A 57,269-nucleotide genomic window follows, 5' to 3' on the forward strand; every position below is an offset into this window, starting at 1 on the left:
GAAGCATGAAGAAATGTTTGTGGGATTAGATGAGGCAACAAAAACAAAGGCAAAAGAGATTTTAGACAATGAAAAGAAACAATTAGAGGCATTGAATGTTGATTTACCGCACCATAAGTTTTTTATGAAAAAAGATGAGAAATAATTGAATGAATTCGTATCTTTCGTGTGGGCAACCGGAAGGTACGTGCGAGGACCGATTTCTGTCAGCAGAAATCGGTCCCTTTTAATGATTTAATAAAATTTTTTTCATAGTTAGTATGTATCCAAAGACGCAGTAGAAGATTGCAAAACCGATAAATACTTCTGTATATTGATATTTACCTAATACATAGAAGGAAACAGCTGGTATAATAGCTACCGCTAAAATGCTATAACCAGGATACTTGTACCGATGCATGATAGCGAATAGAACAGAAAGAAATGTAGCGATGATACAAAAAACAGCAATCATTATTGGTGCACCTCCTATATGAATTATACCGTTTTTAGGGAATTAGAGAAGTGTCGTAAATTCTGTTATAATATAAGAAGAGAAAAATTTCGTATGTTATATAAAAAATATATTGATTTTTTCTAACAATTCAATATAATGAACAATAACTACAAAATTCGACATCAAGAAGTGATGATGAGGACACGATCAATTTTTTACGATTCTCAGAGAGGGAAGCCTTTGGCTGTGAGCTTCCTAATACGAAAAAATAGATTACCACCTCTGAACTGCAGCAGTGAACGAACATTTAGTAATTGCTTGCCGGCAAAAACCGTTATTTTAGACTTGAGAAATTGGTGAAGTGTGTTACTTTGCGAATTGAAACAAGGGTGGAACCACGAATATAACACTCGTCCCTTTTTTAGGGAGGAGTGTTTTTTTATTTCATTTTTGCATCACACTAGAATTGGAAGGAGGATACGAAGCATGCATCATGATGAGAAGAACAAAATTGGTTTAACGGTAGCACTTTCTATCGTAGTAGGAACGATTATTGGGTCTGGTGTGTTTATGAAACCAGGGAGCGTATTAGATTACTCGGGGAGTTCTAATATGGCGATTCTTGCTTGGATAATTGGTGGTCTGTTGACGTTAGCAAGCGGTTTAACAGTAGCTGAAATAGGAGCGCAAATCCCGAAAAATGGTGGGTTGTATACGTATTTAGAGGAGATTTATGGAAGTTTTTGGGGATATTTATCAGGCTGGATGCAAACAATTGTTTATGGGCCAGCTATTATTGGAACATTAGGGCTATACTTTAGTTCTTTAATGATTAATTTTTTCTATTTAGATAAAGTATGGAATTTACCAATCGCAATTGGAACAGTTGTGTTCCTTGGCGTTGTAAATAGTATGGGAACAAAATACGGAGGTATCGTTCAAACGATCACGACAATCGGGAAGATGATTCCAATCGTATTAATTGTTGTGTTAGGTTTTTGGAAAGGGAATAGCGATATCTTTAACGTAGTTGTGCCGATATCAGAAAATCAAAGTATCGGGATGGCAATTTTAGCAACGTTATTTGCTTATGACGGTTGGATTTTACTTGCTTCGATTGGTGGAGAAATGAAGAATCCAACAAAGCTATTACCGAAAGCAATGACAGTTGGGATTTTAATTGTAACAGCTGCTTACGTATTAATTAATTTGGCGTTATTGAATGTATTACCAGCAACGCAAATTGTAGAACTTGGAGAAAATGCAACAGCGACAGCTGCAGGAATGCTACTTGGAGAATATGGTGGGAAAATTATTAGTATCGGTATTATCGTTTCTATTTTCGGTTGTTTAAATGGAAAGATTTTAACGTTCCCACGTATCCCGATGTCGATGGCAGAACGTGGACAACTTCCATTTGCTAAGTTTATTGCGAAGGAAAGTCCAAGATTTAAAACACCAGCAAATGCGATTACTGTTGAAATCATTTTAGGAATTATTTTAATGATTATTAGCGATCCGAATAAGCTATCTGAGATTTCCGTATTCATTATTTATATTTTCTACGTAATGACGTTTATCGGTGTCTTCATTTTAAGAAAACGTAATAAAAATAAAGAGCGTGCATACAGTGTACCGTTATTCCCAATCGTACCAATCGTTGCGATTTTCGGCTCGCTCTTTGTAATTGGTAGTGCCATTATCAATGATCCGGTAAGTTGTTTCTTATCAATTGGAATTGTGTTTACGGGGCTGCCGGTATATTGGTATTTAAATAAGAAGAATAAAAATGAAGTGTCATGACTGAAGGGTAGGCGTATAATGCGCCTACCTTTTTTACTGTAAAAAAATTGTACTTGTGTTCAACTTCTATTTTGGTTACTATAATCGTAGTAACCAAAATAGAAAGCGTGGGGAAAGACTTGAATTTTCGTGTGTATATTTTAGCTATCGCGGCTTTCGTAGTCGGAACGGTTGAGCTAATTATAGGAGGAACGCTCGATTTAGTTGCCAACGATTTAGGTGTATCTATTAGTGCAGCTGGTCAGCTTATCACAATATTTTCAGTAGTATTTGCTTTATCAGGTCCTGTTTTACTAGCTTTAACAGGGAAATTTGAAAGAAAAACATTGTATGTTGGGGCATTATCAATTTTCTTAATCGGAAATATTATTTCAGCATGTAGTGTGAATTACGGGATGTTAATGTTCTCAAGGGTGATTTGTGCGGCGAGTGGTTCGCTTATTATTGCACTGTCAGTAACACTTGCTTCTAGCGTTGTAGAACCGCATTTTCGTGCGCGTGCAATTGGAATCATTTTCATGGGGATTAGTGGGTCACTTGTACTTGGAGTACCGCTTGGCCTTGTACTCGGAAATGCATACGGATGGCGTGCACCATTTGTACTCATTTCGATCTTAACAGTTATAGCAATCGCTTGTATTTCATTATTCTTAACGAAAGTACCACCGACATCGGTATTATCAATAAGAGAGCAGATTGCTACGTTAAAAGATAAAAAAATCGTCAGTGCACAGTTAACGTCATTCTTATTTTTAACGGGTCATTTAACACTATATGCATATTTAACACCATTTTTAAAAGATGTTATGCATGTGGAAGCGAATTGGATTAGTGTATTTTACTTCATCTTCGGAATCGCAGCAGTAATTGGGGGCGGCTTCGGAGGTTGGCTTGCTGATAAATGGGGATCGAAGAAAAGTATTATTTCAATTATTATCGTATTTGCGTGTGCGATCTTCCTATTGCCGATGATGACATTCTCATTCCCGCTGTTCATTATTATGATGGGACTTTGGAGTATGCTGAGCTGGGCTATTTCGCCAGCACAACAAAATTATTTAATTGAAATTGCACCGGAATCAGCTGGTATTCAGCAAAGTTTAAATAACTCTGCCCTTCACTTAGGAATTGCGCTCGGTTCAACAGTAGGCGGAGTTGTTATTGAGAAATCGTCTGTTATATATAATGCTTGGGTAGGAGGCGGCTTTATTATATTAGCGCTGCTTTGTGCGATTTTCTCGATTACGAGAGGACGTTCTACTCAGTTTGCGAAGGAAGAATCTATCGTTTGATAGGTTCTTTTTTATTTGTAAAAAATTGCAGGTTTTAGTAGAAAGGTAGAGAATTTGTATGTAGCGAGGTGATGTACATGTATACAAATTTTTCAATTATCGGCTTTCTAATTTCAATGCTTCCGTTGTTTCTCGTTATTCTTGCATTTAGATGGGTTCGTTTCATCTATCAAAATTCAGAGAAACAAGTGGAGCAAAATGAGAAGATTATTGAGCTGTTGATGGAGATAAAGGAACAAAATGAAAAGGAGTCTAGGTGAACAGCTAGACTCCTTTTTTGTATGCAATTAATATCTCAACTTCATCAACAAACTCTTAATTTCCTCATCTTCCATAAAGAGGTCATGGTGTTTCTGGGTAATCTTTGCAAGTGCAACGTCGTGATAGAAAAATTCTGTAAAGAACTTTACGAAAGGTTGTGACATTGTTTTCATCGCTTGCCATGACTCTTGCTCTACACCAGCAAATAAAATTTCACGGTCGTCCACGATGAGCAGTAAGTATCGCTCTAGCGCGTTAGGCTCTTCGGCTGGGATTAGAAAATGCATGTTTTCTAAGTCTGTTTTTACTTTTCCAACTATAAGGGATTCGGTTTTGACGCCTTGTTTTGCTTTTTCTTCTAATAACGGAAGATATTCTAAAAGAGTATCGTTCCAAGCTGAAATGCGAATTGATTCTTTTGCATTTTCGATGAGCTCTTTACTTTGAACGCGAATAGAAGATTGCATTTTTAAGCTCCATACACGGTCATCTGTAAATGATTTTTTCGATATAGTTGTCTCTAATTCTTTAATATTGGATTGAAATTCTGTCGTTAATTTTTCAATTGCTAGCTTGAGTGGTAATGCTGTATACATCTTTTTCTTCTCCGAAACAGAATCCATTACCATTCCTTTATCGATTAGACGTGCAAGCACTTCATATATTTTTGCTTTTGGCACGCCAGAATGCTTCACAATCGTTGTAGCATCTAATGGTTCGTTGCTTGATACGACAACTTCGTAAGCTTGGCTTTCATATTGTGAGAAACCGAATTTTTGTAACATAGTTCCCTCCGAACGAATGAGATTATAGTTTAAGGATAATGAACTATTTGTTTTTGCACAAGTGGTAGTCAGTTTTCTAATTGTATTAAGGTGAGAATTAATTTCAATTTTTTAATTTTATCCATTATACTTAATATAGTGATTAATATGATTACAATACAACAAGAAGGGTAATTAACTGTTACGATTTATTTAACAAATTATAACGAAAGTTAATTAAATATATCAGTAAGCCCTGCTAGTCAAGTGATTGGCTAGTAGTGAGGGTTAACTGCGGGCAATCCCTAAAGCTGATTGAACTACAACGTGGCTAGAAATGGCGAGCGTGAATGTCGCGAAAGCAGAAAAAATCAATCAGATGGTGCAAGGTTAAACCCTAAACACTAGAACAATGGGTCTTCCGCATCGAATCATCTAAGTCAAAAGTGATAAGATGAACGTTCAACGACTATCTCGTATAACTGACGAGAGTACACCACAAGCCTATGGTGGTGGAAAAATCCTCTATCTCTAAGTAGATAAACATATAGTCTGCGCTCATGTGAAAACATGAGAAGTTCATAAGAGAACTGGCTAAGGAATTGCGCCCTTAGTTGAACAAGATAAATTTGATTGAATCTATCAAACTTCATTGATTTTATCGAACGTACGTGCTATGTTTGGTTCGATGAGGTGAGAATAATAATGAAATTTTCACGAGTTAGTCAAGTATCAGAATTAACAGGTTTGCATCCGAGTGGTCTCAGGAGAATGCTGGTGGAACACGCTACGATTCAGAAGAACAAATCTTTCATTAAAGGAGTTACATTCTGATGATATTGGCGAAGAAAGTTAGACTGATTCCAACGCCTGAACAAGAAAAAGTGCTTAGAAACCATGCTGGTGCTGCAAGATTTGCTTATAACTATTGTAAAAGAATGAGTGATAGATACTATAAGCTATTTGGAAAATCTGTTTCACAGTTAGCTTTACAGAAACGATTTACAAAGATTAAGAAGCGAAAGAGGTATGAGTGGTTAAAAGAAATCAATGCACAAGTTCCCAAACAGGCTTCAAAAGATTTTGATACGGCGAGAAAACATTCGTTCAAAAAGTACAAAAATGGTTATCACACTTCTTATAAATCCAAGAAAGATTTAATCCAAGGATTTTATGCCAATTATGAAAGACTGGTTATAGGAAAGAAAGTCGTTCATATTCAGTCTATTGGAGAAGTGAAAACAAGCCAACAACTACCAAGGAATAAAAAACCATCCAATCCAAGAGTTACCTTTGATGGTCGTCACTGGTGGATTAGTGTAGGGTTCCAAGAAGACTTTGAATCACAAGAACTAACGAATGAGTCGATTGGTGTGGATGTTGGTTTAAAAGAACTTTTTGTAGCTTCTAATGGTATGAAAGAACGAAATATAAACAAAGATGCTAAGGTTAAAAAACTTTTGAGAAGGAAAAAGTCAGCGCAAAGAGATATGTCTAGGAGATTTAAAAAAGGTGTAAAAATTCAATCTGCCGGATATGAAAAAGCGAAAGCTGAGCACCTGCGGTTATCTAGGAAAATTATGAATATCCGAAATAACCATATCCATCAAGCAACAGCTAAATTGGTGAAAACCAAACCAATGAGGATTGTTGTGGAAGACTTATCTATTTCGAACCTGTTAAAAAACAAAAAACTATCGAAGGCACTTTCCTTTCAAAAATTAAACTTCTTCTTTCAATGTTTATCATACAAGTGCGAGAAGTACGGCATTGCGTATGAAAAAGCTGATAAATGGTTCGCCTCAAGCAAGATTTGCTCATGTTGCGGCGTAAAATACGACCATTCGGTTCAACCAGAAGGACAGTGGAGTTTAAAGATTCGTGAATGGCGTTGTGCTTCATGCAATAGCTATCACGATAGGGATGTAAATGCTGCGATAAATTTATCAAGATGGGTAAAATAAATGCTTGATAATAGGAGGTAACGATACTGCCTCGTGTGGAGTGTTATACCCCTCGTCCCTTCGGGGTTGCGAGAACACGATGAAGCACTAACTCGTGTAAATTTGATTGAATTGTATAGATTTAGTTAAGTTTATCGTATCGGGATGCTTGGGGGAAGATGTTAAGAAGTTTACGTTTAAAAATTGCGGTAGTATTTTCGGTACTTATTTCTATGATGTTCGTAATATTAGGTACAGCTATGTATGAATTACAGAAAGAGAAGGAAGTGCGCTCCTTAGACCAGTATTCTCAAAATACGATGGATCTTGTGACAGAGCAACTTACGACATTTGTTCAAAGAACGGATGAAGATATGGGGTATTATGCGAACAGTGAGATGATTCGTAATATGCTTCAAGACGGAGTTACTCCAGAAGAGGAAGCATTTTTGACGAAAGAGTTTTCGGAGTATAAAAAGAACCATCCAGGCATTTTAGACTTATATATTGGTACGAAAGATAAAAAAACATTAAGTGCCAATCTTGCTGAAGGTGGAAAAGTGCCAGAGGGATATGATCCAACGACAAGACCTTGGTATAAAGACTCAGAAGCTGATGTGAAAACGGTTCACTGGGGACAACCTATGTATGAAATTGCAACAGGTAAGTTAAGCGTGGGAGTTTCTAAAGCAATTACAGCTCAAGATGGATCTGTATTAGGTGTTGTGGCGATGGATGTATCGCTCGGAACAATTCAGAAATTACTTCATAATATTCAATACAATAACGGCGGAGAAATGTTTATTATAAATGATAAAAATATGGCTCTTGTTTACCCGGAAAAGATAGGGAAAGATGTTTCGAAAGAGCCACTTGTGCAGAGTTTAAATAAAGATGTAACAAAATATGCTGTCACTACATTAAAAGGTGAAGAGGTAGTTGCATATAGTCAGTCATTTGATTTGATGAAATGGAAGATAGGAATTTTTTATCCGAAAGAAACAATTGATGGGCTATTACATAGTACGAGAAATACAGTCATTATAATGGCATGTATTAGCTTATTCGTTGGAATCGTAGCTTCATACTTGTTCTCACGAAGATTAGCAAGACCACTGCAATTATTAACGAATCACGTTCAAAAAGTAGCAGAAGGTGATTTAACGTTGCAAATGAAAGTGACAAGTAAGGATGAAGTTGGAGAACTGACGAACCATTTTAATCATATGGTTGAACAAATGAATGAAATGGTAAGCAAAATTAAAAATAGTGTATCAACCGTGCAACAATCAACGAATAATCTACATTATTTAACGAATGAAACTGTAGCAGCTAGTAAAGAAGTGTCAGGTGCAATGGATGACGTGAGCGGAGGAGCTTCTACGCTCGCTAATAGTGTAGATGAAGTTTCAGAGCAGCTCGAGAATATGGCGCAGTCAGTGGAACAAATGAATAACTCTGTTGGTGAAATAAAAGGAGTAGCTGGTAAAGCAGAAGAGGCATCTAAGCAAGGATTAAATACGATGCGAAATTTAGTTCGTACGAGAGAACAATCCTCTTCAATTGTCGTTCATACAGAGGAAGCATCTGGAAAGTTAGAGCAAAGGGTTGGATCGATTCAAAATGTTGTAGAGCTTATAAAAGGTATTTCGGATCAAACGAATTTACTTGCTTTAAATGCTTCAATCGAGGCGGCACGTGCGGGTGAACAAGGTAAAGGCTTTGCTGTTGTTGCGGAAGAGGTTCGAAAATTAGCGGAACAATCAAAAGAAGCAACAGTAGAAATTGCGACGATGATTGGTGATGTACAAGTAGAGGTAAGACGAGTTGTAGAAGTTGTAAGTAAATTAAAAGATATTGCGGATATACAAAATAATGTTACGACAGAAGCAGAGGCGGAGTTCCGTACAATTATGTCAGTTGTAAATACAATTAGTACTTCAGTAGAGCAAATCGTAGAAGAGGTACATAACATCGGTCACGAACAAGGAGAAATTACAGCGGTCATGCATACAATTGCTGGTACGAGTCAAGAAAGCGCAGCTGTTTCGGAAGAAGTAAATGCTGCAACTGAATCACAAGTGAATCATCTAGAAAAGGTAGTTCATACGATGGAAAGCTTGACGGAGCATATGAGAGACTTGGAAAGATTGGTTGAGCAATTTAAAATAGAGGAATAACAAATTAGTAAAATGATGCGTATTTCGGTAAAATAGATAATGGATATATAAGAAGCAATTATAGGAGGAAGACTACTATGGCAATTGTTGACGTATCGATTATTCCAGTAGGAACAGGTAATCCAAGTGTTAGTGAATATGTAGCAGAAGTACAAAAGGTGCTAGAGAAAAATGCAGATCGCGTGAAGTATCAATTAACACCAATGAATACAATTATTGAAGGAGATCTTCCTGTCATTCTAGAAGTAATTCAACAAATGCATGAAGTTCCATATACGAAAGGTGCACAGCGCGTTGCAACAACAATTCGTATCGATGATCGTCGTGATAAAGTAAGCACAATGGAGAAAAAATTAAACTCTGTTCGATCAAAATTATAAAGAAAAGCAGCGATTTTCGCTGCTTTTTTCATATAGGAGGTAATAAGATGAGCGAAAAGTTTAACGAACAGTTTGACGGGTTGTTAGAGAAATACACGGAACTATTACTTGGAGAGAGCAATGAAGAGAGAAAAGAACAGGTACAGAAGTGGGCACTGTATTCTTACATAGCGAAGACGATGCCAGCTTTAGTGAAGCACTGGAATGAGACTTATCCCGATGCGAAAGAAGAGATGGTGCAGTTAATTACTGATATTAAAAGGCTGAATGAAGAAAAGAGAAATGAACAATAAAAAAAACTTGGGATAAATATAATCTCAAGTTTTCTGTATTAATATCCTCATATAATTTACATGGAATATAAAGGATTTTATAAGCATGTCGAATATTTTCGGCATGCTTATTTTGTGCCTATTAAAATCTATTTTTCTAAATGTCGAAAAATATTTCAGGCATATTTATAAGCGAGAATATAGGTTTTTAAATGTTTTTATAGTATTTTATAAATTATCTAAATAATTATTTGTATCCAATAATTTTAAACAATGATATAATTTCGAAGAGGGGTAAAAAACAGATAAATTAAGTCATAGGGGTGAATTACATGGAACAATTAATGCGAAATTCGTTTCTTTTCTTATCTAAAAATAAAGCGCTAACAAAACTGGCTAAAAAGTACGGTTTACGCTTTGGTGCAGGTCGCTTTGTCGCAGGGGAGACAATTGAATTAGCGACAGCAGCTATTAAACAATTAAACAAGCAAGGACTTTGTGTAACAATCGATTATTTAGGGGAGTTCGTTGATAATGAAGCGGAAGCAAATGAAATGGCTAACCAATCGATTGAAGCAATCCGTGCTATTGGAAGAGAAGGTTTGGATTCGCAACTTTCTTTAAAGATGACTTCTATGGGATTAGATATCTCTGATGAAATTGTAATGAACAATATGCGCCGCATTTTAGAAGCTGCAAAAGAAAATGGTGTATTCGTTACAATTGATATGGAAGATTATACACGTTGCGGAAAGACAATCGATATCTTTAAACAATTAAAATCTGAGTACGATAATATCGGTACTGTTATTCAAGCTTACCTATATCGTACAGAAAAAGATATTGAGGATTTAAATGCTTATAATCCTAATTTACGTCTTGTAAAAGGGGCTTATAAAGAACCTGAAGAAGTGGCATTCCCAGACAAGAAAGATGTAGATGAAAATTATAAAAAGATTATTAAAATGCACTTATTAAATGGAAATTATACTGCAATTGCTTCACATGACGAAGCGATTATTGAATATACGAAAAAACTTGCCGAAGAACACAACATTCCAAGGGATCAATTTGAATTCCAGATGTTATATGGTATTCGCAATGAGCGTCAACTTGAGCTAGTAAAAGAAGGTTACAAAATGCGTGTTTACGTACCTTATGGAAACGACTGGTATGGCTACTTCATGCGTCGTCTAGCAGAGCGTCCAGCAAACGTTGCGTTCGTATTAAAAGGTATGGTTAAAAAATAACCAAGGAGAAAATACTCCTTGGTTATTTTAATTGCTGAAATGCGTAATGTGCCATTTTCTTCGTATCAGGATACAGTTGCTTGCGAGTAGAAGATAATACAACATTAATGACGCGTTTACCGTCTTTCTCATCCACTGTTACGACTGTATATTTTCCGAGTGCTGATAGACCGCTTTTACTTCCAATTGCATATGGATCGTCATATAGTTCTTCTCGTCCATAGTTTGCAATCTTTGGAGAGCGTTCTGAAGTATGTAGAGTTGTACGCGTTGAATTCATATATTCTAAAACAACTGGGTACTTTAATGCTTCTTTCGTAATTATAGCAATGTCATATGGTGATACTTTGTTTCCTAGTGCATCAGCACCACTTGCGTTTTTGAAAGTCGCATGCTTTGTACCAAGTTCCTTCGCTCTAGCATTCATCATTTTTACAAATTCATTTTTTGATCCTGCGATATGTTCTGCGATGGATTCAGCTATTGGATCTGCACTAATGATAAGCATCAGTTTTAATGCCTCATCACGTTTTAACTTTTCCCCAGCACGAAGTTTAATTTTCTTACTTTGACTTTCTGTTTTAATTGCGTTTTCTGTAACTGTAATTTCCTCATCCTCTTTTACATTCTCTAGTAAAAGAAGCGTTGTCATCATTTTGGCTATACTAGCCGGATAAGAGCGTTCGTCTTCTCGTTTGCCATACAAAATTTCACCTGTGTCTGCATCGATTGTAATCCCGTATTGCCCAGTGATGCTAGGTTGATCGGCTCTTACAGCTTGTTGTCTTTGTGCGTAAGAGAAGAAAATCATCCCTGTAAATAGTGTGGCAATCATTACAATCATAACTATTGTTCGTTTCATTATAATTCCCTCATTTGTTACAAATAAATTGGGCAGAAAAAGCAGCCATTACCCATTATGCCACGTTCTCTGCCCAAAAATATAGCGTTATTTTTCGCCCATATTATGCTTCTTATATTGTTGGTTATTACCTTGACGTCCTTTTTCCACGCCTCGACCAGTTGGTCCAGCGTTTCCTGTCACACTTGCTGCGCTAATTCCAGCCTTTGAAGGGTTCTTCTTAAGTTTTGCCATATATATTCCTCCAGTTTCGTCAGATTATAAAAAGGGAAAGTGTATTTTAGTGAAGAAAATACATATATAGCATGGGCAAATAAAAGAAAAATATTTATTTCAGAAAATTTTATCAATAAATATATTGCGAAAATTTAAACAGTATCATATATTTATTAGTAGAGGCTCACTCATTGATTGCGACTTATGTCGAAAAATTGAATGAGCATTCATTCAAGAATAGGGGGAGAATTGGATGTTCCAAATTAAAAAGGCTGCTGTTCTAGGTTCAGGCGTAATGGGTTCAGGAATTGCGGCACACTTAGCTAATATTGGTATTCCGACATTATTGCTTGATATTGTACCACCTGCGCTTACGAAAGAAGAAGAAGCGAAGGGACTTACATTAGAACATAAAAGTGTGAGAAATCGTTTTAGTAATACGGCACTACAAAAACTATTAAAGCAAAAACCAGCTCCTCTGACAGTGAAAGGAAATTTAGCACTGATTGAAGCAGGTAACTTAGAAGATGACCTTGAGCGTCTAGCTGATGTAGATTGGATTATTGAAGTAGTAGTTGAAAACTTAGATATTAAAAAGAAACTATTTGAAAAAGTAGATGCTGTTCGTAAACCGGGTTCTATCGTAAGCTCGAATACGTCAGGCATTTCAGTTGAAAAAATGGCAGAAGGTCGTTCAGACGACTTCCAGAAACACTTCTTAGGAACACACTTTTTTAACCCACCACGATATTTAAAACTTCTAGAGGTAATACCGACGAAAGAAACTGATCCACAAGTATTAAGCTTCATGAAACTATTTGGCGAAGACGTTCTTGGAAAAGGCGTTGTTATCGCGAAAGACACACCAAACTTTATTGGAAACCGCATCGGTACGTATGGTTTATTAGTAACTCTTCAAGAGATGGTAAAACGCGGCTATAGCATTGGGGAGGTTGATTCTGTAACAGGCCCACTTATTGGTCGTCCGAAGAGCGCAACGTTCCGTACATTAGATGTTGTCGGTTTAGATACATTTGTACACGTTGCAAATAACGTATATGAAAACGTACAAGAAGAAGAGCGCGATGTATTTAAAGTACCAGCTTTCATGCATGACATGCTTGATAAAAAATGGCTTGGAAGCAAAACAGGTCAAGGCTTCTTCTTAAAACAAGGAAAAGAAATTCTAGAATTAAATCCAGAAACAATGGAGTACGAAGCTCGCAAAAAATTAAAAGCTGCATCGATTGAGTTAAGTAAACAAGAAAAAGGTTTATCGAATAAATTGAAAGCGCTTGTATACGCGAAAGACCGCGCAGGAGAGTTGTTATGGAACATCATTACACCAACTCTTTTATACTCTGCAAAACTTCATAAAGAAATTGCTGACGATATCGTTGCAATTGACCAAGCGATGAAGTGGGGCTTCGGCTGGGAGCAAGGACCGTTTGAAGTTTGGGATGCAATTGGCGTTGAAAAGTCCGTTCAAAAGATGGAAGAAAACGGCGTAGTTGTTCCGACTTGGGTGAAAGAAATGTTAGAGAAAGGTTTCACTACTTTCTACAAACATGATAACGGAGATAGCTACTATTACGATAATGGCGAATATAAGTTAATTGAGCGTAATAAAAAGGCCATTTCTCTTAAACAATTAAAAGCGAAAAACGGCGTATTAAAGAAAAATAGTGGAGCGAGCTTAATCGATTTAGGCGACGGCATCCTTTGTTTAGAATTCCATTCGAAGAGCAATGCAATCGGTATGGATATTACGCAAATGATTAACTACGCTGTTGATGAAGTAGAAAAGAATTATAAAGGTCTTGTTATCGGTAACCAATCGAAGAACTTCTGCGTTGGTGCGAACTTAGCAACGATCTTAATGGAAGCACAAGACGACAACTACTTTGAAATTGAGTTAGTTGTGAAAAACTTCCAAGATGCAATGATGAAAATTAAATACTCTTCTAAGCCAGTTGTAGCAGCGCCATATGGTATGACGCTTGGCGGAGGTACAGAAGTTTGCTTACCAGCAGCGAGCATTCAAGCTTCTAGTGAAACGTATATGGGTTTAGTAGAAGTTGGTGTTGGCTTAATCCCTGGCGGAGGCGGTAATAAAGAGCTATACATTAAACACTTAAATAAAATGGCAAACGGCGTAGAATTTGATCTACAAAAAGTTGCAAATAAAGTGTTCGAAACAGTCGCAATGGCGAAAGTTTCAACTTCAGGACAAGAAGCGGTTTCTCATAACTTCTTAGGTGATAAAGACGGTATTAGTGTGAATGGTGATCACTTACTATACGATGCGAAACAGAAAGCACTTGCTTTATATGAAGCTGGTTATAAAGCACCGATTCGTAAAAAGATACCGGTTGTTGGTGAAACAGGATATGCAACTCTTGCACTTGGTGCAGAAGCAATGCATTTATCTGGTTACATTTCAGAGTACGACCTTCATATTGCGAAGAAACTTGCATATGTCATCGCAGGCGGAAAAGTGCCGTACGGAACAGAAGTTGATGAGCAGTATTTATTAGATGTAGAACGTGAAGCATTTATTAGCTTAGTAAGTGAGATGAAATCACAAGCAAGAATGCAGCACATGCTTGTAAAAGGAAAGCCATTACGTAACTAATAACGAGGGGAGATATCGTTCATGAGAGAAGCTGTCATTGTTGCGGGAGCAAGAACACCAATTGGAAAAGCAAAGAGGGGTTCATTAAAAACAGTTCGTCCTGACGATTTAGGGGCGTTAGTAGTAAAAGAAACGTTAAAGCGTGCGAATTATGAAGGACCAATCGATGATTTAATTTTCGGTTGTGCGATGCCAGAAGCAGAGCAAGGTTTAAATATGGCTCGTAATATCGGCGGATTAGCAGGACTTTCTTACGATGTTCCAGCTATTACAATTAACCGTTACTGTTCTTCAGGTTTACAAAGTATCGCTTACGGAGCAGAGCGCATTATGCTTGGGCACTCGGAAGCGGTATTATCAGGCGGAGCGGAATCAATGAGTTTAGTTCCAATGATGGGACACGTTGTTCGTCCGAATAGTCGCCTTGTAGAAGCAGCTCCAGAATATTATATGGGTATGGGACATACAGCAGAGCAAGTTGCTGTGAAATATGGAATTTCTCGTGAAGAGCAAGATGCATTTGCAGTAAGAAGCCATCAACGTGCTGCGAAAGCATTAGCTGCAGGGAACTTTGCTGATGAAACAGTACCTGTAGATGTAACGTTACGTACTGTTGGAGCAAATAACAAACTGCAAGAAGAAACAATCACTTTCACGCAAGACGAAGGTGTAAGAGCTGAAACGACGCTAGACATTTTAGGGAAATTACGTCCAGCATTTAACGTTCGCGGTTCTGTAACAGCTGGTAACTCTTCACAAATGAGTGACGGGGCAGCATCTGTACTATTAATGGATCGCGAAAAGGCAGTGAGCGATGGCATGAAGCCACTTGCGAAATTCCGTTCATTTGCAGTAGCGGGTGTACCACCAGAAGTAATGGGAATCGGCCCAATCGCTGCCATTCCAAAAGCGTTAAAATTAGCTGGCTTAGAGCTATCTGATATTGGCTTATTCGAACTAAATGAAGCATTCGCTTCTCAATCGATCCAAGTTATTCGTGAACTTGGTTTAGATGAAGAAAAAGTAAACGTAAACGGCGGTGCAATCGCACTTGGACATCCACTTGGCTGTACAGGAGCAAAACTAACACTATCTCTTATTCACGAAATGAAACGCCGCAACGAACAATTCGGTATCGTAACAATGTGTATCGGCGGCGGAATGGGAGCAGCGGGAGTGTTTGAATTACTATAAAAAGTGGAAGCGGCTTGCTCAGAATGTGAGGGGGATGGAGCTTCAGACGTGGAAGCGGCTCGCTCAGAACGAGACGTCACCAATGCAAAGAATGGAAGCAACAAAGGTTTATAAAAAATAAACGGGAGAGCCAGCTTCTTTCAAAATGAGAGAAGCGGCTTATGAAAATATGAAGGAGGAAATTTTCATGGAAAAAACAGTAGGAAATGCGGTTAAAGGCGGTAGCTTTTTAGTAGATGAGATTACGATTGATCAAGTGTTTACGCCAGAAGATTTTTCATCTGAGCATAAAATGATTGCAAAAACGACAGAGGACTTTATCGTAAATGAAGTTCTTCCAGAGCTTGAATATTTAGAGCAACATGAGTTTGATCGTTCTGTTCGTCTTTTAAAAGAAGCTGGGGAACTTGGTTTATTAGGCGCTGACGTACCAGAAGAGTACGGCGGAATTGGTCTTGATAAAGTAAGCTCAGCGTTAATCGCAGAGAAATTCTCTCGCGCTGGTGGCTTTGCAATTACTCACGGTGCTCACGTAGGTATCGGATCTTTACCAATCGTGTTATTCGGTAACGAAGAGCAAAAGAAAAAGTATTTACCATTACTTGCAACTGGTGAAAAATTAGCTGCATACGCATTAACAGAGCCAGGTTCAGGATCTGACGCATTAGGTGCAAAAACAACGGCACGTTTAAATGCAGAAGGTACACATTACGTATTAAATGGTGAAAAACAGTGGATTACAAACTCTGCATTCGCTGACGTATTTATCGTATACGCAAAAATTGATGGAGAGCACTTCTCAGCATTTATCGTAGAGAAAGACTACGCTGGTGTATCTACAAGCCCAGAAGAAAAGAAAATGGGTATTAAATGTTCGTCAACTCGTACGTTAATTTTAGAAGATGCGTTAGTACCGAAAGAAAACTTACTTGGTGAAATCGGTAAAGGTCATATTATCGCATTCAACATTTTAAATATTGGTCGTTATAAATTAGGTGTTGGTACAGTTGGGTCTGCGAAACGTGCAGTAGAAATTTCAGCACAATATGCAAACCAACGTCAACAGTTCAAGCAACCAATCGCTCGTTTCCCATTAATTCAAGAGAAACTTGCGAATATGGCAGCAAAAACATATGCAGCTGAAAGCTCTGTATATCGTACAGTAGGCTTATTCGAAAGCCGAATGAGCACATTATCTGAAGAAGAAGTAAAAGACGGTAAAGCAGTAGCAGCTTCTATCGCTGAATATGCAATCGAGTGCTCTTTAAACAAAGTATTCGGTTCTGAAGTACTAGACTATACAGTAGATGAAGGTGTTCAAATTCACGGTGGTTACGGATTTATGGCAGAGTACGAGATTGAAAGAATGTATCGCGATTCTCGTATTAACCGTATTTTCGAAGGAACGAATGAAATTAACCGCCTAATCGTACCAGGTACGTTCTTACGTAAAGCGATGAAAGGTGAATTACCACTTCTTCAAAAAGCACAAAAATTACAAGAAGAGTTAATGATGATGATGCCAGAAGAAGTAGGCGATGAGCCATTAGCACTTCAAAAATATTTAGTAAATAACGCGAAGAAAATCGGCTTAATGGTAGCTGGATTAGCTGCTCAAAAATACGGTAAAGCATTAGATAAAGAGCAAGAAATTCTTGTGAATATCGCTGACATCGTAAGCAACTTATACGCAATGGAGTCAGCTGTTCTTCGTACAGAAAAAGCAATTAAAACAACTGGTCTTGAAAAGAATAAACAAAAAGTGTTATACACTGAAGTATTCTGCCAAGAAGCGTTCAACGAAATCGAAGCACATGCGAAAGAAACACTTATCGCAGTTGAAAACGGCGACATGTTACGCATGATGTTATCATCATTACGTAAATTAACTCGCCACACACCACTTAACGTAATTCCGAAGAAACGTGAAATCGCTGCGAAAATTTTAGAAGATGAGCGTTATACAGTTTAATATCTTTAAATAACAGTAGTCGTTTATACGACTACTGTTATTTTTTCTGAAAAAAATAAATTTTTAGTGACATAAAACTAATACCATTAGTATAATAAAACTAATGGTATTAGTTTTTGTAAAGAGGGAGATGGGAATATGAGAATGATGCATGAAAAAACGGTATATCAATTGTCATTTTTGCCAAGAGTGTTTCCTGTGAATTGTTACTTTGTGGAGGAAGAAGATGGTTTAACTTTAATTGATGCTGCTTTACCATATAGCGCAAAAGGGATCTTGCAGGCGGCTGAGAAAATAGGGAAACCAATTACTAAGATTGTATTAACACATGCGCATGATGATCACATCGGTGCATTAGACGCATTAAAGGAAGTAATTCCTCATGTTCCAGTCTATATTTCTAAGCGGGACGCAAAGCTGTTAGAAGGAGATACGACGTTACAAAAGGATGAACCAAATACGCCAATAAAAGGCGGTGTACCTAAAAAGATAAAAACGGTACCTGATATTTTATTAGAAGATGGTGACCGAGTTGGATCGCTGCTTGCTATTATGACACCGGGACATACACCGGGCTCCATGTCGTTTCTTGATATAAGAAATAAAGCTCTTATTGTTGGAGATGCATTTCAAACAAGAGGAGGTACGGCTGTTTCGGGACAAATGAAATTTTGGTTTCCGTTTCCTGCGATGGCAACGTGGAGTAAAGAAATATCATTACAAAGTGCAGAGAAGTTAAGAGAATATGAGCCTTCCTTACTTGCGGCAGGACATGGGAAAATGATAAAGGATCCAGGTGCTATTATAGAGCTTGCTATTAAGGAAGCGAAGCGGAATATAGAAAGTAGAAAAGAGGGTTAATTTATGTCACCGAGAATCGGACTTACATTACAGAAAATTGTAGAAACAGCAGCAGAAATTGCAGATACAAATGGAATACAAGAAGTAACGTTAGCTTCATTAGCGCAAACATTAGGGGTACGTTCACCCTCGCTATACAATCATGTGAAAGGTTTACAAGATGTACGGAAACATCTTGGTATTTACGGAATCAAACAGCTGTATAACAAACTGGAAGAAGCGGCCGAGGGTAAACGAATGGATGAAGCAATTCATGCTTTAGGAGAAGCGTATGTAGCATTCGTACGTAAACATCCTGGACTGTATGAAGCAACTTTTTCACGAGATGAAGAAGTAAGAAAAGCAGGTGACGGAATTGTAAAGCTTTGTCTTCAAGTTTTACAACAGTACGGCTTAGAAGGAGAGAATGCACTTCATGCGACACGTGGATTCAGAAGTATTTGTCATGGATTTGCGTCGATTGAACAGCAGGGCGGATTTGGTCTGCCATTAGATTTAGATACAAGTTTACATGTATTGTTGGAAACGTTTATTAAAGGATTACGTGGAATGAGAGAGTGAATAAGAGGAGAAAAACATGAATTTGTCGCTGAGCATGCTTTTTATATAGTAGGCTTTGATTTGCTGGAGGGACAATGACAAAAGGATGTGAAGTGAAATGTTTGCAGGACATTTTGGCTTAGCGGCAGTAGTAAAAGCCAAATCACCTAAATTACCACTTTGGGTTCTCATGTTAAGCTCACAATTGTTGGATGTCATTTTTTTGCCACTTTATATTTTAGGAGTAGAGACAATTGAACCTATTAATAGGAATAGTTATGGTGAAGCAATCATTCATGCGGATTACACACACTCTTTAATAGGAGCACTGTTTATTGCTTTTGTTGCAGGAATAGTCGGTACGAGGCTGTGGGGAAAGCGAAATGGCTTTGTTATTGGAGCTGTAGTTTTTAGTCATTGGATTTTAGATTTACTTGTGCACCGTGCTGATTTGCCGTTACTTCCGGGCAATTACGGGGATTTACCTATGCTTGGTTTTGGATTGTGGAGATTTCCGGCTATTAGTATCATATTGGAATGTATTCTTATTGCGATAGGTGGTATATTATATTTCCGTTTTATCGTTTCAAGTGCGGGCGAACAAAAGAAATTTATAGCAAGAATAATCGGCGGGTTGGTAGTTATATTATTAATTTTTTCGTTGCTCATCAGTATAGTGTCTTGAATATGGATAGCCGGAAACCTTAGAAGCGATTCTAAGGTTTTTTAGTGCGTATGAGTCCAAAAGATTAGATGAGAAAGAGCCTCTAGTGGTTTAGAGGCTCTTTCTTGTTACATGATATTATTTTGCAGGTTTGAAAAATGTGTATATGGCCAAGAAAAAGCAAACGAAACTGAATACGATAGGATCTTGATATGGACTAGGCTCAGAACCCTTCTGGATTTCTGTAAGGAAGTCATGTGTTTTCATGTTTGTTGCTCCTTTAACTAATAGGTTTTATATGATGCGAGGGTTACTGTGGATAGAAAGTGTTTTTTTGAAATTTCATATAATAATTATTGCATAGCGATTCTATTCCTAAAACTATAAAATATAAAGTTTTCATAATATGTAAAATTGCATATTATTCTTTTTGTAAAATTTGTTATATTATCTTTATATTTCAATTTAAGGATTTTAATAAGATAAATGAGAATAACTGGAGGGATACTGTGAGTAAAACAGTGTTAGAAGCGTATAGTGTGGAAAGGAAAATCGAGAATATAACATATAAAAATCTATTTGTAATGATAGCAATGATTATAGGGATTTCACTCCTAGGAGGATTATTCCTTAGTTTAGCCTTTGGGATTTATGGAGAAGCAGTATTAAGTACTAATTTAGAAGGTTATTATTTACTCTTATTCGATGCAATTGTTGTTGCTATCGTTTTATTAGCTTATAAACCGGTTCTTCATTTTATTAAATACATTTGGGATGTATCCGTTTTGAAGAGTGGGAAGACATATTTATATCTATTAATTGGTTTTATTATCATTGCAGTATCACAATATTTAATGTTACATGTGTTTAGTTTTGAAAGCGCAGCAGAACAAAAGGAACAATTAGGGAGTTTAGGGCTTCAAAATAGCATACAAAGTATTATATATGTGTTAAGTGTTGCTATCATTACACCGGTTAAAGAAGAAATTCTATTTCGAGGTATTTTATATCGATTTTTAGAAAAGAAATATAATTTTTTAGTTAGTATCATTATTTCTTCCTTCATTTTTGGAATTCTTCATGGAGGTCTTCTAATTACGGCAACGATTATGGGAATGGTATTTGCAATGTTATACAAAAAGACGCAATCTATTATACCTAGTATTATTTTACACATTGTATGGAACTTACTTGTGAGTATAAGTATGATTGTATCTCTATAAAAATAAATACATAACCAGTATAAAAGATGAATGGCTTAGCTATTCATCTTTTATTTTGTATGCACGTGAAAAAGTTAATTCATGTATACAATCAAAAAATAGCTAAATACTAACAGTGAAAGAATAAAGAAAGGTAGGAGTATCCTATGCAAAATTTAACAGAGCTTGAAGTAGAAAACTTACGTCATTTAATTGGTGGACACGCAACAATTATTAACAAATTGGAGCAGTATGCACAGACGTGTACAGATCCACAACTGAAACAAATGCTACAAAAAGATGCGCAAGATGCACGAAATACGAAGCAACAATTAATGACTTTTCTAGGATAGGAGGAAGCAGAACATGAATGAAAAAGATATGGTAAATGATTATTTAGCAGGATTAAATGCAAGTTTAACAAGTTATGCAAATTATATTGCTCAGTCTGATAATGAACAGTTACACCAAACGTTAATTCAAATTCGTAATCAAGATGAAATGCGCCAACGTAATATGTATGAGTACGCAAAGCAAAAGAGTTATTACAAGCCGGCAGCACCTGCAAATCCGATGATTGTACAACAATTAAAAAGCCAATTAAGTGCGGAATAACAGGGAAAAGAAAACGAGCGAATCTATTTGCTCGTTTTCTTTTTGTATATGTCAATAAATACATAATAAATATTTTTCCAGTTGTAACAAATATGACGAAAATGGAATATGGCAATTCACAAAAAGGACAAAAACTTTGTTCAATATTTCACAAAGTATCCATGGTTTCTATCGTGGGAATCTCTATAATTAAGGGTGTAAAGAACAAAAGAAATAGATTATATGATCAATTAGGAGAGATTGCTATGAAAAGACATACAAGAAAAATTGCAATTATCGGTACTGGATTAGTTGGATCAAGTTGTGCATATTCCATTGTCAATCAAGGCATTTGCGAAGAGCTATTATTAATTGATATAAATCATGAACGTGCAGTTGGGGAAGCAATGGATTTATCACACTGCATTAACTTTACAAATACAAGAACAAAAGTATATGCAGGAAGCTATGAAGACTGCAAAGATATGGACATCGTTATTATTACAGCAGGACCAGCACCAAAGCCAGGACAAAGTCGCTTAGATACTTTAGGAGCAAGCGCAAAGATTATGGAAAGTGTTGTTGGCGGCGTAATGGAAAGTGGATTTGATGGTATTTTCTTACTTGCATCAAACCCAGTTGATATTATTACATATCAAGTGTGGAAATTATCTGGATTACCTAGAAATCGTGTGATCGGTACTGGTACATCACTAGATTCTTCTCGCTTACGAACAATTTTATCTGAAATGTTACATGTAGATCCTCGTAGTATTCATGGGTATTCATTAGGAGAACATGGTGATTCTCAAATGGTTGCTTGGTCACACGTAACTGTTGGTGGAAAACCAATTCTGCAAATATTAGAAGAACAAAAAGAACGATTTGGTGAAATAGATTTAGATGAAATCGTTGAGAAGACTGCGAAAGCCGGATGGGAAATTTATAAACGAAAAGGTACTACTTATTACGGAATCGGAAATTCTCTAGCATATATTGCAAACTCAATCTTTAACGATGATCACCGTGTCATTGCTGTATCAGCTATTTTAGATGGTGAGTATGGTGAATATGATATTTGTACAGGAGTGCCAGCTATTATTACTAGAGATGGTATAAGAGAAATTGTAGAACTAAATTTAACGGAGGATGAAGAATCTCGATTCGCAAAATCAAACGACATTTTACGTGATTATATGAAAACAATTGGCTACTAACTTATAGGAGAAGGTGAAACAAATGAAGGAATATATAATGTCTCGTGTATTTAAAGCATCAGCTGGAATCGCACAAGGTATTTTCGTATCCCTTGGAATTGGTTTACTAATCGAAAATATAGGAAGAATTGTTGATATTCCGTTGCTTATTACAATCGGAGTTGTTGCAAAATCACTTATGGCACCAGCCATTGGTGCTGGAATTGCTTTTATGCTCGGTGCAAACGGTCTTGTAATCTTCTCAGCTATGGTAGCTGGAGCAATTGGTGCCGGATCCATTTCAATTACTGAAGCAGGTCTAATTATTAAAACAGGTGAGCCAATCGGTGCATTATTAACAGCGACTTTAGCTGTATATATTGGTAAACGTTTAAGTGGAAAAACTGCGTTAGATATGATGCTCGTTCCATTTGCGGCAATATTAGGTTCTGGTTTAGTCGGTATTTGGTTATCTCATAATATTACTCCTGTTTTAAATGCAGTTGGAGCATTCATTAAAGATAGTTCAGCTGGTAGCCCGTTTATCGCTTCTATCGTCATTGCAGTCGTTTGGGGACTATTACTTATCTCTCCAGCTTCATCAGCTGCGTTAGCGATCGCACTTAGCTTAGACGGTGTTGCAGGTGGTGCTGCTCTTGCAGGCTGCGTTGCTCAGTTTATCGGATTCTCTGTCATCTCAGCGAAAGAAAATAATTTAGGTGGCATATTAGCTCAAGCACTTTGTACTCCGAAAGTACAGTTGCCAAATATCACTAAAAATCCAATGATTCTCGTCCCAACTGTCGTCGCCAGTGCGATAGTTGGTCCAGTATCCGCATTAATTTTCCAACTGGAAGCAGGAAAAGAAATTGCAGGTCTTGGATTAAGTTCTCTTATCGCACCAATTAATTTAATTTCCAGCGAAGGATGGGAAGTTGTCCCAGCGATGGTAATCACTTATATCGTCATTCCAGTAGCTGTTTCTTATATACTTTACATTGCTCTTAAAAAAGCAGGTCGTATTCACTCTGGTGATATGACTGTACCGCAATCTTAACTTGAAAATCTCCTTTTATATAGAGAAAAGCAGACTGAGAAGCCACAGTCTGCTTTTTACATTTTATGATTTTGTTTTACTGGAACACGTACGGTTTCTTTTGCTAATAAAAGCTGAACGCCGAAGTAGAGTATGCTTGCAAGCGTCATTCCAGAAATGGCGTCTACAAATGCGTGTTGCTTCGTAAATAGCGTTGATAAAATAATAAGCGTACCGAAGAAGGTAAGAATGTAATATTCAAAAGCATGTTGTTCTCTACGTCTAAAGGCAGCTAACATAATGATAAAGGTAGTAAGAACGTGAATGCTAGGGAAACAGTTCACCGGTTGATCGATACTATAAATATAGCGGACTAGTTCGGAAAATACGTCTGTTCCAACGACGGTTGGACGTGGTACAGTTGTTTGCCAAAAATAATAAATAGAAAAACAAGCAAGTTTTCCAAGAATGATACTACTTAAAGTGACATAATATTGTTTTCGATCTGCAAAGCAGTAATAAATAAGTGCGCCGTATAAGTAAGGAAACCAAATTAAATAAGGAATAATAAATGCTTTCACAAATGGAATCCAATCATCTACTACAGTTGTGACATCTACTGCGTGTACAGTCGATTTATTTAATACATCGTAAAGGGGACTTACGAGTACGAGTAGAAGTATATAACTTAACGGAAGAAAAGATGAAAGTTTAAATTTCTTCATGATAATCTCCTATGTTTAGTAATGTAAGTAAATTCAATTGATTATAATATAGAAACGCAATTTGGGCTATCGATTTTACTTACATTTTCTTGAATGAACCTTACGTTTTTGTCACTTGACTGAAAAGAAGGGGAGGGTGCTAAATGAAGCGTTTATCGTATTTCTTAGTTTTTATATTCATATGCCTAGTCGGTGCTGGGTGTGCAAAGGATAAAGAAGGAGAGAAATTAGAATATAACGGAAGAGCACTCGTAATTGGAGTTGTTGGAGAAAAACCGAAAGATACGTTTAGGAATGTAAAGTTTGAGGAAATAAAGTTAGAGGAACTGGAAAAGAAATCTAAGGAAGTAGATGGTTTTCTAATAATGAAAGATCACTTTCAAGAAGCCTCAACAGAGCAATATAAAAATGTATTTTCATCACTAAAGAAACCAGTATTTTTTATCGGTTTACAAGATAAATCATATTCGATTTTTATTACAAAAGGGATAGAGTATAACAGTGCCCGAAAAGATGTAAATGCGATGTATACGCAAGGGTTTGCAAATATCGGAAGTGGTGAAGGACAACAATGGGCAGTTGGTTTATCTAATGGCGGAAATACAGAAGAAAGTATTCATAATATGTATATCGTCGTATTTCAAACAATTGCAGATTATTTGAATAGATGAGGAAGAAGCCTGTAAACAAGGTTTCTCCTTTATTTTGCATTCAGGAATTGGTTATATAATGGTCCAAATGATTCCATTTTTATGAGGTTACTAGTAGGGCTTTTTTATTAACAGTAATTCCTCAATATACACGAAATATGCAAATATGAATATTGTATTTATTTGGAATTTTTGTATGTTAAAATTAAATATAGAGATTTTTATATGTAATGAACTAAAATTAGAAATATCCAATGAATTTTGAGAGGTGTTACATGTTTAAAAATAAGAAATTAATTCGATTCGGTCTAACATTACTTGTATGTTTATTTGTAATTGATTTTACAATCAGTTATTTTCAAACATATCTTGAATCAGCGGCAGGTATTAAATGGGCAGTATCAGAAACTTGGAGAACTATTTTGTTAGATGCCCCTGAAAGTATATTGGTTATTTTAGGCGCAATTGCTTTATATGATTTCACAAAAGAAACATCGCCAAAAGACGCATCTATTTAAATGCGTCTTTTTTATTTCATGCAATTAGCAATTTTGTGGATGGTAGTCTTGCTATCAATGATAGAGCATTATGCCATACAATGAAGATAATATTAGAAATTTATGGGGATGATTACGTTGAGGGAATTTTTAATTAGTTATGCTACAAGCCTGCTTACTTTTACTATTATATGGTTCTTAATACCGTATATTTCGGATCCTAGTTATTCTAACGAGAATGGTTTACCTAACATAGTTGGATTTATTGTAATTCTCATCATATTTGGTAGTGTATTAGATCTTGTAGCTTGCCTAATTGGAGAAGTGTTATACAGGAACATAAAACAATGTAGGAAGTTTCGAGTTGGAATTCCTGTATTTATTGGACTATCTCTTATCTATATATTTATACTCTCTCTTTTTACTATTACTAGTGCATATGCTTCTAGTTTAGTTGCACCTATTATTATGGGTTCCTTAGCTTTTTATGTAGTACGTAGAAAAATATAATTAACCTCAGCTAACGATAATGATGTAAATAAGCTAGTGGCGATTCCGCAAAGAGTTTAAATAAACTACGAAAAAGTAGAAAAGTATACATTTCTGCTTTAATAAAGGATACGTTTACCTTTAGATTGATGATAAAAAAGAAGTGCTCCTGTTTCTAAGCAAGGGCACTTCTTTTTATATTTCAGTCAGTAATTTGAATTTCATATTCTCAGGAGCAGTTACTTTTGCTTTATTGATGATAGGCTTAATAACTTTTTTATGGGCTCACTACTACGGTCAAAATCGTTAGTTCCTTTCATCTGTACGCCTTTGTCATGTAAAGTGTTTCCGGGTTTTGTGACTATAGGCTGAACTGGTTAAATAAACGTTTGTTTAAGATGTATGTTCGGCAGGAAGAAAACGATGCAGCTCAAGGGTTAATAAAGAAAAAAGAAAATTAATCAAACGTTTGTTTAAGATGTATGTTCGGTAGGAAGAAAGCGATACAGCTCAAGGGTTAACAAAGAAAAAAGGGGAGTTAATCAAACGTTTGTTTAAGATATATGTTCGGAGAGTGATAAGAGAAGAATCTAAAAAAATTTGCAGGATTATTAAAAATTATCACGAAATAAGTAAAAGTTTAGCGAATAATCGTTTGAAATAATAAAACGTTTTCTATATGATAAAGGTAAAGGTTAGTAAAAAAGTAGGTGAATTTATGACAGTAACATTTTATTCATATCCAAAGTGTGGCACATGTCAAAAAGCAAAGAAATGGTTTGAGGCAAACGATGTAGCATATGAGATGATTCATATTGTTGAAAATCCACCATCAAAAGAAGATTTACGTAATTTACATGAAAAAAGTGAATTACCATTAAAAAAATTCTTTAATACAAGTGGAATGCGTTACCGTGAACTTGGTCTGAAAGATAAGTTAAAAGATGCAAGTGAAGACGAAATGTACGAGCTTTTAGCATCTGATGGCATGTTGATTAAACGTCCAATTGTAACAGATGGAACGAAGGTAACACTTGGTTTTAACGAAGAGCAGTTTGAAAGTGTGTGGAAAAAGTACCAATAAGGTATTTTTACATAATTAATACATTCACTGGAGGTACAGTCATGAGCATTCCAAATAATTTACGTTACTCTGAAGAACACGAATGGGTAAAAACTGAAGGTAATGAAGTTGTTATCGGTATTACTCACTTTGCACAAAGTGAGCTAGGCGATATCGTATTCGTTGAACTTCCAGAAGTAGGTGCAACAATCGAAGCTGACGAGCCATTCGGAAGCGTAGAATCTGTTAAAACAGTTTCTGAATTATACGCACCTGTAAGCGGTAAAGTTGTAGCAGTAAACGAAGAATTAAGTGACCAACCAGAACTTGTTAACGAATCTCCATACGAGGGTGCATGGATGGTTAAAGTTGAACTTTCTGATGCAAGCCAAGTTGAGAAGTTATTAACTGCTGAAAAATATGCAGAAATGACAAACCAAGACTAATTATAGTCGACTGAAGGACAGCCTTTGTGCTGTCCTTTTTTATTTTGTGTTACATAATGCATTTAAAAACGAGCGCAAATGAATAAGCTATTATGGGAATGAATGTTTTTCGATAAGGTTTCATAGGGCTTTGTAATCTGAACGAGCCGCTTGCGCTTTTCATTATGATCCAGCTCCAGCAGCTAGATAGTTCGGTGGCTTCGCTTCTTCCTGCAAGGCAAAAAGCGCCTTTACGTCAGAAGCTCCATCCCCCTCACAATCTAAACGAGCCGCTTGCGCTTTTCATTGTTTAGCTCCACCTCCTAGCCCTTCATGTCTAAGAACCTTCCGCACGAGAAGACAAAAAGCGTCTTCTGTGCGAAAGAACCTTAGCCAACAGGGCTAAGCAGTCGGTTCCGCTTTTCTTTTGCAAAAATAAACAGGAAACAACATGAAAATAACGAATATACTATATACTAAGTTAAAGGTTGTATAGTATATGGTGATCGGGTGATGACATATGATTTATGTAGAAAAAGTCATTATTGTAGAAGGTACATCAGATAGAAGAAAGATTGAATCTATTATTCGTGAACCGGTGGAAATTGTTTGTACAAATGGTACAATTGGTTTGTCGAAAATGGATGAGCTCGTTGATCAGTTTTTTGATAAGGAAGTGTATGTGCTAGTGGATGCTGATGATGCTGGAGAAAAGTTAAGGAAACAGTTTCGAAAAGAATTTCCGCAAGCAGAGCATATTTATATTGATCGCTCGTACCGGGAAGTGGCAACAGCGCCATCTTCACACTTAGCAAATGTATTATGGGGAGCTGACATTGACGTTTATACAGAATATTTACGGTAAGGAATGATAGAAGTGATTGATTGGACAGGAGCCGAAGCTACAGCCCTAATAGAGAACGAAGAAAAAACAGTGTTATATGTATATACTCCAATGTGTGGAACATGCCAATTAGCAAAAAAGATGTTAACAGTCGTTGAGATGACAATTGAAGATTTGAAAATTGGGATGTTAGATTTAAATTATGCTCCGCATTTCGCGAAAGAGTATGGAATTGAAAGTGTACCGTGTTTACTTGTTTTTGAAAATGGGACACTCATGAAGAAGATATATGCATTTCATTCGGTTGAATATTTATATACGGAATTAAAGTAGGCGGCAAAGTTTTTGCCGCCTCGACATATTTCTTGGGAAATATGTCGAGATGCAGGGTGGTTACAGTATTTGTCGAGCGAAAGTAACAGGATTGCTCTTGAGTGAGAGGGAATGGTATGTAATAGAAAGTGATATGAAGGATGTGATTTAGAGTGGAATTATATTCTTTGCTTCAATCATTTGTAAATTACGCTAATGGTCAATATCATTTAGAGCCGCTTTTAAGACAAGGAGAAAAAACTGTTAATTTCCGCTTTGGAGATGAAAGTTGTTCGTTACAAATTTCAAGAGATTATATAGAACTGTTGAAAGAAGAAAGAGGAACGGAGCAAATCGTTTGTGTAGATGAAGAAGATGTAAAACAATTGGTGAATGGCAATGTACGATTGCAAACGTTAATGAACGATGGACGTATACAATATTCGGGAACGTATCGAACGATGTTATTAATTGAATCGATGTTTCATATATGTAAACCGATGTCAGTGGGAGCTTAAAATTCTGAAGTTTCGTTTTTTACAAAAATTTCTGTTGACATGGTGTGTGGATATTGATACAATTCAATTCATAAAATATAGACAATTTCATAAATTACAAATCAGACGAAAATGTAATCTGATTTCTCTTATCAAGAGAGGTGGAGGGACTGTGCCCTGTGAAGCCCGGCAACCGTCAACTTATGTTGAAATGGTGCCAATTCCTGCAAAGCAAATGCTTTGAGAGATGAGAGAGAGGGATAATGTTGTTATATACGCATATAAACCTTTCTGCTTCTCTAAAGCGGAAAGGTTTTTTTGTTGTTTGAATGTGGAGGACATTCAAATAATAAAAGTAATGAGAACGGTAGACTACACGCATCAAAAATAAAAAATTGCGGAGTCGACCTAAACAAAAAAGGGGTGATACACCATGATTCTATTAGAGAATGTAAAGAAAATATATAAAGCAAAAAGCGGTGATGTCACTGCTGTAGATAATGCCAATTTAAAAATAGAGAAAGGTGAAATATTTGGTGTTATCGGATATAGTGGCGCTGGAAAAAGTTCTTTAATTCGATTATTCAATCAGTTGGAGAAACCAACTTCAGGTCAAATTACAATTGCGAATCGCGTCATTTCAGCGATTACAGGAAGCGAACTTCGTAAGGCAAGACAAGAGATCGGAATGATTTTTCAACACTTCAACTTACTTTGGTCACGAACTGTACGTGAAAATATTGAGTTCCCACTTGAAATTGCAGGTGTTGATAAGGCGAAGAGAAGAAAACGTGTTGATGAGCTAATTCATCTTGTTGGATTAGAAGGAAGAGGAGACGCGTACCCATCTCAGCTGAGCGGAGGACAAAAGCAACGCGTTGGGATTGCAAGAGCGTTAGCTAACAATCCGCAAGTACTTTTATGTGATGAAGCAACGTCAGCTCTTGATCCAGAAACGACAGATCAAATTTTAGATCTATTATTAGATATTAATAAACGTCTCGGTTTAACGATTGTACTCATTACACACGAGATGCACGTAATTCGAAAGATTTGTAATCGCGTTGCGGTAATGGAGAAAGGAAAGATTGTAGAAACAGGTCCAGTACTTGATGTGTTCCGTAATCCGCAGCAAGACATTACGAAACGATTTGTACAGCAGTTAACGGATTCTGAAGATACAAATGAAACGATTGAAAGTTTAATTGAAAAATATCCAGATGGAAAAGTAATTCGTTTGCAGTTTATCGGTGAAGCGGTAGAAAGACCAGTACTTCAAAGGTTAATGCAGCGCAGTGATATAGAAGTTAGCATTTTGCAAGGAAATATTGCACAAACGAATAACGGCTCTTACGGTAGTTTAGTTGTTCATTTAAATGGTGAGGAAACAGCGATTCAGCAAGCAATAGAGGGAATACATCAAGATCAAGTAGAGCTGGAGGTGATTGCACATGGATAAATTACTCACAAATGTTGATTGGAATCAAATGTTAGAAGCAACGGGTGAAACGTTATATATGACGGCAATCGCAGCTCTTGCCACATTTGTTTTAGGACTCATTTTAGGATTGTTACTCTTTATGACAGCGAAAGATAATTTATGGGAAAACAAAGCAGTTAACACGGCGATTGGAGCGTTCGTAAACATTTTCCGCTCGATACCGTTCATTATTTTAATCATTTTATTAATCCCATTCACAAAGATTCTGCTTGGAACAATTCTTGGAGCGAGTGCAGCACTTCCAGCTTTAATTATTGGAGCGGCACCGTTTTACGCGAGAATGGTTGAAATCGCCCTTCGTGAAATTGATAAAGGTGTAATTGAAGCTTCAAAAGCGATGGGAGCAAAAACAAGCACAATTATTTTGAAGGTGTTAATTCCAGAATCGTTACCAGCATTAGTATCTGGTATTACGGTTACGACAATTGCTTTAGTAGGCTATACAGCAATGGCGGGAGTTGTTGGTGCTGGTGGCCTTGGAACACTTGCTTATTTAGAAGGATTCCAACGAGGAAATAACGACGTAACAATCGTTGCGACAATTTGTGTATTACTAGTTGTATTTTTCATTCAATGGATTGGTGATCGTGTAACGACTCGAATAGATAAACGATAATAAAAAACGGGAGGATGTTTCAAATGAAAAAATTATTACTGACAGCACTTATTTCAACTTCAATTTTTGGGTTAGCTGCTTGTGGCGGGAAAGATAACGATGAAAAGAAACTAGTTGTTGGTGCTTCTAACGTACCGCACGCTGAAATTTTAGAAAAGGCAAAACCGTTACTTGAGAAAAAAGGAATTGAATTAGAAGTGAAAAAATTCCAAGACTACGTATTACCAAATAAATCGTTAGCGGATAAGGATTTAGATGCAAACTACTTCCAGCACATTCCGTATTTAGAAAAAGAAATGAAAGATAAAAAATATGATTTTGAAGTAGCAGGAAAGATTCATTTAGAGCCAATTGGTGTATACTCTCAAAAATATAAGAGCTTAAAAGAACTTCCAGACGGAGCGACAATTATTATGAGTAATTCAGTTGCTGATCATGGACGTGGTTTAGCAATTTTACAAAAAGAAGGCATTTTAAAAATTAAAGATGGGGTGGATCCAGTTAAAGCAACTCCAAAAGATATTGCGGATAACCCGAAAAACTTGAAATTCAAAACAGATATTGAGCCTGGTTTATTACCACAGGTGTATAACAATAAAGAAGGCGACGCGGTTTTAATTAACTCGAACTATGCAATTGATGCGAAGTTAAACCCAGAAAAAGATGCAATTGCAATTGAAAGTAATGATTCACCATACGCAAACGTAGTAGCTGTTCGTAAAGGCGATAAAGATAAGAAAGAGATTAAAGCTCTTGTAGAAGTATTACATTCTAAAGAAATCGAAGACTTCATTAATAAAGAATATAAAGGGGCAGTTGTTCCTGTAAAAGAATAATTGCTGTAAAAGGGCTGGTGTATGCCAGCCTTTTTTATAACTACATAATTATACGGGAGAAGGGGACATCATATGAAAAAGATTCTATTGTCAGTTGTTACAGCGTTGTCTGTATTTACATTAGCTGCTTGCGGAGGGAAAGAGGAGAATAAGCTTGTTGTGGGAGCTTCTAACGTGCCGCACGCTGTTATTTTAGAAAAGGCACAGCCAATATTAGAGAAAAAGGGTATTAAATTAGAAATTAAAAAATTCCAAGATTATGTGTTGCCAAATAAAGCGTTAGCGGATAAGGAAATTGATGCGAACTACTTCCAACACATTCCTTATTTAGATAAAGAAATCCAAGAAAAAGGATATAAAATTGTAAACGCGGGAAAAATTCATTTAGAGCCAATGGGTATTTATTCGAAGAAATATAAAAGCTTAAAAGACTTACCAGATGGTGGGACAGTGATTATGAGTAATAACGTAGCGGAGCGTGGCCGTATGCTAGCACTGTTACAAAAAGGCGGCGTTATTAAACTAAAAGACGGTGTAGATGTTGTGAAAGCAACAGTAAAAGATGTTGTAGAAAATCCGAAAAACTTAAAGTTTAAAACAGATGTAGAGCCTGGTCTTTCACCGAAGTTATATGAAAATAATGAAGGTGATGCATTATTTATTAATTCAAACTATGCAATTGACGCAAAATTAAATCCAACAAAGGATGCGATTGCGATTGAAGGATCAGACTCTCCGTATGCAAATATTATTGCAGTTCGTAAAGGTGACGAGAAGAAAAAAGAAATTAAGGAGTTAGTAGAAGTACTGCATTCAAAAGAAATTCAAGATTTTATTAATAAAGAATATAAGGGTGCTGTACTTCCGGTAAGTGAATAAATATAAGGAAAGGGCTGGAAATTTACCAGTCCTTTTTTCTTTATATAAATAAGAAGAAAGGTGTATCATATAAGGATGCAAGTGAAATACTTATATACATTTGTGAAAAAATTGTTACTTTTTTTCATCGTTTGCGATATCATTTTATTTGATATAAAATTAGAATGAGAATAAAATGAGAATATGAACGTTTTAGGAATTTTTAAAATGTATATATAGGATTAATGGAGGTATTGAGATGGCTGGTTCTACATTAACGGTTAAAGACTTACACGTATCAATTGATGGCAAAGAAATTTTAAAAGGTGTAAACCTTGAAGTAAAAGGTGGAGAAATCCACGCAATTATGGGACCTAACGGAACAGGTAAATCAACTTTATCTTCTGCAATTATGGGTCACCCAAAATATGAAGTAACAGAAGGTAGCATCATCATCGACGGTGAAGATGTATTAGAAATGGAAGTAGATGAGCGCGCACAAGCAGGTCTATTCCTAGCAATGCAATATCCAAGTGAAATTAGCGGAGTAACAAACGCTGACTTCTTACGTTCTGCAATTAACGCACGTCGTGAAGAAGGCGATGAAATTTCTCTTATGAAATTTATCCGTAAATTAGATAAAAATATGGAATTCCTAGAAATGGATCCAGAAATGGCACAACGTTACTTAAACGAAGGTTTCTCTGGCGGTGAGAAAAAACGTAACGAAATTCTTCAATTAATGATGATTGAGCCAAAAATCGCAATCTTAGACGAAATTGACTCAGGTCTTGATATCGATGCATTAAAAGTTGTATCTAAAGGTATTAACGAAATGCGCGGCGAAGACTTCGGTTGCCTAATGATTACGCATTACCAACGTTTATTAAACTACATCACTCCAGACTTCGTTCACGTTATGATGAACGGTCGTATCGTTAAATCTGGTGGACCTGAGCTTGCACAACGTCTAGAAGCTGAAGGTTACGACTGGATTAAAAAAGAATTAGGTATTGAAGACGAAACAACAGAGCAAGAAGCGTAAGAGAGGAGCATAAACATGACAATCGGTACATTACCTTTCGATCAAGAAACAATCCGTCAACGCGCAAGCGAAGTAAACGAAGCAGCTTGGTTGACTGAGTTCCGCTTACAAGCTCTTGCACAAGCAACTGAACTTCCAATGCCAACTCCTGATAAAACGAAAATTGACAAATGGGACTTTATCGGAAAAGGCGACGCTGCTAAGCAAGAGCCTGTAAGTTCTTTAACAGAGCTTCCAGAAGCAGTGAAAAACTTAATCGATGAAAATAACAGTGTATTAGTGCAACGTACTGGTACAACTGCATTCGTTTCTTTAGCAGACGAAGCAAAAGAAAAAGGTGTTATTTTCACAGACATCGTAACAGCTGCAACTGAGCATGCTGAACTAGTACAAAAGTACTTAATGAAAGACGGCGTGAAGGTAGACGAGCATCGTCTAACTGCACTTCATGCTGCATTAATCAACGGTGGTGCATTCTTATATGTTCCGAAAAACGTTGTTCTTGAAACTCCACTTCAAGCTGTATTCTTAGTAGACGGCGAAGAAGCTAACGTATATAACCATGTATTATTCGTAGCTGATGCGAACAGTACTGCAACTTATGTAGAAAACTACGTTGCAAATGAAAATGCTAAAGGTATTGCAAATATCGTAGCAGAAGTAATCGTGGAACAAGGCGCACAAGTAAAATTCGGTGCGGTTGATCTATTAGCAAAAGACGTAACAACTTACGTTAACCGCCGCGGTATTGTTGGACGCGACGGCCGCGTTGATTGGGCTCTAGGCCTTATGAATGACGGAAACACAATTTCAGAGAACGTTACAAACTTAATGGGCGACGGTTCATATGCTGATACGAAAACAGTAACAATTGGCCGTGGTAACCAAACACAAAACTTTACAACTAAAGTTGTTCACTTCGGTAAACACTCTGAAGGTTGGATTTTAAAACACGGTGTACAAAAAGATAGTGCAACATCTATCTTTAACGGAATTGGTAAGATTGAACACGGTGCATCTAAGTCAAATGCACAACAATCTTCTCGCGTTCTTATGTTAGATGAGAAAGCACGCGGTGATGCAAACCCAATTCTTTTAATTGACGAAGATGATGTTATGGCAGGTCACGCAGCTTCAGTAGGTCGCGTAGATCCAACTCAACTATACTACTTAATGAGCCGTGGTATTCCAAAACGCGAAGCAGAACGTTTAGTCATCCATGGATTCTTAGCACCTGTAGTTAATGAGCTTCCAATTGAAGGAGTAAAGGCACAGCTTGTTGAGGTAATTGAAAGGAAAGTTCGCTAATGAATATTCATGAAATACGCAAACAGTTTCCAATTCTTGATCAAAAAGTGAACGGCAAACAACTTGTTTATTTCGATAGTGCAGCAACTTCTCAAAAACCAATTCAAGTCATTGAAACGTTAGAACGTTACTATAAAGAATATAACTCTAACGTGCATCGCGGTGTTCATACGCTCGGTACGAAAGCTACCGACGCGTATGAAGGTGCACGCGAGAAAGTTCGCAAGTTTATTAATGCGAAATCCATGGAAGAGATTATTTTCACGCGCGGAACGACAACTGCATTAAATACAGTAGCGGCTAGCTATGGTCTTGAAAATGTAAAAGAAGGCGATGAAATCGTTATTTCTTACATGGAGCACCATAGTAACATCATTCCGTGGCAGCAAGTTGCGAAGAAAACTGGTGCAACTTTAAAATATCTTCCGCTTCAACCAGATGGGACAATTTCAATAGAAGATGCTCGTCAAACAATTACACCGAATACCAAAATCGTTTCTATCATGTATGTTTCTAACGTACTTGGAACGATTAACCCTGTAAAAGAAATCGGAGCAATCGCGCACGAAAATGGCGCAATTATGGTCGTTGACGGTGCACAAAGTACACCTCATATGAAAGTGGATGTACAAGATTTAAACTGTGATTTCTACGCATTATCTGCTCATAAGATGTGCGGCCCTACAGGTATCGGCGTATTATATGGTAAGAAAGAATTGCTAAACAATATGGAGCCAATTGAATTTGGCGGTGAAATGATTGATTTCGTAGATTTACAAGAATCTACTTGGAAAGAGCTTCCGTGGAAGTTCGAAGCAGGTACGCCGATTATCGGTAATGCAATCGGACTTGGTGCGGCAATTGATTTCCTAGAAGAAATCGGTCTTGATAATATTGAAAAGCATGAGCATGAATTAGCGCAATACGCTTTAGAAAGACTATCAGAAGTAGATGGCGTTACAATTTATGGTCCAAAGCATCGCGCTGGTCTTGTTACATTTAATATTGAAGACGTACATCCTCATGATGTAGCGACAGTATTAGATGTAGAAGGTATTGCGGTTCGCGCAGGACATCACTGTGCACAACCGCTTATGAAGTGGCTGAAAGCTTCTTCAACAGCACGTGCAAGCTTCTATTTATATAATACAAAAGAAGAAATTGATACATTTGTTGAATCGCTAATCAAGACAAAGGAGTATTTCACAAATGTCATTTAATAATTTAGATACGTTATATCGTCAAGTTATTATGGATCATTATAAGAATCCTCGTAACCATGGCGTGTTAGAAGATAGTGTTACAGTTAACTTGAACAATCCAACTTGCGGCGATCGTATTCAACTTACGATGAAAGTAGAAGAAGGTATTGTGCAAGAAGCGAAGTTTGAAGGAGAAGGATGTTCTATCTCAATGTCTTCAGCTTCAATGATGACACAAGCAGTAAAAGGTAAGAAAATTGAAGAGGCACTTCAGCTTTCTAAAATTTTCTCTGACATGATGCTAGGAAAAGAGTACGATGACAGCATCGATTTAGGAGATATTGAAGCATTACAAGGCGTATGCAAGTTCCCTGCACGTATTAAATGTGCAACATTAGCGTGGAAAGCGTTAGAAAAGGGCTTAAACGAAGATAAGTAATGTTAAAGGTTCCTAAAAACGAGGTTATCTAAGGAGGGACACACCAACATGGCGAAGCAACTGCCAGATATCGGCGATTATAAATATGGTTTCAAAGACAAAGACGTTTCGATTTTCCGTGCTGGACGCGGTTTAACAAAAGAGATCGTTGAAGAGATTTCACGTATGAAAGAAGAACCACAGTGGATGTTAGACTTCCGTTTAAAATCACTGGATAAGTTCTATGAAATGCCAATGCCACAATGGGGCGGCGACTTAAACGACTTAGATTTCGATGAAATTACGTACTACGTAAAACCATCTGAGAAATCTGAGAAGTCTTGGGATGAAGTACCTGATGAAATTAAAGCGACATTTGATAAATTAGGTATTCCAGAAGCTGAGCAAAAGTATTTAGCTGGTGTATCTGCACAGTACGAATCTGAAGTTGTATACCACAACATGAAAGAAGACCTAGAAGCTCTAGGAATCGTCTTCAAAGATACAGATAGCGCATTAAAAGAGAACGAAGATATTTTCCGTGAGCATTTCGGAAAAGTAATCCCACCAACAGACAACAAATTCGCAGCATTAAACTCTGCAGTTTGGTCTGGTGGATCATTCATCTACGTTCCAAAAGGTGTGAAAGTTGATACACCACTTCAAGCGTATTTCCGTATTAACTCTGAAAATATGGGACAATTCGAGCGTACGCTTATCATCGTAGACGAAGGCGCACACGTACACTACGTAGAAGGTTGTACAGCACCTGTTTATACAACTAACTCACTTCACAGTGCGGTAGTAGAAATCATCATTAAGAAAGATGCATATTGCCGTTATACAACAATCCAAAACTGGGCGAACAACGTATACAACCTAGTTACAAAACGTGCGGTTTGTGAAGAAAACGCAACGATGGAATGGATTGACGGTAACATCGGATCTAAATTAACGATGAAATACCCAGCAGTTATCTTAAAAGGCGAAGGCGCTCGTGGTTTAACATTATCTATCGCGATTGCTGGTAAAGGCCAACACCAAGATGCTGGTGCGAAAATGATTCACTTAGCACCAAACACGTCTTCAACAATCGTTTCTAAATCGATTGCGAAGCATGGTGGTAAAGTAACTTACCGTGGTATCGTACACTTCGGACCAAAAGCGAAAAACTCTCGCTCTAACATCGAGTGTGACACGTTAATCATGGATAACCAATCTACATCTGATACAATTCCTTACAACGAAATCAAAAATGATTACGTTTCACTTGAGCACGAAGCGAAAGTATCGAAAGTATCAGAAGAACAATTATTCTACCTAATGAGCCGCGGTATTTCTGAGCAAGAAGCTACAGAAATGATCGTAATGGGCTTCATCGAGCCATTCACTCGCGAACTTCCAATGGAATACGCAGTTGAAATGAACCGCCTAATCAAGTTTGAGATGGAAGGTTCTATTGGTTAAATAGAAATGCGGAGCCGACTGTTCAGACCCGTTGGCTAAGGTTCTTTCGCACAGAAGATGCTTTTTATCTTCTCGTGCGGAAGGTTCTTAGACATGAGGGTCTAGGAGGCGAAGCTGGACATATTTAAAGTGGAGGCGGCTCGTCCAGAATGTGAGGGGGATGGAGCTTCTGATGTAGAGGCGCTTTTTGCCTCATAGGAAGAAGTGAAGCCACCGAACATTCTAGCCGCTGGAACTGGATAATATATAAAGAAAGCGCTCTGCTGTGCAGGGCGCTTTTTTTATTGTGTGAGCTGGGCTTGGGGTGGGATTAGCCGAGATACCCAGGTGGGTTTCTGGCTAAATATATCAGCGATTTTTCAAATATATCGACGATAACTCCGAATATATCAGCGATTCTTTCAATATATCGACGATTCGACAAGGAATATCGACTTATCAACAAATTACGACATAGCAGAGCGGGCGTATACCCCTCAATATTTAGATGATATGCATGAAGTGGCCGAATGGAAGTAGTTGAGGCTAAGATACTGACAAACCCCACAAGGAAATCCACCAAACTCCTCGTAAAACCACTCAACAAACTTTCTGACAAATCCCCCCTCCCGTTCTATCAATGAATCCAACAACTAAAAAAGAAAGTTTCTCATATGAAAAAGGGCAATCTTTTGCTTTTTCTCACAATGCGAGTACAATGTAAAATAGCAAGAAAAGACGAAAAGTATTTACAGGATTATTGCGTGCGCATAGCGTAAATGGCAGTAAGGAACTGAGAGGAGGTTTTTTCTCTGAATATAAATAAAGAAACAATTATCCACCTTTATCATACAAACGATATACATAGTCATTTTGAAAATTGGCCGCAAATTTCTCGGTTTGTACAAGGAGAGAAAAAGCGAAGACAGGAAGCGGGAGAGACCGTTTTGACTGTAGATATTGGCGATCATGTGGATCGTTTTCATAGTATTTCGGAAGCGACGAATGGGCTTGGCAATACGAAACTTTTAAATGAGGCTTTATATGATTATGTAACGATCGGAAATAATGAAGGAATTACGTTAGCGAAGGAGCATTTGAATCGTCTATATGATGATGCTGGATTTGAGGTGCTTGTCGCAAATTTATTTGAAAAAGAAGGGGTACGTCCAGAGTGGGCAAAGCCTTATAAATTACATACAACGACAGATGGGATTACGATTGCTTTTATCGGATTAACGGTTGCGTATCCAGAGTTTTATCAAATGTTAGATTGGCATATTGAAGATCCAATCGAGCATTTAGAGTCTATTTTAGAAGAAGTGAGAGATGAGGCTCATATAACGGTTGTCCTTTCTCACCTTGGAAAAAGCATGGATGAGCATATGGCGGAGCAGTATGATATAGATGTTATTTTAGGGGCACATACGCATCATTTATTTGAGCGTGGTGTTCTTATGAATCATACGTTACTTTGTTGTTGTGAAAAGTGGGGACGTTACGTTGGGCACGTTCAGCTTACTGTGGATAAAGAGACGAAGAAGCTGTTGAAAAAGGATGGTAGAGCGATTAAGACTGAACGTTTAGGTGCTTATAACAAACCATTATCCACAATTGAAGCGCTGCAGGAAGAAAGTAAACATATTATGGAAGAGCCTGTCGTTCATTTAAAGGAATCATTACCGGTTGATTGGTTTCATGAGACAGCATTTTCGCACATGTTAGCAAATGCGCTGAAAAACTGGTGCGATGCAGAAATTGGCATGGTAAACGCCGGTGTACTTCTTGAAGGATTAGAAGAAGGCGTTGTGACGCGCGGAGATATTCACAGAATTTGTCCACATCCAATTAATCCATGCCTATTAAAAGTGCCGGGGAAAACGTTAAGAGAAGTGATCTTGAAAGCACGTCGCCCGAATATGGAGAACCTTGAGGTAAAAGGGTTTGGATTTCGGGGGAAAGTAATGGGGAAAATGATTTACGCTGGTGTAGAAGTCATTCCAGATACGATTCCCGGGAATAAAATTTTACTCGAAGATGTATTAATTAACGGAGAATCGCTTGAGTTAGATCGTATATATACAGTAGGAACGATTGATATGTTTACATTTGGGTACTTATACCCAGAGCTATCCACACTTTCTAACAAACAATATTATATGCCAGAACTACTTAGGGATGTGTTAGCAGACATGTTAATAACTTATACATCTTCTGTCAAACTATAGGCTAGTTAACTTGTAACACTCATTTTTCTCTTGTCATACAGATAAGAAAGAGAGGAGTGTGAACTATGGTTAATGTAGAGCCGATTATAATCGATAATTATACGTTTATTGCGGTTAGCGTCAAACTTCCAAAGACAAATTTGCTAGCTGTAATGAGCGATAAAGGATATATTATGTGCGGTGCATTAGATGTAGGTCTTTTAAATGAGAAGTTAGGAGATCGTGGTATTATTGCTGGTCGCGCGGTTGGTGTAAGAACGATTGAACAACTTCTTGAAGCACCGCTAGAATCAGTAACGATTGAAGCCGAATCGTTAGGTATTACGGCTGGCACAATCGGAAAAGAAGCATTATTAAAAATGAGATAAGCATATATCGTCCCTCCTTCTTGCATAGAAATGATATAAGAAGGAGGTTTTTTTATGAGTATATTTCGTTCGAAAAATTCGCGGTTTCGAAGGGGACCTATTTCCTTTCGGCACATACTGCTTATGTCGTGTATTCTTTTTGTCATATTACTCGTGCAAGGATTATGGATTGTGAATAGCAGCATTCAGCCGACGTTAATGAAATATGGAGAAGTAGAGACACATAAAATGGCGACAGCGGTTATGACGAAGGCGGTAAAAGATAGAATTGATGAGGGATTCGATGTCGATTCATTAATGAAAGTACAAAATGATAAAAACGGGAAAGTATCCACAATTAATTTAAATACGAAGCAAGTAAATGAAATCGTAACGTCAACGACCACATACATAGAAAAGTATTTACAGCAAGTAGAACAAGGGAATTTGAAGGGACTAGATATTTCTGAAAAAAATGGGGCAACGATGGCAGTTCCGTTTGGCCGTGTAACAAATAATGCGCTTCTTGGAAATATCGGACCCGATATTCCAATTGATTTCACGACGATTGGTCATGTAAATACGGATATTAAACAAAAAATTGAGCCGCACGGAATCAATACGACAGCGATTCAAATTATTATGGAGATGGAAGTTACGTTGCAAGTCATTATTCCATTTCATACGAAAGAAATAAAAGTGAAACAAAATGTTCCAATTGCGACCCGCATCGTTCAAGGGGAAGTGCCTACTTATTACGGAAGCGGAAGTATTGTTGTACCTGATAAAAAGAAAACGGATAGTTAGCCATAAATAAAAAATAACCGTAGCAATGTGCTACGGTTATCGTTTTGTATTTGCGCGTTCTTTTCGCTCCCAAAGACTTAAGTGCATGTAGGGGTCGAAAGCCCATTCTGTATAACCATTGTCTTTATACATGCCGAAATGTAGGTGAGGCGGGAATTTTCCAGCTGTGCCGGGAGGACCGTAACCGGTGCTACCAACAAATCCGATTACTTTTCCGGGTTCGACAATTTGTCCAAGCTGTATCTCTTTTGAGAACCCGCCTAAGTGAGCGTAATAATGATAATTGTTATGAAGGTCACGAATACCGATGCGCCATCCGCCAAGGCGGTTCCAGCCTTTTGTTTCAATAATGCCATAGCAAGTGGATCTTACTGGTACGCCATAGCCTGCGAATATATCGGTTCCTTCATGAACTCTTCTTCCCCCAAAACTTCTTCCAGCGCCAAAAGTACTACGGTAGCTATGGTCACTACGAATCGGAAGAGGGAACGCATTTCCTTCTAAATTAATACGTCCGTAATGTTTATAAATTTGGGCGTATTCGGTAATTAAATCAACTGTTTTTGCACGTCTATAATATTCCCAGAGCATGATTTTAATACGTTCTTCTGACGCTCCTTGTTTCTTTAAAATCGTTGCTGCTGTATGCAAAAGATCACGGTCGTTATTTGCATTTGCAAATCCATCTTTGTCACCATCTAAACCTAACCCGCCAAATAGAGCAATTGTGTGGGGGAGAGTGTCGTTACCATTAACAGGTCCAGCCCATATTTCTGGTTTGAAATAAAGGGAAATGATGGCATCTGGTTTTTTCGGAATATCTTTTCTTACGCTCCGTATATTTCTTTCGTATTGATCCATTGCAGCTAAGTAATACCACGGAATGCCTGAAGATTGCTCGGTTTCTTTATATAGTGCCATGCGCTTTTCGTATATGCTTTGCTGATTATCTTCACCGTAAGCGATGTTTTGGTGGAGAAGAAAGCAAATCGAAAGCAAAAGAGAAATTTTTCGAAGCATGAAATAGACTCCTTTCACATCATCACTCTTTTTAGTGTGGGATATACGGAGTATTTCATTATAGGGAACGATTGGAAAAAATCTTAGAATCTTCATTTGAGCAAATCGCTTTCATACGTTAGAATAGATATGTTACATTGAAAGAAGCGAACACGGTAAACTATTTCATATTGTGCGGAGTTGATAACCATGACAAAACAAACAGAATATAAGCGCAAGCCCGAATGGTTGAAAATTAAGTTAAACACGAATGAAAACTATACAGGCTTAAAGAAAATGATGCGTTCTAAAAATCTTCATACAGTTTGTGAGGAAGCAAAATGTCCGAATATTCATGAATGCTGGGCTGTAAGAAAAACAGCAACATTTATGATTTTAGGTGCGGTTTGTACACGTGCTTGTCGTTTTTGTGCGGTTAAAACAGGCTTACCAACTGAGCTTGATTTACAAGAGCCAGAACGCGTAGCAGATTCTGTAGTACAAATGGGCTTAAAGCACGTTGTTATAACAGCGGTTGCACGTGATGATTTAAAAGATGGTGGAGCAGCTGTTTTTGCTGAAACAGTACGCGCTGTACGTCGTAAAAATCCATTTACGTCAATCGAGGTATTACCATCTGATATGGGTGGAGTAGAAGAAAACTTAAAAATGTTAATGGATGCAAAACCAGATATTTTAAACCATAACATTGAAACAGTACGTCGATTATCTGACCGAGTTCGCGCTAGAGCAAAATATGATCGTTCATTAGAGTTTTTACGTCGAGCAAAAGAAATGCAGCCTGATATTCCAACTAAATCGAGCATTATGGTGGGCTTAGGTGAAACGAGAGAAGATTTAATTGAAGCAATGGATGACTTACGTGCAAACAATGTGGATATTTTAACTCTTGGACAATACCTACAACCATCTAAGAAGCATTTACCAGTTCTTAAATATTACCCACCAGCGGAATTTGCAGAGCTAAAAGAAATTGCACTTAGCAAAGGCTTTAGCCACTGTGAAGCTGGCCCACTTGTGCGTTCTTCTTACCATGCGGACGAGCAAGTTCGTTCTGCAAAAGAAAACACAGCAGAAGCAAAATAATGAAAAAAGGGAGCTAATGATTAGCTCTCTTTTTGTTTGTACTCCAAAACAGTATTTGGGCATGTTAATAAAATCTTTTTTAATTCTTCTGTGGATAATTCAATTGTAAATTCAGGTACACCAGGTGTAATTAAAATTTTATCGTACGTATAAATAGCGTTATCCACAATAATTGTTACATCGTGTGAATACCCGAAAGGAGCTACACATCCTGGCGTACAACCAGTTTTGTCTCGCAGTTCATCAGCGGAACAGAGAGATAAGCGTTCTCCTGTTAGTTCTTTCATCTCTCCGCGGTTAAGCCTTGTGCCCTCTAACGTGAAAAATACGTAATAATCTCCAGCCTTTGATTTTAAAAATAAGCTTTTACTTGGAGTACCTTGTAAGCCAAGCCTCTCGCGTACGATCCGATCTGTCTCATAATCGAGTACCGGTTCGTGTTCGAATTTTTCATAAGAAACATTTGTTTTATGTAGTAAAGCAAGTACATCTTCGTACATATGGAGTGATACCCCTTTCTATTATTGGTACAGTTTCTTCTCGTGGCGTCAACTGAATGTGTTGGAAAGAGATATTACTTGGACGGTGCTTTCCATAATCGTTTTAGGCTACATTGTTCATCAATTGTAATTTCGTACATATCAGGATTCGTTAAAGCTCTCCATTCATGAAAGCCGATCGTATGATCAAAGTGCTTTAAAATGAGCGTAAGTAAGTTTCCATGTGTAACGAGTAATATTGTAGTATGGTTTAATTTTAAAACGTCTTCGATAAGCGATATAACACGGTCCGTTGCTTGTTTCGTTGACTCTCCGCCTGAAAAGGCAATATCTATATTTGTAAAAGTAGATTCTAGTTTTTGCATCCAATCGTCCATTGAAACGTCGCTTAATATGCGTTCAGCTAATCGTTCATCTTCTTGGATAGACAAATTAGCTTGGAGTGCATAGGGCCGAATAGAATCGATAGCTCGCACAAATGGGCTTGAAATAATATGATCTATTTGTAGTTGGTTTTCTAAAAGGAATGTGGCAAGGGTGTTTGCTTGTTTTTTTCCATCGGTCGTTAATTCGGCATGACGTTCTTGTCCAGCGGCTGAACAATGTCGTATGACAATGATTTTCTTCATAATTCATCCCCATCTTTCAAGTTGACGCTATATACTTCGACAAATGCGGAAAAAATTCCTTTTTATTGGAAACGGCATATTGATTTATAGATGTGGAAAAGTAATGTGGATAATGAAAATTGAGGTGCCAGTATGAAAAAAATGATATGTCTCGTATTCATGATTTGTTTTCTTACGCAAATGTCCACAACATATGCACAATCCAATCAAAAGTTAGATTATCCAAGTAATCGAAATAAGTCATTTGTGAGCGAAGATGTGTTTTACGAACAGTTAGATAAGAAAATGTATAAAGAATACAATAATGCAGCGTATAGTGTTCGAAAAAAGATTTTATTTAAAGAAGTACCCGACGAAGAAAATTCCTTTTTACAAAAAACAGCCGCGGGTTGTCGGGGGGAAGTAGTGCTTCAAGATTCTTTTATTCACCCTGATCGCCAAGTTTATTTTTTCGCATCCTTTTCTCAAAATGAAGTAGAAGAGTTACACAAGTACATCGTTATAGATGCAGAAACAAAGAAGGAGCTACAAAGCGGTAAAAGTTATCATCGCTATGATAATCTTTATAAAAAATAACCCACCAACAGGCGGGTTATTTTTACTTTGGCACACTCATTAATTTCTCTTTCATTTTACGAATAAGAATGATAGCGCCAATTGTGAAGAGAAGGGTGATTCCTTCTGCAACAAAGATGTTAATTGTTTTCGTTTGGTAAAGTGCCGCGAAGAAGTCTACAAGTGCGTGGAATAGTATAGCGTACACAAGGAAGATATACTTCTTCTGTTTTACTGCGTATAAAACAAGCATTGTAAAGGCGATTTGCAGCACGAGTGCCATAATTCTTTCTAAGCTGCCAAGGAAGTATAAGTAGGCAGGTTGCTGAATTAACATGTCTTGTAGGCGGCTTAGTTCTGGCATTTTTTCGACCATCTGGGCGAAGCTACCGTTGTTAATTGAATTCGCAAATATAAGTGCTTGGAATGCAGAGAATCCGCCAACTAAAATGGATTCAATTCCGCCGTGACCGATTCCGTAAGCAAAGCCATCTTTATATTCTTGATATTTTTTTAGTAGGAAGAAGAAGGCAACGAAGCGTCCTAATTCTTCAAAAATACCAGCAGTTAGTCCGCCATAAAGTGCGAAAACAAATGGATTTTCTAAAATTGGAGCGATTGCTGGATTACCGCGCATAAATAGGTGGAATGGTGTTTCGAGAATTTGGGTAAATCCGATAAAGATAAGAACACCAACGCCGACCACTTTCCAATTTATATTATATTTTTTACGGAAATAAACGAGTACAATAATTGGGACCAGAATCGAGACAATGAGTTGAAAGATAATGCTGGCAATTACAGTATTTGAAACCATATTTTCACCGCTTTCTAATATATGTACATATCTATTATGCATGAAATATTTTATAAAGAAAATGAATTTACTTATTGACTCTAACGTTGCGTCATACTTTATCGTATGTATTAAGGGGGAGATACACATGGCAATGAAGGTAAAAGAAGTAGCTAATTTAGTTGGAATTAGTGTGCGCACACTGCATCATTACGATGAAATTGGGTTGTTAACTCCAGATGAGACGACAGAGTCTGGATATCGTCTGTATTCCAATGAAAATTTAGAGACGCTGCAGCAAATTTTATTTTTTAAAGAACTAGGCTTCCCTTTGAAGAAAATTAAAGAAATTATCATGAGTCCATCATTTGACCGGAAAGAGGCATTGCAGCTTCATAAGAAAATGCTTCTTGAAAAGCGGGCTAGGTTAGATAAAGTGATTGCGACGATTGATAAAACAATTCAGCATACAAAAGGAGAGATTGAAATGACGAATAAAGAGAAATTTGAAGGCTTCGATTTCAGCCATAATCCGTACGAAGAAGAAGCGCGTGAAAGATGGGGAGACAGAGCTGTAGATAAAGCGAATGAATATGCGAAAGGTATGTCTAAAGAAAACCAAGAAGAGTTTAATACGATTTACAGAAACTTAGCGGCGCTTAGACACGGGGCACCAGATTCTAAAGAGGCACAAGAAGCAATTGGAGTATGGTACAATTACTTGCAAAAATTCGGTGAATATTCATTAGATGCTTTTAAAGGACTTGGTCAAATGTACGTCGCTGATGAGCGCTTTACGAAAAATATCGATAAGTTTGGTGAAGGATTAGCTCAGTTTATGTGTGATGCGATGGAGGTTTACGCAAATCGTAAGAAATAGTAAAAAATAAAGAAGATGGAGGTTTTCTCCACCTTCTTTATTTTTTTATCATATCATTTAAAGTCTGATCCCCTGTATTGTTCAAATGAGGATTTTTACTCATTTCACGTTTTAACATATCGAGGCTTTGCGTATATTCTGTATCATTTAATGCGCCAGATTGAAGCCCTTGAATTTGAGAAATCAACTTTTGGTCTGTTGATACATATGCTTTATAATAGCGAGGGACGATGGACAAAGCAGCTCTATATACTTGATCCGCTACGAGTTTCGGATCCGTTGTGTTTGCACGGTATACAACAAATACTTCATCGTCTGTAACGAGCGTAGCAGCGTTTGTAACGTCAGGAAGTTTGACTGTCATGCTTGTAATCATTTCAGCAACTTTCTCACGGTTAATGGCTCCTACTTGTTTATTAGATACTTCATGCTTTTGTTTAGATGAATAGCCGACTCTCGTTAATCGTGTATTTGTATTTTCCGTATGATACATGTCATTTTTGTTGGAAACAAGAACACGACTTCCTTCTTCACGTTCCATTTCGGCTTTATTCGTTGGTTGGCAGCCTGCGAATAAGGAAAGAGTGAGGAGAGAAAGTATAATTTGTTTTTTCACGATGTATCACCTCCTTCTCCATAGCATGCACTAATTTTCAATTTTTTGTATTTGAAATTGTTGGTTGGTATGCTTTGTGATACGATAAAAAGAAGAATGCTTAGAGAGGAAGTTAATGATGGAGCAAAAGCAGGAGATTCATGCTACGGTGAGCATTAATAATGTGCAGTACGAAGTAATTAAAAACTTTCGTGACGGTTTTAGTGAAGAAGCATTTAAAGAGCGCTATGCAGAAATTTTAAATAAATATGATTACATCGTTGGGGACTGGGGTTATGAGCAACTTAGATTGCGCGGATTCTTTGATGATAGTAACCAGCGTGCGACATATGATACGAAAATTAGTACGTTATCGGAGTATTTATACGAGTACTGTAACTTTGGTTGTGCACACTTCGTATTACGAAAAGTGAAGAAATAAAAAAATCCTCTTACAATTGTAAGAGGATTTTTTGCATATTCTCATTTATAAACAAATCGAGATACGATCGCCTTCAGAAAGTATTGTATTTGGTTTCATTTGTTGTCCGTTCAATTGAATATCCCCGTTTTTAATTTTATCCACAATGCGTGTACGGCTCCAGTCGGAAATATATGTGGATAATGCTTTATCCATCCGGTGAGAACCGAAAACAAGGTCTAATACAATCGTAATTTCAGCTATACCACTTTCTTTATGCTGTGTAATGGAAATGGTAGTAGTAGTTGCTTCTATTTGATCTTCCTGCGTCATATCGACTGTTTCAACGTGGTCAGTATATGATTTATAAATATGCAATTTTTGATTCCACGTATGATCTTTCGGACATTTATAAATGGCAAAGCGGTATATGTTTTTTCCGTTGGCGTTATACCTACGAATATTTGTGTCGGTAAATAGGGTAGTGCGTCTGCAATTTTTACAATACTTTTCGATTGTGTTTTGCTCGTTTTCATATAAACTCCAAGAAAGTTGTACTTTCTGCATTTTCCTTCACCTCTTATAGTAGTGGTAAAGGAACGTAATACAGCTATTTGGATGTCTTGTAGTATGAAGACATGAGAAAAAGACAAAAATAAAAGGAGGTTCCCGTAAAGAGGAACCTCCGTAAACATCATACTACAGATGCAATACGTTCCTTTGTAATGGGAATGGGCAGACTACTCCCTTGAAAAAGCGTGGTGCTTTTTTGAGAGTAATGCTATCCAATTGCTGGTCCATTACAAAGTAAATGTTGGCATACGTAGATAACGTCCTTTCTATCCAAATAGATTTATTTTTCATTATAACATAGAAGTTTGAAAATTCGAAACTCTTGTGACGAAAAAACACCAGCTAAAAGGCTGGTGTTTGAGATAAATTATATAAGTTCAAATAAAAATGAGCGTAGTTCTTCTGCAATTTCTTCAGTCATAGAAAATGCGTGCTCTAAGTAGCCTGGTTCGTTTAAATCGTCAGTGCCGATGATTGCAAATTTATTACGCTGCATATCAAGGACAATTGTTTTACCGTAATGACGATCGGAGTATAGTAGCGCTAAATCATGACGCTCATTTTCTCCCATAAAGCTAACGAAACGAGTTTTTGTAGCGACAGTGTCGTCATACAGAAAGAAACGTTCTTCCATACACATGGCTCCTTTTATTAAATATCTAAGTTTAAGTGTGGCTTATGATCTAAATGGTGATGCGTTTTAATGAATCGTACCGTTCTTGTTTTGTAACGCATTACGATAGAGTATGTTTCAGCTAAATCTCCGCCTAGGAATTTCACGCCGTCTAATAACTCACCAGCAGATACACCAGTTGCTGAGAAGATTGCATCATCACCAGATACTAAATCGTCTAACATAAGAAGTTGACGAGGATCTTCTAATCCCATTTCACGACAACGAGCTTCTTCTTCTTCGTTCATTGGAACTAAGCGAGCTTGCATTTCACCTTCAAGGCATTTTAATGCTGCTGCAGAAATAACGCCTTCTGGAGCTCCGCCAATACCTACGAATAAGTCGATACCTGTTCCAGGTAGTGCTGTTGCGATTGACGCACCAACATCACCGTCACCAAATAATTTTACGCGTGCACCTTTTGCACGAACACGATCAATAATATCTTGATGACGTTCACGTTCTTGAACGATAACTGTTAGATCGCGAATCTTTTTATTGTTAGCTTCCGCTACAATTTCAATTGTTTTTTCAATTGGATCATCTAAGCTAATTTTACCAGCTGCTTTTGGACCAACCGCGATTTTTTCCATGTACATATCAGGAGCATGAAGAAGGTTTCCTTTATCTGCGATTGCGATAACTGCCATTGCATTTGCAAGACCTTTTGCAACGATGTTTGTACCTTCTAATGGGTCAACGGCGATATCTACTTCTGGACCGTTACCTGTTCCTAGTTCTTCACCAATATATAACATCGGTGCTTCATCAAGTTCTCCTTCACCAATTACAACTGTACCTGCCATGTTTACTGAATCGAACATATCACGCATTGCTGTAGTTGCTGCATCATCTGCTTCATTTTTCTTTCCGCGGCCCATCCACTGTGCGGATGCTAATGCTGCTGCTTCTGTTACACGGACAATTTCTAGTGCGAGTTCACGTTCCAAGATTCCATTCCTCCAATTTCAAAAATCATACAAATATAACTATAACAAATTACGGGGAAAAGGTGAATTCGAAAAATTGTCGATTTTTTCAGAAGAAAGCGTTACAATTAAAATGTAAATGCTTTAATTTCCAGGTAGGTGACATTCATGTATTTTGTAGACAGAAAGAAAATAGAACAAATGCTAGTATGTTTAGAACGAGCAACAAGTACATTTCAAGAGAAAAAGATATATGAAACCGAGTTTGAATTTTACGCATTAGAACGCATAGCGCATCTAATGATTGATTCTGTATTAGATGTAGGGAATGCGATGATTGATGGATTTATTATGCGCGATCCAGGAAGCTATGAAGATATTATTGATATTTTAATGGACGAGCGAGTGATAAGTGCAGAAGAAGGACAAGGAATGAAAGAAGTGATTCTTCTTCGAAAAATGCTTACGCAAGATTATATTCAAATGAATCATGATGAATTATATAAGACGATTCAAAAACATATTGCGGTGGTAGGGAAATACCCAGCAAATATTCGCAGTTATTTAGAAAAGGAATTAGGACCTGTATCTGCATTTGTACCAGAATAATTATGCTTATAAGATCCCCAGAGAATGCCTTTTGGGGGTCTTATATTGTATGTGAGGGAGAAGGGTGAAGCATGGGGGAAGCACGTACGACGAAAGATGAAATTGTGCAGTTGTTGAAAGTAAAGGGAGAGCACACCGTAGCGGAACTAGCTGAAGTTTTAGAGATTACAGAAATGGCGATTCGAAGACATTTAAGTAATCTTGAGAAAGATGGTTTCATCTATTCCAAGATGGTAAGGCAACATGTCGGAAGACCAACTTATTTGTATGGATTAAGCGAAAAGGGAGAAGACACATTCCCGAAAGAGTATAAGCAATTTGCGATTGATATGCTAGAAGATTTAGCGCGAATGGGCGATGAAAAAATCCTTCGTTACGTTTTAAAAGAGAGAACGAAGCGAATGGAAGAACAGTTACAAAAGCGCGTAAGTAATCAAAAGAATTTAGCATATAAAGTGCAAGAGATAGCAGCTATGCAAGAGAAAAATGGTTATATGGTTCAAATTAAGAGAGACGGAGAGAACTCTTTCGTAATTGAAAAACAAAACTGTCCGTTAAAGGAAATCGCTGAGAGATTCCCGCAAGTGTGTGAAGATGAAAAAGAGATGTATAATCGTTTATTTGCGAACGCAGATGTAAAAACGCTAGCAAACATGTGCGAGGGCGATTGTAGTTGTTCTTACCAAATAAAAGAGAAAAAATGAACGTTATGGGGCGCTTTAAGGTAAAGCGTTTTTTTCTTTTGGAAAAGCGGGTAATATAAGAGTGGTATGATAAGGTGAGAACGTTAGCATAGAAGGAGAGACATAATCGATGTATAAAGGTTACTTAATTGACTTAGACGGTACAATGTATCGCGGAGAAGAACAAATTGAAGAAGCGAGCGACTTCGTAAAAGCATTAGGAGAGCGCGGCATTCCATATTTATTCGTTACGAATAACTCAACTCGTAAACCAGAACAAGTGGCAGAAAAACTTGTTCGTTTCGATATTCCAGCGAAAGCAGAGCAAGTATTCACAACGAGTATGGCAACAGCAAACTTCATTTACGAACGTAAACAAGACGCAACTGTATATATGATTGGTGAAGAAGGCTTACATGATGCGCTTGTGGAAAAAGGATTTGAACTTGTAGATGAAAATCCTGATTTCGTTGTTGTTGGTTTAGATCGTGACATCACATATGAAAAATTAGCAAAAGCTTGTCTTGCTGTGCGTAACGGCGCAACGTTTATTTCTACAAATGGAGACATTGCCATTCCGACTGAGCGCGGGTTATTACCAGGTAACGGTTCATTAACATCAGTTGTAGCAGTATCAACAGGTGTGGATCCAATCTTTATCGGAAAACCAGAATCAATCATTATGGAACAAGCTTTAAAAGTGCTTGGCATAGAAAAGAATGAAGCCTTAATGGTTGGGGATAACTACGACACAGACATTTTAGCAGGAATCAATGCTGGCATGCATACGCTTCTTGTCCACACTGGAGTAACAACTGTGGAGAAGTTAACAGAATACGAAGTTCAACCGACGCAAGTTGTGCATAACTTGACGGAGTGGATTGAGAAGATGTAATGAAAAAAGCTGTTCCAAACTTTGGAGCAGCTTTTTTTCTAATATTCAGTTGTGAATAGTGTCGGTTTTTGTCTGTAAGTCGATATAATTAGAAAATCGCCGATATAATTTAAGTTGCGCTGATATAATTTTATTTAAAATGCACGATTCACAACATCTTTAACCTCTTCAAGATATTGTTTACGCACACTATCATCTACAGAAGGAACACTTGTATAGAATGTATGCTCAATTGTTTCAATGCCTGTAAATTCAAAAATACCAACATCAGCTGTTTTTTTCATTGCGTCAAACATACCGCCTGCTGTGTATGCCTCTTTCGTATTTCCCATTGTAGATAATAATAATCCTTTTTTACCGCTTAATAACTTCTCGATGCCATTTTCACCGTAAGCATAAGCGAAGCCGTGGCTAAATACACGGTCAACGTATCCTTTTAAAATAGCAGGAAGTCCCGCCCACCAAACTGGATAAATAAATGTAATGCTATCAGCCCAAGAGATATGCTCTTGCTCTTCTTTAATATCTGCTGGTGTGTTTCCTTGAGAAAATGAGATGAAATCGGAAGCGCCTAATACTGGATTGAAGTTTAATTCATATAGATCGCGAACGCGTACTTCATGACCTTTTTCTTCTAATTCACTTTTTACCGTTTCTAAAATCGCATGGTTGAAGCTTTCTGTATTTGGGTGTGCATAAACGATTACATGTTTCATTGTTCTTCCTCCTATTTGTGGATATGTGAATGGTTTTTATGTATTCATGTAACTATTATGGTTACTTTTTTTACGAGAGTCAATTTTTCTGACATGAGAAATATTAGTATGTGACAAAAAAATACAAAAAAGTAGGAATTTTGCATTTATGAATAGAATATATAGATTGGTAAATAGAGAGAGAAGGGGATATGGGGATGAATATTATTGAGATTGAAAGGTTAGAAAAATCATTTGATATTGGGGATAGTAAAGTCAAAATATTAAAAGGCATTAATCTTCAAATTCAAAAAGGAGATTTCGTTTGTATTATGGGAGCAAGTGGCTCGGGTAAAACGACCTTACTTCAGTTGTTAGGTGGATTAGATATTCCATCGGTAGGTAGTATTCGAGTTGACGGTACAGAGATTTCAACACTAAGAGAAAAAGAGCTCGCTTTATTTAGACGGCATAAAATCGGTTTTATTTTTCAGCAGTTTAATTTGATTCCGGTGTTTAGTGCAGAGGAGAATGTGGGGTTGCCGTTACTGTTAGATAATGTATCGCAAAAGAAGGCAACGGTGACAGCAACTCGTTTATTAGAGCTTGTTGGGTTAAAAGGAAAAGAAAAGCATTTACCAGCACAGTTATCAGGTGGGCAACAGCAAAGGGTTGCGATAGCAAGAGCTTTTGCAAATGAACCGGCAATTATATTAGCGGATGAGCCAACAGGGGCATTAGATTCGGAAAATAGCAAAAATATCATTGCGGCACTTCGCAATGCGTGTGATGAGTTAGGGCAAACAGCTGTAATTGTAACGCACGACCCGTTCGTAGCGGCTCATGCTGATAAAGTTGTTTTCTTATTAGATGGTGAAGTGATTCATGAACACGCTGAAAGTAAAGGATGGAAATTTCGAAATATCCCGCAACAAGTTACTCATATTCAAGAGATTATGAATCGCCACTTTAAAGTAGGAGGTAAAGGTGATGCGATGGGTAATTAAATATGCGGTAAAATCGATGAAACAAAATTGGCTACGAAATATGTTGATTGCTCTCGGTGCAGCTTTAGGTGTTATGTTAGCGACGATGTTATTGCTAGGAAATCAATCAGTAGAGAAGAGTGTGAAGGAACAAGTAGTAAGCCGATATGGAGATTATAATTTACAATTTGGCTATATAAAAAACGATATGTATTTAAATAATGAAAGTTTAAAAGGAATAGATGGCTTAGAAAATGCTGAAAAAATATCAAAAGTACTTATACCGTATCCTTTTCCAAATTATAAAGAGCTATCAGGAAAGCCGTCCTATTGGGGTGTTGAGCAAGATTCTCCAGAAATGCATTCTTATAAAATATTAGAAGGTCGATATCCGAAAGAAGGGGCCGAAGTAGCGCTGACAAAAGGGTATACAGAACGTGAAAATATACGGATAGGAGATACGATTCAGTTGCCATTTCCGCAGCATGGAGAAAAGAATGTGAAAGTCGTCGGCATTTTAAATCCGCCGTTAATGGCAGCGATGGGACATAGTGCTTATTTTCCAATCGATTGGCTTCAAAAAGAATTAAATCTACCAAATCAGTTCAATCTCGTTCAAGTGAAAACAGCCGATGTAAATGTGAAAAGGACGATTGCTCTTGAGGTAAATAAGAAGATAGAAAATATAAAGGTGGATCAACGTACTTATGTCGATAAGGCATTTGAACGACTAAATGTAATGAAGCCTTTAATTTTTAGTTTAGGTGGTATTGCCTTATTTGTAGTAGCCCTTTTAATAATGGGAAGTTTCTTCTTATCTGTCAGAAGTCGATTTAAGCAATGGGCATTATTACGTGCACTTGGTAGTAATCCAAATCAAATTATATTAGTCGTTTTATTAGAGGCTTTATGTATTGGGGCAATCGGATCACTAGCAGGAGTTATTCTTGGAGCAGGTACGCAAATAATTGCAGCATCATTCATTAACAAATGGGTGAATATTGAGGAAGCAGGGAAAGCATCATTCTCGATTTCAAGTGAGATTTTACTCATTACTTTTTTACTAGGGATTGTTATGTCTATCCTAGGGGCTATTATACCAGCTTTTATGGTTAGAAAGATTCCACCAGTTCAAGCACTCCGCCCAGGTCTTCCTAGTAATGAGAGAAAAGAAAAAAGATGGAGTGCTTTTAGCCTTAGCATTTTAATCATTGGTACTGTTATTGGACTAGCAGGTAGCGTATTAGAGGAGTATATCGGTTTTAATCCAAGTGCGATAGGAGCGCTTTTATTTGCGGTCGGTTTGTTATTTGCGATTCCGTTATTTATTCGCGTGATAGCACCAGTGATTGCAAAACCGATTCAAATGATATTACGAATTGAAACGACGATTAGTAGCCGGAATGTCATTCGTTATCGAAATAAGGCAGCTGTGTCGGTTGCTATACTAGCATTTGGTTTTATGTTAGCACTTGTTGGAACGATGTATGTAAACTCTATGTATGAAGGTATGAAAAAAGGATTACAAAAACATTTACCAGCGGACTTAGTAGTAAGAATTCCAGTAGAGTCGCAAGGAATAGAAACATTACCGTTTAGTTGGATGGAGAAGGTTAAAAAAATTGATGGTGTAGAGGCGAGTGTTGGGAATGCTACTGACTTTACAGTAAAGCTTGTGAATTATGACTTTAAAAAAGCGAATCAAGAATGGTATGAATTTAGGAAAAAAAACAATTTGAACTCTGATTCAATGGAAGTTGTAGGTAATGATATTGTAGCGTATCAGAAAGTAACAAAGGCGAAAGTGATTTCAGGGCAAAGTTTAAGTAAGCCGTTACAAGATGGTGAGGGAGTCATTACGAAGGAAGTGGCTAAAAATTTAGGGCTTCAGTTGCAAGATACGTTTGAAGTACAAGGAAAGGGAAAAGAAAAACAAACGATTAAAGTCGTTTCGATTATTGAGCAAGGATTAAGGTTAAGAGGGTTAGATGTTTTTGTAAATGAACAATGGGCTCGCGATAAGTTTCACGTACAAGGATATGAAGCGATTCAAATTATGACAAATTCTAATCAGTCATTTGAAGCAATTAAGAAGCAAGTAAAAGAAATTACAAAGAATAAAGAGAATATAGAAGTTATAAATAGTCATGATTTATTGAAAGAACAAGAGCAGTTATTATCACAAATGATGATGTTAATTCGCTTGTTAGTTGTAATTGTTTTCATTATTTCTGGTATAGGATTAATGAATGCGATAGTCGCAAGTTTACATGAAAGACGTGCTGAAATTAGTATGATTCGTGCGGTAGGAGCTATCCCAAAGCAAATGAGAAGGATCGTTTTATTAGAGGGAACTTTACTTGGAGCGATAGCTGGTTGCATTGGCATTTTTGGTGGGATTTTGTTTAGTTATATCGTGTTATCAAGCTTAGAGTTAACGGTTATTATTATTCCGTATAATCAAGTTGTCATACTGGCTTTAGCTAGCGTGATGCTTGGAGCGGGGGCAGCATTGATTGCATCATTACAATTAAGAAAGTTCAAATTAAGTGATACTTTAAAAGAGTTATCAGCATAAAAGACTGTTACACACCACTCATACAAAGAACAAAGAAAACAAATAAAATAATGATAATACCAATGCCGAAGTTAAATACGAGAGTACTATCCATATATGTAACCTCCTAATTTGAAAGTAAAAAGCACTCTAGCCAAGAGTGCTTTTTTATTTTGAGTCTACTGCATAACTTTTAGAAAAGAATTCATGCATGTAAAGAGTTACATTATTTTATGTGCTTATGCTTTGAAATGAGTAAGTCCTTGTAAGGTATAGAAAAAAAGACACTCTTTCGAGTGTCTTTCAAGATGACAAAATGTGCCAATTGCTTGAGTTTGATAAGGCGCTAATATCCGTTTTAACGCCTTTTCTTTGATCAAGAAGTGTAGCAACAGCGATTCAAATGAATTGTACCATTTGTTCCGTGGGCGTGCGTATGCAATTGTGCATATTTCAATTAGAGGGAAATGAGGCACGAAAAATGAATGAGTATATAGAGAATATTTGATAAGGGGAGAGA

The 57,269-nt window shown here is 37.1% G+C and carries 63 protein-coding genes, 1 riboswitch and 1 other annotated feature (1 of these 65 cut by a window edge); of the genes, 49 read left to right on the forward strand and 14 right to left on the reverse strand.

All coding sequences use genetic code 11. The features are described 5' to 3' along the window. On the forward strand, positions 1-145 hold the final stretch of the coding sequence (locus tag QCI47_RS02275) for a hypothetical protein (RefSeq protein ID WP_309422180.1). Its footprint begins 671 nt before the window's first position; only the last 145 of its 816 coding nucleotides appear in the window; its start codon lies off the left edge, out of view; the stop codon is at positions 143-145. Positions 146-226: 81 nt separating this feature from the next. Here QCI47_RS02275 and QCI47_RS02280 read toward each other — a convergent pair whose 3' ends face one another. After that, entirely contained in the window at positions 227-454 is a 228-nt protein-coding gene (locus QCI47_RS02280) for a hypothetical protein (RefSeq protein WP_000562242.1), read from the reverse strand. 165 nt (positions 455-619) lie between these two features. Continuing rightward, positions 620-857 (forward strand) — a binding site (T-box leader). A 65-nt stretch (positions 858-922) separates the two neighbouring features. On the opposite strand from QCI47_RS02280, the gene QCI47_RS02285 reads away from it, so the two are divergent. The 3 genes from QCI47_RS02285 (at position 923) to QCI47_RS02295 (ending at position 3,791) form a co-directional block, all read left to right on the forward strand. Continuing rightward, positions 923-2,239 carry an APC family permease gene (locus tag QCI47_RS02285; RefSeq protein WP_061131772.1) on the forward strand — a complete coding sequence of 439 codons (1,317 nt, stop codon included), beginning with the start codon at positions 923-925 and terminating at the stop codon, positions 2,237-2,239. Between the two features lie 107 nt (positions 2,240-2,346). After that, a complete protein-coding gene (locus QCI47_RS02290) occupies positions 2,347-3,531 on the forward strand; it encodes an MFS transporter (protein ID WP_136800465.1) in 1,185 nt (394 codons plus the stop codon). Positions 3,532-3,608: 77 nt separating this feature from the next. Then, complete coding sequence (locus QCI47_RS02295; RefSeq protein WP_074543850.1) at positions 3,609-3,791, forward strand: hypothetical protein; 183 nt, start codon at positions 3,609-3,611, stop codon at positions 3,789-3,791. Positions 3,792-3,818: 27 nt separating this feature from the next. On the opposite strand, the gene QCI47_RS02300 is transcribed toward QCI47_RS02295, so the two are convergent. Next, positions 3,819-4,577 carry a TrmB family transcriptional regulator gene (locus QCI47_RS02300; RefSeq protein ID WP_000939489.1) on the reverse strand — a complete coding sequence of 253 codons (759 nt, stop codon included), beginning with the start codon at positions 4,575-4,577 and terminating at the stop codon, positions 3,819-3,821. Positions 4,578-5,389: 812 nt separating this feature from the next. Between QCI47_RS02300 and QCI47_RS02305 the strand changes: the two genes are divergently transcribed. The 5 genes from QCI47_RS02305 (at position 5,390) to QCI47_RS02325 (ending at position 10,581) form a co-directional block, all read left to right on the forward strand. Next, entirely contained in the window at positions 5,390-6,520 is a 1,131-nt protein-coding gene (locus QCI47_RS02305) for an RNA-guided endonuclease InsQ/TnpB family protein (protein WP_071742144.1), read from the forward strand. A 158-nt stretch (positions 6,521-6,678) separates the two neighbouring features. Next, complete coding sequence (locus tag QCI47_RS02310) at positions 6,679-8,679, forward strand: methyl-accepting chemotaxis protein (protein WP_353811684.1); 2,001 nt, start codon at positions 6,679-6,681, stop codon at positions 8,677-8,679. Positions 8,680-8,756: 77 nt separating this feature from the next. Beyond that, complete coding sequence (locus QCI47_RS02315) at positions 8,757-9,059, forward strand: MTH1187 family thiamine-binding protein (RefSeq protein WP_001018860.1); 303 nt, start codon at positions 8,757-8,759, stop codon at positions 9,057-9,059. Positions 9,060-9,106: 47 nt separating this feature from the next. Beyond that, entirely contained in the window at positions 9,107-9,352 is a 246-nt protein-coding gene (locus tag QCI47_RS02320; RefSeq protein ID WP_001290594.1) for a YusU family protein, read from the forward strand. Positions 9,353-9,663: 311 nt separating this feature from the next. Beyond that, on the forward strand, positions 9,664-10,581 hold the full coding sequence (locus tag QCI47_RS02325) for a proline dehydrogenase family protein (protein WP_000436775.1): 918 nt from the start codon (positions 9,664-9,666) through the stop codon (positions 10,579-10,581). A 22-nt stretch (positions 10,582-10,603) separates the two neighbouring features. Here the strand turns inward: QCI47_RS02325 and QCI47_RS02330 are convergent, their stop codons facing one another. Further along, complete coding sequence (locus QCI47_RS02330) at positions 10,604-11,443, reverse strand: D-alanyl-D-alanine carboxypeptidase family protein (protein WP_000831472.1); 840 nt, start codon at positions 11,441-11,443, stop codon at positions 10,604-10,606. Positions 11,444-11,530: 87 nt separating this feature from the next. Further along, complete coding sequence (locus QCI47_RS02335; RefSeq protein ID WP_220779342.1) at positions 11,531-11,677, reverse strand: YuzL family protein; 147 nt, start codon at positions 11,675-11,677, stop codon at positions 11,531-11,533. Between the two features lie 235 nt (positions 11,678-11,912). Between QCI47_RS02335 and QCI47_RS02340 the strand changes: the two genes are divergently transcribed. The 11 genes from QCI47_RS02340 (at position 11,913) to QCI47_RS02390 (ending at position 23,574) form a co-directional block, all read left to right on the forward strand. Beyond that, positions 11,913-14,294 (forward strand): 3-hydroxyacyl-CoA dehydrogenase/enoyl-CoA hydratase family protein, encoded by a 2,382-nt coding sequence (locus tag QCI47_RS02340; protein ID WP_309422183.1) that lies wholly within the window; start codon positions 11,913-11,915, stop codon positions 14,292-14,294. A 21-nt stretch (positions 14,295-14,315) separates the two neighbouring features. Beyond that, on the forward strand, positions 14,316-15,488 hold the full coding sequence (locus tag QCI47_RS02345) for an acetyl-CoA C-acetyltransferase (protein ID WP_001206325.1): 1,173 nt from the start codon (positions 14,316-14,318) through the stop codon (positions 15,486-15,488). Between the two features lie 187 nt (positions 15,489-15,675). Beyond that, on the forward strand, positions 15,676-17,460 hold the full coding sequence (locus QCI47_RS02350) for an acyl-CoA dehydrogenase family protein (RefSeq protein ID WP_000416279.1): 1,785 nt from the start codon (positions 15,676-15,678) through the stop codon (positions 17,458-17,460). A 138-nt stretch (positions 17,461-17,598) separates the two neighbouring features. Beyond that, on the forward strand, positions 17,599-18,321 hold the full coding sequence (locus QCI47_RS02355) for an MBL fold metallo-hydrolase (RefSeq protein WP_071742148.1): 723 nt from the start codon (positions 17,599-17,601) through the stop codon (positions 18,319-18,321). Between the two features lie 3 nt (positions 18,322-18,324). Further along, positions 18,325-18,882: a TetR/AcrR family transcriptional regulator gene (locus QCI47_RS02360; protein ID WP_309422184.1), complete on the forward strand. Its 558-nt coding sequence runs from the start codon at positions 18,325-18,327 to the stop codon at positions 18,880-18,882. 97 nt (positions 18,883-18,979) lie between these two features. Then, the gene (locus QCI47_RS02365) at positions 18,980-19,546 is read left to right on the forward strand and encodes a hypothetical protein (RefSeq protein ID WP_061131766.1); all 567 of its coding nucleotides are present in this window, start codon (positions 18,980-18,982) and stop codon (positions 19,544-19,546) included. Positions 19,547-20,034: 488 nt separating this feature from the next. After that, on the forward strand, positions 20,035-20,748 hold the full coding sequence (locus QCI47_RS02370) for a CPBP family intramembrane glutamic endopeptidase (protein WP_098671675.1): 714 nt from the start codon (positions 20,035-20,037) through the stop codon (positions 20,746-20,748). A gap of 146 nt (positions 20,749-20,894) precedes the next feature. Then, positions 20,895-21,080, forward strand: coding sequence for a hypothetical protein (locus QCI47_RS02375; protein WP_001180555.1), 186 nt, complete (start codon positions 20,895-20,897; stop codon positions 21,078-21,080). Positions 21,081-21,093: 13 nt separating this feature from the next. Next, positions 21,094-21,342 (forward strand): spore coat protein, encoded by a 249-nt coding sequence (locus tag QCI47_RS02380; protein WP_001002987.1) that lies wholly within the window; start codon positions 21,094-21,096, stop codon positions 21,340-21,342. A gap of 245 nt (positions 21,343-21,587) precedes the next feature. After that, positions 21,588-22,538, forward strand: coding sequence for an L-lactate dehydrogenase (locus QCI47_RS02385; RefSeq protein WP_000820657.1), 951 nt, complete (start codon positions 21,588-21,590; stop codon positions 22,536-22,538). Between the two features lie 22 nt (positions 22,539-22,560). Beyond that, entirely contained in the window at positions 22,561-23,574 is a 1,014-nt protein-coding gene (locus QCI47_RS02390) for a PTS sugar transporter subunit IIC (RefSeq protein WP_000666170.1), read from the forward strand. A gap of 56 nt (positions 23,575-23,630) precedes the next feature. Here QCI47_RS02390 and QCI47_RS02395 read toward each other — a convergent pair whose 3' ends face one another. After that, entirely contained in the window at positions 23,631-24,278 is a 648-nt protein-coding gene (locus QCI47_RS02395) for a phosphatase PAP2 family protein (protein WP_000713754.1), read from the reverse strand. A gap of 143 nt (positions 24,279-24,421) precedes the next feature. Here QCI47_RS02395 and QCI47_RS02400 point away from each other — a divergent pair, with 143 nt between their 5' ends. The 20 genes from QCI47_RS02400 (at position 24,422) to yunB (ending at position 41,667) form a co-directional block, all read left to right on the forward strand. Beyond that, entirely contained in the window at positions 24,422-24,949 is a 528-nt protein-coding gene (locus QCI47_RS02400; protein WP_000826892.1) for a hypothetical protein, read from the forward strand. A 254-nt stretch (positions 24,950-25,203) separates the two neighbouring features. Further along, the gene (locus QCI47_RS02405) at positions 25,204-25,446 is read left to right on the forward strand and encodes a DUF3937 family protein (RefSeq protein WP_000475829.1); all 243 of its coding nucleotides are present in this window, start codon (positions 25,204-25,206) and stop codon (positions 25,444-25,446) included. Positions 25,447-25,563: 117 nt separating this feature from the next. Then, positions 25,564-25,935: a hypothetical protein gene (locus tag QCI47_RS02410; protein WP_001206596.1), complete on the forward strand. Its 372-nt coding sequence runs from the start codon at positions 25,564-25,566 to the stop codon at positions 25,933-25,935. A 697-nt stretch (positions 25,936-26,632) separates the two neighbouring features. Further along, positions 26,633-26,998, forward strand: a complete 366-nt coding sequence (locus tag QCI47_RS02415) for an arsenate reductase family protein (protein ID WP_000218967.1) — start codon at positions 26,633-26,635, stop codon at positions 26,996-26,998. Between the two features lie 41 nt (positions 26,999-27,039). Further along, complete coding sequence (gene gcvH, locus QCI47_RS02420) at positions 27,040-27,423, forward strand: glycine cleavage system protein GcvH (protein ID WP_000026900.1); 384 nt, start codon at positions 27,040-27,042, stop codon at positions 27,421-27,423. A gap of 499 nt (positions 27,424-27,922) precedes the next feature. Then, on the forward strand, positions 27,923-28,267 hold the full coding sequence (locus QCI47_RS02425; protein WP_000640869.1) for a toprim domain-containing protein: 345 nt from the start codon (positions 27,923-27,925) through the stop codon (positions 28,265-28,267). A 3-nt stretch (positions 28,268-28,270) separates the two neighbouring features. Then, complete coding sequence (locus QCI47_RS02430; RefSeq protein ID WP_001998544.1) at positions 28,271-28,579, forward strand: thioredoxin family protein; 309 nt, start codon at positions 28,271-28,273, stop codon at positions 28,577-28,579. Positions 28,580-28,731: 152 nt separating this feature from the next. Further along, positions 28,732-29,076, forward strand: coding sequence for a hypothetical protein (locus tag QCI47_RS02435; RefSeq protein ID WP_000424933.1), 345 nt, complete (start codon positions 28,732-28,734; stop codon positions 29,074-29,076). 125 nt (positions 29,077-29,201) lie between these two features. After that, a riboswitch (SAM riboswitch) is annotated at positions 29,202-29,309 on the forward strand. 179 nt (positions 29,310-29,488) lie between these two features. Further along, a complete protein-coding gene (locus QCI47_RS02440; protein ID WP_000601776.1) occupies positions 29,489-30,514 on the forward strand; it encodes a methionine ABC transporter ATP-binding protein in 1,026 nt (341 codons plus the stop codon). Then, a complete protein-coding gene (locus tag QCI47_RS02445; RefSeq protein WP_000359556.1) occupies positions 30,507-31,172 on the forward strand; it encodes a methionine ABC transporter permease in 666 nt (221 codons plus the stop codon). Before QCI47_RS02440 ends, QCI47_RS02445 begins: the two co-directional genes overlap by 8 nt. Positions 31,173-31,195: 23 nt before the next feature. Next, positions 31,196-32,008, forward strand: a complete 813-nt coding sequence (gene metQ / locus QCI47_RS02450; RefSeq protein ID WP_000735115.1) for a methionine ABC transporter substrate-binding lipoprotein MetQ — start codon at positions 31,196-31,198, stop codon at positions 32,006-32,008. A 72-nt stretch (positions 32,009-32,080) separates the two neighbouring features. Further along, the gene (metQ, locus tag QCI47_RS02455; protein WP_000722401.1) at positions 32,081-32,887 is read left to right on the forward strand and encodes a methionine ABC transporter substrate-binding lipoprotein MetQ; all 807 of its coding nucleotides are present in this window, start codon (positions 32,081-32,083) and stop codon (positions 32,885-32,887) included. Positions 32,888-33,125: 238 nt separating this feature from the next. After that, the gene (gene sufC / locus QCI47_RS02460; RefSeq protein ID WP_000929157.1) at positions 33,126-33,911 is read left to right on the forward strand and encodes a Fe-S cluster assembly ATPase SufC; all 786 of its coding nucleotides are present in this window, start codon (positions 33,126-33,128) and stop codon (positions 33,909-33,911) included. Between the two features lie 15 nt (positions 33,912-33,926). After that, a complete protein-coding gene (gene sufD / locus QCI47_RS02465) occupies positions 33,927-35,219 on the forward strand; it encodes a Fe-S cluster assembly protein SufD (RefSeq protein WP_309422188.1) in 1,293 nt (430 codons plus the stop codon). Continuing rightward, positions 35,219-36,439: a cysteine desulfurase SufS gene (gene sufS / locus QCI47_RS02470; RefSeq protein ID WP_001020761.1), complete on the forward strand. Its 1,221-nt coding sequence runs from the start codon at positions 35,219-35,221 to the stop codon at positions 36,437-36,439. Before sufD ends, sufS begins: the two co-directional genes overlap by 1 nt. Continuing rightward, a complete protein-coding gene (gene sufU, locus QCI47_RS02475) occupies positions 36,429-36,860 on the forward strand; it encodes a Fe-S cluster assembly sulfur transfer protein SufU (RefSeq protein WP_000009523.1) in 432 nt (143 codons plus the stop codon). Before sufS ends, sufU begins: the two co-directional genes overlap by 11 nt. A 48-nt stretch (positions 36,861-36,908) precedes the next feature. After that, positions 36,909-38,306 (forward strand): Fe-S cluster assembly protein SufB, encoded by a 1,398-nt coding sequence (gene sufB / locus QCI47_RS02480; protein ID WP_001118823.1) that lies wholly within the window; start codon positions 36,909-36,911, stop codon positions 38,304-38,306. A gap of 815 nt (positions 38,307-39,121) precedes the next feature. Then, positions 39,122-40,513 (forward strand): bifunctional metallophosphatase/5'-nucleotidase, encoded by a 1,392-nt coding sequence (locus QCI47_RS02485; protein WP_071742158.1) that lies wholly within the window; start codon positions 39,122-39,124, stop codon positions 40,511-40,513. Between the two features lie 65 nt (positions 40,514-40,578). Then, a complete protein-coding gene (locus QCI47_RS02490) occupies positions 40,579-40,881 on the forward strand; it encodes a YunC family protein (protein ID WP_000248464.1) in 303 nt (100 codons plus the stop codon). Between the two features lie 54 nt (positions 40,882-40,935). Then, complete coding sequence (gene yunB, locus QCI47_RS02495) at positions 40,936-41,667, forward strand: sporulation protein YunB (RefSeq protein WP_309422189.1); 732 nt, start codon at positions 40,936-40,938, stop codon at positions 41,665-41,667. 36 nt (positions 41,668-41,703) lie between these two features. Here the strand turns inward: yunB and QCI47_RS02500 are convergent, their stop codons facing one another. Continuing rightward, on the reverse strand, positions 41,704-42,687 hold the full coding sequence (locus tag QCI47_RS02500; RefSeq protein ID WP_071742160.1) for a M23 family metallopeptidase: 984 nt from the start codon (positions 42,685-42,687) through the stop codon (positions 41,704-41,706). Positions 42,688-42,876: 189 nt separating this feature from the next. Here QCI47_RS02500 and lipA point away from each other — a divergent pair, with 189 nt between their 5' ends. Next, on the forward strand, positions 42,877-43,773 hold the full coding sequence (gene lipA, locus QCI47_RS02505) for a lipoyl synthase (RefSeq protein ID WP_000166370.1): 897 nt from the start codon (positions 42,877-42,879) through the stop codon (positions 43,771-43,773). A 20-nt stretch (positions 43,774-43,793) separates the two neighbouring features. Here the strand turns inward: lipA and QCI47_RS02510 are convergent, their stop codons facing one another. Continuing rightward, positions 43,794-44,273, reverse strand: coding sequence for a YbaK/EbsC family protein (locus tag QCI47_RS02510; protein WP_061131755.1), 480 nt, complete (start codon positions 44,271-44,273; stop codon positions 43,794-43,796). A 74-nt stretch (positions 44,274-44,347) separates the two neighbouring features. Next, the gene (locus QCI47_RS02515; RefSeq protein ID WP_071742161.1) at positions 44,348-44,902 is read right to left on the reverse strand and encodes a histidine phosphatase family protein; all 555 of its coding nucleotides are present in this window, start codon (positions 44,900-44,902) and stop codon (positions 44,348-44,350) included. Positions 44,903-45,034: 132 nt separating this feature from the next. On the opposite strand from QCI47_RS02515, the gene QCI47_RS02520 reads away from it, so the two are divergent. Beyond that, complete coding sequence (locus QCI47_RS02520) at positions 45,035-45,478, forward strand: hypothetical protein (protein ID WP_071742162.1); 444 nt, start codon at positions 45,035-45,037, stop codon at positions 45,476-45,478. A gap of 22 nt (positions 45,479-45,500) precedes the next feature. Here the strand turns inward: QCI47_RS02520 and QCI47_RS02525 are convergent, their stop codons facing one another. Continuing rightward, entirely contained in the window at positions 45,501-46,316 is an 816-nt protein-coding gene (locus QCI47_RS02525) for a YhfC family intramembrane metalloprotease (RefSeq protein WP_002163480.1), read from the reverse strand. Between the two features lie 85 nt (positions 46,317-46,401). On the opposite strand from QCI47_RS02525, the gene QCI47_RS02530 reads away from it, so the two are divergent. Further along, positions 46,402-47,133, forward strand: a complete 732-nt coding sequence (locus tag QCI47_RS02530; RefSeq protein ID WP_071742163.1) for a MerR family transcriptional regulator — start codon at positions 46,402-46,404, stop codon at positions 47,131-47,133. Positions 47,134-47,170: 37 nt separating this feature from the next. Here the strand turns inward: QCI47_RS02530 and QCI47_RS02535 are convergent, their stop codons facing one another. Then, positions 47,171-47,749, reverse strand: coding sequence for a YhcN/YlaJ family sporulation lipoprotein (locus QCI47_RS02535; RefSeq protein ID WP_000744032.1), 579 nt, complete (start codon positions 47,747-47,749; stop codon positions 47,171-47,173). Positions 47,750-47,867: 118 nt separating this feature from the next. Here QCI47_RS02535 and QCI47_RS02540 point away from each other — a divergent pair, with 118 nt between their 5' ends. Beyond that, positions 47,868-48,170: a YutD family protein gene (locus QCI47_RS02540; RefSeq protein WP_000435941.1), complete on the forward strand. Its 303-nt coding sequence runs from the start codon at positions 47,868-47,870 to the stop codon at positions 48,168-48,170. Between the two features lie 45 nt (positions 48,171-48,215). On the opposite strand, the gene QCI47_RS02545 is transcribed toward QCI47_RS02540, so the two are convergent. From QCI47_RS02545 to glpX, 3 genes are all read right to left on the reverse strand, one after another. Beyond that, positions 48,216-48,716, reverse strand: coding sequence for a cytoplasmic protein (locus QCI47_RS02545; protein ID WP_353811685.1), 501 nt, complete (start codon positions 48,714-48,716; stop codon positions 48,216-48,218). A 373-nt stretch (positions 48,717-49,089) separates the two neighbouring features. After that, positions 49,090-49,356 carry a DUF3055 domain-containing protein gene (locus tag QCI47_RS02550; RefSeq protein ID WP_000392610.1) on the reverse strand — a complete coding sequence of 89 codons (267 nt, stop codon included), beginning with the start codon at positions 49,354-49,356 and terminating at the stop codon, positions 49,090-49,092. Between the two features lie 17 nt (positions 49,357-49,373). Continuing rightward, a complete protein-coding gene (glpX, locus tag QCI47_RS02555) occupies positions 49,374-50,345 on the reverse strand; it encodes a class II fructose-bisphosphatase (protein WP_000439090.1) in 972 nt (323 codons plus the stop codon). Between the two features lie 147 nt (positions 50,346-50,492). Here glpX and QCI47_RS02560 point away from each other — a divergent pair, with 147 nt between their 5' ends. The 3 genes from QCI47_RS02560 (at position 50,493) to QCI47_RS02570 (ending at position 52,511) form a co-directional block, all read left to right on the forward strand. Further along, entirely contained in the window at positions 50,493-50,933 is a 441-nt protein-coding gene (locus QCI47_RS02560; protein ID WP_000274014.1) for a DUF86 domain-containing protein, read from the forward strand. 71 nt (positions 50,934-51,004) lie between these two features. Continuing rightward, entirely contained in the window at positions 51,005-51,637 is a 633-nt protein-coding gene (locus tag QCI47_RS02565) for a helix-turn-helix transcriptional regulator (RefSeq protein WP_000503356.1), read from the forward strand. A 109-nt stretch (positions 51,638-51,746) separates the two neighbouring features. Then, a complete protein-coding gene (locus QCI47_RS02570) occupies positions 51,747-52,511 on the forward strand; it encodes a TIGR01457 family HAD-type hydrolase (protein ID WP_000276467.1) in 765 nt (254 codons plus the stop codon). A gap of 134 nt (positions 52,512-52,645) precedes the next feature. On the opposite strand, the gene QCI47_RS02575 is transcribed toward QCI47_RS02570, so the two are convergent. Next, entirely contained in the window at positions 52,646-53,227 is a 582-nt protein-coding gene (locus QCI47_RS02575) for an NAD(P)H-dependent oxidoreductase (RefSeq protein ID WP_000683422.1), read from the reverse strand. 197 nt (positions 53,228-53,424) lie between these two features. Here QCI47_RS02575 and QCI47_RS02580 point away from each other — a divergent pair, with 197 nt between their 5' ends. Both QCI47_RS02580 and QCI47_RS02585 read left to right on the forward strand, forming a co-directional pair. Then, entirely contained in the window at positions 53,425-54,213 is a 789-nt protein-coding gene (locus QCI47_RS02580) for an ABC transporter ATP-binding protein (protein ID WP_074543860.1), read from the forward strand. Continuing rightward, positions 54,197-56,770, forward strand: a complete 2,574-nt coding sequence (locus QCI47_RS02585) for an FtsX-like permease family protein (RefSeq protein WP_140394830.1) — start codon at positions 54,197-54,199, stop codon at positions 56,768-56,770. Before QCI47_RS02580 ends, QCI47_RS02585 begins: the two co-directional genes overlap by 17 nt. Positions 56,771-57,269: the final 499 nt, after the last annotated feature.

It is taken from the genome of Bacillus cereus group sp. RP29 (assembly GCF_040459765.1).
Lineage (GTDB): Bacteria > Bacillota > Bacilli > Bacillales > Bacillaceae_G > Bacillus_A > Bacillus_A paranthracis.

Coding starts and splice junctions, on each gene's coding strand:
- QCI47_RS02325 (WP_000436775.1), top strand. CDS start 9,664: ATGGAACAATTAATGCGAAATTCGTTTCTTTTCTTATCTAAAAATAAA.
- yunB (WP_309422189.1), top strand. CDS start 40,936: ATGAGTATATTTCGTTCGAAAAATTCGCGGTTTCGAAGGGGACCTATT.
- QCI47_RS02315 (WP_001018860.1), top strand. CDS start 8,757: ATGGCAATTGTTGACGTATCGATTATTCCAGTAGGAACAGGTAATCCA.
- sufU (WP_000009523.1), top strand. CDS start 36,429: ATGTCATTTAATAATTTAGATACGTTATATCGTCAAGTTATTATGGAT.
- QCI47_RS02550 (WP_000392610.1), bottom strand. CDS start 49,356: ATGGAAGAACGTTTCTTTCTGTATGACGACACTGTCGCTACAAAAACT.
- QCI47_RS02385 (WP_000820657.1), top strand. CDS start 21,588: ATGAAAAGACATACAAGAAAAATTGCAATTATCGGTACTGGATTAGTT.
- QCI47_RS02280 (WP_000562242.1), bottom strand. CDS start 454: ATGATTGCTGTTTTTTGTATCATCGCTACATTTCTTTCTGTTCTATTC.
- QCI47_RS02575 (WP_000683422.1), bottom strand. CDS start 53,227: ATGAAACATGTAATCGTTTATGCACACCCAAATACAGAAAGCTTCAAC.
- QCI47_RS02310 (WP_353811684.1), top strand. CDS start 6,679: ATGTTAAGAAGTTTACGTTTAAAAATTGCGGTAGTATTTTCGGTACTT.
- sufB (WP_001118823.1), top strand. CDS start 36,909: ATGGCGAAGCAACTGCCAGATATCGGCGATTATAAATATGGTTTCAAA.
- QCI47_RS02395 (WP_000713754.1), bottom strand. CDS start 24,278: ATGAAGAAATTTAAACTTTCATCTTTTCTTCCGTTAAGTTATATACTT.
- sufS (WP_001020761.1), top strand. CDS start 35,219: ATGAATATTCATGAAATACGCAAACAGTTTCCAATTCTTGATCAAAAA.
- QCI47_RS02580 (WP_074543860.1), top strand. CDS start 53,425: ATGAATATTATTGAGATTGAAAGGTTAGAAAAATCATTTGATATTGGG.
- lipA (WP_000166370.1), top strand. CDS start 42,877: ATGACAAAACAAACAGAATATAAGCGCAAGCCCGAATGGTTGAAAATT.
- QCI47_RS02300 (WP_000939489.1), bottom strand. CDS start 4,577: ATGTTACAAAAATTCGGTTTCTCACAATATGAAAGCCAAGCTTACGAA.
- gcvH (WP_000026900.1), top strand. CDS start 27,040: ATGAGCATTCCAAATAATTTACGTTACTCTGAAGAACACGAATGGGTA.
- QCI47_RS02360 (WP_309422184.1), top strand. CDS start 18,325: ATGTCACCGAGAATCGGACTTACATTACAGAAAATTGTAGAAACAGCA.
- QCI47_RS02540 (WP_000435941.1), top strand. CDS start 47,868: ATGGAGCAAAAGCAGGAGATTCATGCTACGGTGAGCATTAATAATGTG.
- QCI47_RS02520 (WP_071742162.1), top strand. CDS start 45,035: ATGAAAAAAATGATATGTCTCGTATTCATGATTTGTTTTCTTACGCAA.
- QCI47_RS02340 (WP_309422183.1), top strand. CDS start 11,913: ATGTTCCAAATTAAAAAGGCTGCTGTTCTAGGTTCAGGCGTAATGGGT.
- QCI47_RS02430 (WP_001998544.1), top strand. CDS start 28,271: ATGATAGAAGTGATTGATTGGACAGGAGCCGAAGCTACAGCCCTAATA.
- QCI47_RS02365 (WP_061131766.1), top strand. CDS start 18,980: ATGTTTGCAGGACATTTTGGCTTAGCGGCAGTAGTAAAAGCCAAATCA.
- QCI47_RS02525 (WP_002163480.1), bottom strand. CDS start 46,316: ATGCATAATAGATATGTACATATATTAGAAAGCGGTGAAAATATGGTT.
- QCI47_RS02380 (WP_001002987.1), top strand. CDS start 21,094: ATGAATGAAAAAGATATGGTAAATGATTATTTAGCAGGATTAAATGCA.
- QCI47_RS02330 (WP_000831472.1), bottom strand. CDS start 11,443: ATGAAACGAACAATAGTTATGATTGTAATGATTGCCACACTATTTACA.
- QCI47_RS02415 (WP_000218967.1), top strand. CDS start 26,633: ATGACAGTAACATTTTATTCATATCCAAAGTGTGGCACATGTCAAAAA.
- QCI47_RS02560 (WP_000274014.1), top strand. CDS start 50,493: ATGTATTTTGTAGACAGAAAGAAAATAGAACAAATGCTAGTATGTTTA.
- QCI47_RS02285 (WP_061131772.1), top strand. CDS start 923: ATGCATCATGATGAGAAGAACAAAATTGGTTTAACGGTAGCACTTTCT.
- QCI47_RS02510 (WP_061131755.1), bottom strand. CDS start 44,273: ATGTACGAAGATGTACTTGCTTTACTACATAAAACAAATGTTTCTTAT.
- QCI47_RS02350 (WP_000416279.1), top strand. CDS start 15,676: ATGGAAAAAACAGTAGGAAATGCGGTTAAAGGCGGTAGCTTTTTAGTA.
- sufC (WP_000929157.1), top strand. CDS start 33,126: ATGGCTGGTTCTACATTAACGGTTAAAGACTTACACGTATCAATTGAT.
- QCI47_RS02565 (WP_000503356.1), top strand. CDS start 51,005: ATGGGGGAAGCACGTACGACGAAAGATGAAATTGTGCAGTTGTTGAAA.
- QCI47_RS02445 (WP_000359556.1), top strand. CDS start 30,507: ATGGATAAATTACTCACAAATGTTGATTGGAATCAAATGTTAGAAGCA.
- QCI47_RS02440 (WP_000601776.1), top strand. CDS start 29,489: ATGATTCTATTAGAGAATGTAAAGAAAATATATAAAGCAAAAAGCGGT.
- QCI47_RS02295 (WP_074543850.1), top strand. CDS start 3,609: ATGTATACAAATTTTTCAATTATCGGCTTTCTAATTTCAATGCTTCCG.
- QCI47_RS02585 (WP_140394830.1), top strand. CDS start 54,197: ATGCGATGGGTAATTAAATATGCGGTAAAATCGATGAAACAAAATTGG.
- QCI47_RS02335 (WP_220779342.1), bottom strand. CDS start 11,677: ATGGCAAAACTTAAGAAGAACCCTTCAAAGGCTGGAATTAGCGCAGCA.
- QCI47_RS02400 (WP_000826892.1), top strand. CDS start 24,422: ATGAAGCGTTTATCGTATTTCTTAGTTTTTATATTCATATGCCTAGTC.
- QCI47_RS02405 (WP_000475829.1), top strand. CDS start 25,204: ATGTTTAAAAATAAGAAATTAATTCGATTCGGTCTAACATTACTTGTA.
- QCI47_RS02500 (WP_071742160.1), bottom strand. CDS start 42,687: ATGCTTCGAAAAATTTCTCTTTTGCTTTCGATTTGCTTTCTTCTCCAC.
- sufD (WP_309422188.1), top strand. CDS start 33,927: ATGACAATCGGTACATTACCTTTCGATCAAGAAACAATCCGTCAACGC.
- QCI47_RS02425 (WP_000640869.1), top strand. CDS start 27,923: ATGATTTATGTAGAAAAAGTCATTATTGTAGAAGGTACATCAGATAGA.
- QCI47_RS02355 (WP_071742148.1), top strand. CDS start 17,599: ATGAGAATGATGCATGAAAAAACGGTATATCAATTGTCATTTTTGCCA.
- QCI47_RS02375 (WP_001180555.1), top strand. CDS start 20,895: ATGCAAAATTTAACAGAGCTTGAAGTAGAAAACTTACGTCATTTAATT.
- QCI47_RS02345 (WP_001206325.1), top strand. CDS start 14,316: ATGAGAGAAGCTGTCATTGTTGCGGGAGCAAGAACACCAATTGGAAAA.
- QCI47_RS02490 (WP_000248464.1), top strand. CDS start 40,579: ATGGTTAATGTAGAGCCGATTATAATCGATAATTATACGTTTATTGCG.
- metQ (WP_000735115.1), top strand. CDS start 31,196: ATGAAAAAATTATTACTGACAGCACTTATTTCAACTTCAATTTTTGGG.
- QCI47_RS02545 (WP_353811685.1), bottom strand. CDS start 48,716: ATGCAGAAAGTACAACTTTCTTGGAGTTTATATGAAAACGAGCAAAAC.
- QCI47_RS02515 (WP_071742161.1), bottom strand. CDS start 44,902: ATGAAGAAAATCATTGTCATACGACATTGTTCAGCCGCTGGACAAGAA.
- QCI47_RS02530 (WP_071742163.1), top strand. CDS start 46,402: ATGGCAATGAAGGTAAAAGAAGTAGCTAATTTAGTTGGAATTAGTGTG.
- QCI47_RS02305 (WP_071742144.1), top strand. CDS start 5,390: ATGATATTGGCGAAGAAAGTTAGACTGATTCCAACGCCTGAACAAGAA.
- QCI47_RS02570 (WP_000276467.1), top strand. CDS start 51,747: ATGTATAAAGGTTACTTAATTGACTTAGACGGTACAATGTATCGCGGA.
- metQ (WP_000722401.1), top strand. CDS start 32,081: ATGAAAAAGATTCTATTGTCAGTTGTTACAGCGTTGTCTGTATTTACA.
- QCI47_RS02390 (WP_000666170.1), top strand. CDS start 22,561: ATGAAGGAATATATAATGTCTCGTGTATTTAAAGCATCAGCTGGAATC.
- QCI47_RS02320 (WP_001290594.1), top strand. CDS start 9,107: ATGAGCGAAAAGTTTAACGAACAGTTTGACGGGTTGTTAGAGAAATAC.